53 protein-coding genes (1 of these 53 only partly in view) are annotated in these 55621 nt (G+C 59.2%); 23 read left to right on the top strand and 30 right to left on the bottom strand.

Annotation, left to right across the window (positions count from 1 at the left end):
- The first annotated feature begins 544 nt into the window (after positions 1 to 544).
- Positions 545 to 4240: a vitamin B12-dependent ribonucleotide reductase gene (locus ACYBHZ_RS17085; protein ID WP_460275510.1), complete on the top strand. Its 3696-nt coding sequence runs from the start codon at positions 545 to 547 to the stop codon at positions 4238 to 4240.
- A 9-nt stretch (positions 4241 to 4249) separates the two neighbouring features.
- Positions 4250 to 4510 carry a hypothetical protein gene (locus ACYBHZ_RS17080; protein ID WP_460275509.1) on the top strand — a complete coding sequence of 87 codons (261 nt, stop codon included), beginning with the start codon at positions 4250 to 4252 and terminating at the stop codon, positions 4508 to 4510.
- Positions 4511 to 4842: 332 nt separating this feature from the next.
- On the opposite strand, the gene ACYBHZ_RS17075 is transcribed toward ACYBHZ_RS17080, so the two are convergent.
- Entirely contained in the window at positions 4843 to 5106 is a 264-nt protein-coding gene (locus ACYBHZ_RS17075; protein ID WP_460275508.1) for a hypothetical protein, read from the bottom strand.
- A gap of 269 nt (positions 5107 to 5375) precedes the next feature.
- Between ACYBHZ_RS17075 and ACYBHZ_RS17070 the strand changes: the two genes are divergently transcribed.
- On the top strand, positions 5376 to 6170 hold the full coding sequence (locus tag ACYBHZ_RS17070; RefSeq protein ID WP_460275507.1) for a helix-turn-helix domain-containing protein: 795 nt from the start codon (positions 5376 to 5378) through the stop codon (positions 6168 to 6170).
- Positions 6171 to 6253: 83 nt separating this feature from the next.
- Here the strand turns inward: ACYBHZ_RS17070 and ilvN are convergent, their stop codons facing one another.
- The 3 genes from ilvN to ACYBHZ_RS17055 all read right to left on the bottom strand — a co-directional run bounded on the left by ilvN (position 6254) and on the right by ACYBHZ_RS17055 (position 9538).
- Complete coding sequence (gene ilvN / locus ACYBHZ_RS17065) at positions 6254 to 6820, bottom strand: acetolactate synthase small subunit (RefSeq protein WP_460275506.1); 567 nt, start codon at positions 6818 to 6820, stop codon at positions 6254 to 6256.
- A 132-nt stretch (positions 6821 to 6952) separates the two neighbouring features.
- A complete protein-coding gene (locus tag ACYBHZ_RS17060) occupies positions 6953 to 8701 on the bottom strand; it encodes an acetolactate synthase 3 large subunit (protein ID WP_460275505.1) in 1749 nt (582 codons plus the stop codon).
- A gap of 372 nt (positions 8702 to 9073) precedes the next feature.
- Entirely contained in the window at positions 9074 to 9538 is a 465-nt protein-coding gene (locus tag ACYBHZ_RS17055; protein WP_460275504.1) for a YbjN domain-containing protein, read from the bottom strand.
- 476 nt (positions 9539 to 10014) lie between these two features.
- Here ACYBHZ_RS17055 and ACYBHZ_RS17050 point away from each other — a divergent pair, with 476 nt between their 5' ends.
- Positions 10015 to 11895 carry a PhoX family protein gene (locus ACYBHZ_RS17050; protein WP_460275503.1) on the top strand — a complete coding sequence of 627 codons (1881 nt, stop codon included), beginning with the start codon at positions 10015 to 10017 and terminating at the stop codon, positions 11893 to 11895.
- A gap of 188 nt (positions 11896 to 12083) precedes the next feature.
- Complete coding sequence (locus tag ACYBHZ_RS17045) at positions 12084 to 13019, top strand: hypothetical protein (RefSeq protein WP_460275502.1); 936 nt, start codon at positions 12084 to 12086, stop codon at positions 13017 to 13019.
- 86 nt (positions 13020 to 13105) lie between these two features.
- Here ACYBHZ_RS17045 and ACYBHZ_RS17040 read toward each other — a convergent pair whose 3' ends face one another.
- Positions 13106 to 13618 carry a toxin-activating lysine-acyltransferase gene (locus ACYBHZ_RS17040; protein WP_460275501.1) on the bottom strand — a complete coding sequence of 171 codons (513 nt, stop codon included), beginning with the start codon at positions 13616 to 13618 and terminating at the stop codon, positions 13106 to 13108.
- Positions 13615 to 14607, bottom strand: coding sequence for a Hint domain-containing protein (locus tag ACYBHZ_RS17035; RefSeq protein ID WP_460275500.1), 993 nt, complete (start codon positions 14605 to 14607; stop codon positions 13615 to 13617). The genes ACYBHZ_RS17040 and ACYBHZ_RS17035 overlap by 4 nt, the downstream gene beginning before the upstream one ends.
- Positions 14608 to 14991: 384 nt before the next feature.
- Between ACYBHZ_RS17035 and ACYBHZ_RS17030 the strand changes: the two genes are divergently transcribed.
- On the top strand, positions 14992 to 16086 hold the full coding sequence (locus tag ACYBHZ_RS17030; protein ID WP_460275499.1) for a TRAP transporter substrate-binding protein: 1095 nt from the start codon (positions 14992 to 14994) through the stop codon (positions 16084 to 16086).
- A 172-nt stretch (positions 16087 to 16258) separates the two neighbouring features.
- Here the strand turns inward: ACYBHZ_RS17030 and ACYBHZ_RS17025 are convergent, their stop codons facing one another.
- A complete protein-coding gene (locus tag ACYBHZ_RS17025) occupies positions 16259 to 17140 on the bottom strand; it encodes an FkbM family methyltransferase (RefSeq protein ID WP_460275498.1) in 882 nt (293 codons plus the stop codon).
- A gap of 384 nt (positions 17141 to 17524) precedes the next feature.
- On the opposite strand from ACYBHZ_RS17025, the gene ACYBHZ_RS17020 reads away from it, so the two are divergent.
- Positions 17525 to 18898, top strand: a complete 1374-nt coding sequence (locus tag ACYBHZ_RS17020) for a hypothetical protein (protein ID WP_460275497.1) — start codon at positions 17525 to 17527, stop codon at positions 18896 to 18898.
- A gap of 10 nt (positions 18899 to 18908) precedes the next feature.
- Here the strand turns inward: ACYBHZ_RS17020 and ACYBHZ_RS17015 are convergent, their stop codons facing one another.
- Positions 18909 to 19556 carry a response regulator transcription factor gene (locus ACYBHZ_RS17015; protein WP_460275496.1) on the bottom strand — a complete coding sequence of 216 codons (648 nt, stop codon included), beginning with the start codon at positions 19554 to 19556 and terminating at the stop codon, positions 18909 to 18911.
- Positions 19557 to 19574: 18 nt separating this feature from the next.
- Positions 19575 to 21011: a cache domain-containing protein gene (locus ACYBHZ_RS17010; protein WP_460275495.1), complete on the bottom strand. Its 1437-nt coding sequence runs from the start codon at positions 21009 to 21011 to the stop codon at positions 19575 to 19577.
- A gap of 338 nt (positions 21012 to 21349) precedes the next feature.
- On the opposite strand from ACYBHZ_RS17010, the gene ACYBHZ_RS17005 reads away from it, so the two are divergent.
- The 5 genes from ACYBHZ_RS17005 (at position 21350) to ACYBHZ_RS16985 (ending at position 27109) form a co-directional block, all read left to right on the top strand.
- Positions 21350 to 22447: a TRAP transporter substrate-binding protein gene (locus tag ACYBHZ_RS17005; RefSeq protein WP_460275494.1), complete on the top strand. Its 1098-nt coding sequence runs from the start codon at positions 21350 to 21352 to the stop codon at positions 22445 to 22447.
- Between the two features lie 175 nt (positions 22448 to 22622).
- A complete protein-coding gene (locus tag ACYBHZ_RS17000) occupies positions 22623 to 23552 on the top strand; it encodes a TRAP transporter small permease subunit (protein ID WP_460275493.1) in 930 nt (309 codons plus the stop codon).
- Positions 23553 to 23573: 21 nt separating this feature from the next.
- On the top strand, positions 23574 to 25928 hold the full coding sequence (locus ACYBHZ_RS16995; RefSeq protein WP_460275492.1) for a TRAP transporter large permease: 2355 nt from the start codon (positions 23574 to 23576) through the stop codon (positions 25926 to 25928).
- A 141-nt stretch (positions 25929 to 26069) separates the two neighbouring features.
- Complete coding sequence (locus tag ACYBHZ_RS16990; protein ID WP_460275491.1) at positions 26070 to 26516, top strand: hypothetical protein; 447 nt, start codon at positions 26070 to 26072, stop codon at positions 26514 to 26516.
- Between the two features lie 203 nt (positions 26517 to 26719).
- Positions 26720 to 27109 carry an NUDIX hydrolase gene (locus ACYBHZ_RS16985; RefSeq protein WP_460275490.1) on the top strand — a complete coding sequence of 130 codons (390 nt, stop codon included), beginning with the start codon at positions 26720 to 26722 and terminating at the stop codon, positions 27107 to 27109.
- Between the two features lie 125 nt (positions 27110 to 27234).
- Here the strand turns inward: ACYBHZ_RS16985 and ACYBHZ_RS16980 are convergent, their stop codons facing one another.
- The 3 genes from ACYBHZ_RS16980 to ACYBHZ_RS16970 all read right to left on the bottom strand — a co-directional run bounded on the left by ACYBHZ_RS16980 (position 27235) and on the right by ACYBHZ_RS16970 (position 29329).
- A complete protein-coding gene (locus ACYBHZ_RS16980) occupies positions 27235 to 28083 on the bottom strand; it encodes an arginyltransferase (protein ID WP_460275489.1) in 849 nt (282 codons plus the stop codon).
- 165 nt (positions 28084 to 28248) lie between these two features.
- Positions 28249 to 28707 (bottom strand): RDD family protein, encoded by a 459-nt coding sequence (locus tag ACYBHZ_RS16975; protein ID WP_460275488.1) that lies wholly within the window; start codon positions 28705 to 28707, stop codon positions 28249 to 28251.
- Between the two features lie 112 nt (positions 28708 to 28819).
- The gene (locus tag ACYBHZ_RS16970) at positions 28820 to 29329 is read right to left on the bottom strand and encodes a DUF2852 domain-containing protein (protein ID WP_460275487.1); all 510 of its coding nucleotides are present in this window, start codon (positions 29327 to 29329) and stop codon (positions 28820 to 28822) included.
- A 236-nt stretch (positions 29330 to 29565) separates the two neighbouring features.
- On the opposite strand from ACYBHZ_RS16970, the gene ACYBHZ_RS16965 reads away from it, so the two are divergent.
- Complete coding sequence (locus tag ACYBHZ_RS16965) at positions 29566 to 30027, top strand: GFA family protein (RefSeq protein WP_460275486.1); 462 nt, start codon at positions 29566 to 29568, stop codon at positions 30025 to 30027.
- A gap of 6 nt (positions 30028 to 30033) precedes the next feature.
- Here the strand turns inward: ACYBHZ_RS16965 and ACYBHZ_RS16960 are convergent, their stop codons facing one another.
- Positions 30034 to 30504, bottom strand: coding sequence for a YbaK/EbsC family protein (locus tag ACYBHZ_RS16960; RefSeq protein ID WP_460275485.1), 471 nt, complete (start codon positions 30502 to 30504; stop codon positions 30034 to 30036).
- Between the two features lie 92 nt (positions 30505 to 30596).
- Between ACYBHZ_RS16960 and ACYBHZ_RS16955 the strand changes: the two genes are divergently transcribed.
- Both ACYBHZ_RS16955 and ACYBHZ_RS16950 read left to right on the top strand, forming a co-directional pair.
- Entirely contained in the window at positions 30597 to 33377 is a 2781-nt protein-coding gene (locus tag ACYBHZ_RS16955; protein ID WP_460275484.1) for a [protein-PII] uridylyltransferase family protein, read from the top strand.
- A gap of 22 nt (positions 33378 to 33399) precedes the next feature.
- Positions 33400 to 33708, top strand: a complete 309-nt coding sequence (locus ACYBHZ_RS16950) for a hypothetical protein (RefSeq protein WP_460275483.1) — start codon at positions 33400 to 33402, stop codon at positions 33706 to 33708.
- An 82-nt stretch (positions 33709 to 33790) separates the two neighbouring features.
- Here the strand turns inward: ACYBHZ_RS16950 and eda are convergent, their stop codons facing one another.
- Positions 33791 to 34432 carry a bifunctional 4-hydroxy-2-oxoglutarate aldolase/2-dehydro-3-deoxy-phosphogluconate aldolase gene (gene eda / locus ACYBHZ_RS16945; protein ID WP_460275482.1) on the bottom strand — a complete coding sequence of 214 codons (642 nt, stop codon included), beginning with the start codon at positions 34430 to 34432 and terminating at the stop codon, positions 33791 to 33793.
- Between the two features lie 17 nt (positions 34433 to 34449).
- Positions 34450 to 36255 (bottom strand): phosphogluconate dehydratase, encoded by a 1806-nt coding sequence (gene edd, locus ACYBHZ_RS16940; protein WP_460275481.1) that lies wholly within the window; start codon positions 36253 to 36255, stop codon positions 34450 to 34452.
- A gap of 327 nt (positions 36256 to 36582) precedes the next feature.
- Here edd and ACYBHZ_RS16935 point away from each other — a divergent pair, with 327 nt between their 5' ends.
- The 4 genes from ACYBHZ_RS16935 (at position 36583) to ACYBHZ_RS16920 (ending at position 39331) form a co-directional block, all read left to right on the top strand.
- On the top strand, positions 36583 to 36735 hold the full coding sequence (locus tag ACYBHZ_RS16935; RefSeq protein ID WP_460275480.1) for an RSP_7527 family protein: 153 nt from the start codon (positions 36583 to 36585) through the stop codon (positions 36733 to 36735).
- Positions 36736 to 37039: 304 nt separating this feature from the next.
- Entirely contained in the window at positions 37040 to 37522 is a 483-nt protein-coding gene (locus ACYBHZ_RS16930) for a DUF6778 family protein (protein WP_460275479.1), read from the top strand.
- 42 nt (positions 37523 to 37564) lie between these two features.
- Positions 37565 to 38782: an RSP_2647 family RNA methyltransferase gene (locus tag ACYBHZ_RS16925; RefSeq protein ID WP_460275478.1), complete on the top strand. Its 1218-nt coding sequence runs from the start codon at positions 37565 to 37567 to the stop codon at positions 38780 to 38782.
- 9 nt (positions 38783 to 38791) lie between these two features.
- The gene (locus ACYBHZ_RS16920; protein ID WP_460275477.1) at positions 38792 to 39331 is read left to right on the top strand and encodes an RSP_2648 family PIN domain-containing protein; all 540 of its coding nucleotides are present in this window, start codon (positions 38792 to 38794) and stop codon (positions 39329 to 39331) included.
- 235 nt (positions 39332 to 39566) lie between these two features.
- Here the strand turns inward: ACYBHZ_RS16920 and ACYBHZ_RS16915 are convergent, their stop codons facing one another.
- From ACYBHZ_RS16915 to ACYBHZ_RS16895, 5 genes are all read right to left on the bottom strand, one after another.
- Positions 39567 to 40247, bottom strand: coding sequence for a M48 family metallopeptidase (locus ACYBHZ_RS16915; RefSeq protein WP_460275476.1), 681 nt, complete (start codon positions 40245 to 40247; stop codon positions 39567 to 39569).
- Between the two features lie 75 nt (positions 40248 to 40322).
- Positions 40323 to 41507 (bottom strand): vWA domain-containing protein, encoded by a 1185-nt coding sequence (locus ACYBHZ_RS16910; protein ID WP_460275475.1) that lies wholly within the window; start codon positions 41505 to 41507, stop codon positions 40323 to 40325.
- A 3-nt stretch (positions 41508 to 41510) separates the two neighbouring features.
- Positions 41511 to 41675 carry an apolipoprotein acyltransferase gene (locus ACYBHZ_RS16905; protein WP_460275474.1) on the bottom strand — a complete coding sequence of 55 codons (165 nt, stop codon included), beginning with the start codon at positions 41673 to 41675 and terminating at the stop codon, positions 41511 to 41513.
- 44 nt (positions 41676 to 41719) lie between these two features.
- Complete coding sequence (locus ACYBHZ_RS16900; RefSeq protein ID WP_460275473.1) at positions 41720 to 43024, bottom strand: DUF2927 domain-containing protein; 1305 nt, start codon at positions 43022 to 43024, stop codon at positions 41720 to 41722.
- A 393-nt stretch (positions 43025 to 43417) separates the two neighbouring features.
- The gene (locus ACYBHZ_RS16895; protein WP_460275472.1) at positions 43418 to 43864 is read right to left on the bottom strand and encodes a GNAT family N-acetyltransferase; all 447 of its coding nucleotides are present in this window, start codon (positions 43862 to 43864) and stop codon (positions 43418 to 43420) included.
- Between the two features lie 444 nt (positions 43865 to 44308).
- Between ACYBHZ_RS16895 and ACYBHZ_RS16890 the strand changes: the two genes are divergently transcribed.
- A complete protein-coding gene (locus ACYBHZ_RS16890) occupies positions 44309 to 44878 on the top strand; it encodes a Panacea domain-containing protein (RefSeq protein ID WP_460275471.1) in 570 nt (189 codons plus the stop codon).
- Between the two features lie 23 nt (positions 44879 to 44901).
- Positions 44902 to 45243 carry a hypothetical protein gene (locus tag ACYBHZ_RS16885; protein ID WP_460275470.1) on the top strand — a complete coding sequence of 114 codons (342 nt, stop codon included), beginning with the start codon at positions 44902 to 44904 and terminating at the stop codon, positions 45241 to 45243.
- Between the two features lie 76 nt (positions 45244 to 45319).
- On the opposite strand, the gene ACYBHZ_RS16880 is transcribed toward ACYBHZ_RS16885, so the two are convergent.
- Entirely contained in the window at positions 45320 to 46162 is an 843-nt protein-coding gene (locus ACYBHZ_RS16880; RefSeq protein ID WP_460275469.1) for an AAA family ATPase, read from the bottom strand.
- Between the two features lie 184 nt (positions 46163 to 46346).
- Between ACYBHZ_RS16880 and dksA the strand changes: the two genes are divergently transcribed.
- On the top strand, positions 46347 to 46769 hold the full coding sequence (gene dksA, locus ACYBHZ_RS16875; protein WP_460275542.1) for an RNA polymerase-binding protein DksA: 423 nt from the start codon (positions 46347 to 46349) through the stop codon (positions 46767 to 46769).
- Between the two features lie 159 nt (positions 46770 to 46928).
- Positions 46929 to 48089 (top strand): FAD-dependent monooxygenase, encoded by a 1161-nt coding sequence (locus ACYBHZ_RS16870; protein ID WP_460275468.1) that lies wholly within the window; start codon positions 46929 to 46931, stop codon positions 48087 to 48089.
- Positions 48090 to 48186: 97 nt separating this feature from the next.
- On the opposite strand, the gene tpiA is transcribed toward ACYBHZ_RS16870, so the two are convergent.
- The 9 genes from tpiA to rimK all read right to left on the bottom strand — a co-directional run.
- Positions 48187 to 48933, bottom strand: a complete 747-nt coding sequence (tpiA, locus tag ACYBHZ_RS16865) for a triose-phosphate isomerase (protein ID WP_460275467.1) — start codon at positions 48931 to 48933, stop codon at positions 48187 to 48189.
- Between the two features lie 96 nt (positions 48934 to 49029).
- Positions 49030 to 49341, bottom strand: coding sequence for a TfoX/Sxy family protein (locus tag ACYBHZ_RS16860; protein WP_460275466.1), 312 nt, complete (start codon positions 49339 to 49341; stop codon positions 49030 to 49032).
- A complete protein-coding gene (locus ACYBHZ_RS16855; protein ID WP_460275465.1) occupies positions 49341 to 49706 on the bottom strand; it encodes a HesB/IscA family protein in 366 nt (121 codons plus the stop codon). The genes ACYBHZ_RS16860 and ACYBHZ_RS16855 overlap by 1 nt, the downstream gene beginning before the upstream one ends.
- 24 nt (positions 49707 to 49730) lie before the next feature.
- Positions 49731 to 50513, bottom strand: a complete 783-nt coding sequence (locus tag ACYBHZ_RS16850) for a DUF3307 domain-containing protein (RefSeq protein WP_460275464.1) — start codon at positions 50511 to 50513, stop codon at positions 49731 to 49733.
- On the bottom strand, positions 50506 to 51138 hold the full coding sequence (locus tag ACYBHZ_RS16845; RefSeq protein WP_460275463.1) for a MarR family transcriptional regulator: 633 nt from the start codon (positions 51136 to 51138) through the stop codon (positions 50506 to 50508). The genes ACYBHZ_RS16850 and ACYBHZ_RS16845 overlap by 8 nt, the downstream gene beginning before the upstream one ends.
- 110 nt (positions 51139 to 51248) lie before the next feature.
- Positions 51249 to 52085, bottom strand: coding sequence for a LysR family transcriptional regulator (locus tag ACYBHZ_RS16840; RefSeq protein WP_460275462.1), 837 nt, complete (start codon positions 52083 to 52085; stop codon positions 51249 to 51251).
- Positions 52086 to 52399: 314 nt separating this feature from the next.
- Positions 52400 to 52783, bottom strand: coding sequence for an SUF system Fe-S cluster assembly protein (locus tag ACYBHZ_RS16835; RefSeq protein ID WP_460275461.1), 384 nt, complete (start codon positions 52781 to 52783; stop codon positions 52400 to 52402).
- Between the two features lie 326 nt (positions 52784 to 53109).
- A complete protein-coding gene (locus tag ACYBHZ_RS16830) occupies positions 53110 to 54609 on the bottom strand; it encodes a pyruvate kinase (protein ID WP_460275460.1) in 1500 nt (499 codons plus the stop codon).
- Between the two features lie 127 nt (positions 54610 to 54736).
- A protein-coding gene (gene rimK, locus ACYBHZ_RS16825) for a 30S ribosomal protein S6--L-glutamate ligase (RefSeq protein ID WP_460275459.1) crosses the window boundary here: on the bottom strand, positions 54737 to 55621 show its 3' portion. It continues 519 nt past the right edge of the window; the window shows 885 of its 1404 coding nt (coding positions 520-1404); its start codon lies off the right edge, out of view — the gene reads right to left on this strand; its stop codon occupies positions 54737 to 54739.

The following is a 55621-nucleotide window of genomic DNA, read 5'->3' as shown; positions in this document are numbered from 1 at the left end:
TGTGGGCAAAATCCGTCAACGGAATTTTGCCAGAAAAATGGGTAAAAATTGCGTTGACCATCGGGGTGAACCCGCTGCACATTGTGTAGGCCGGATGGATGACACACTACATTTAGTTGGTCCTGAGCGGTGAGGGACAAGGGTTCCGGGGAACATATCCGATAGAGCGCCGTGCGGCTTTGAGGCGAATATGCCTTGTTTCCGCTCAAACGGACGAAATGAAACACGGATATGACTGCGGCGACCAGACCGATGCACGAAGGCGAATCTCCTGCCGACCGGCTCCATGCGTTGGGACCGGGCTGCGATCGCTTTGCCTTCTGCGCCGAGACGTTCTTCACCCCCTCAGACCACCAGATGTAGGGCGTGCGCCGGACGGCGACAGCGCGGGGATGCTCATCTCGGGGCTGTGGGTCGAACAGACCGGGATACGGGTGTGTGCCCGTCATCGGAATGGTGAACTGAGCAGGACGTAAACGGGAACTGTGGTCGGTCGGGCAAAGATCCGCGTTGAAGACCACAAAGAGATTTGGTCGGGGCAGACATGAAAATCGAACGGAAATTTACGACGGCAGGCAAGGACGCTTACTCGGAGCTGGACTTCACCAAGACCAGTTCGGAAATCCGAAACCCGGACGGGACGATCGTGTTCCACCTCGACGATTGCGAGGTGCCGAGCAAGTGGTCTCAGGTGGCGTCCGATGTCATCGCGCAGAAATACTTCCGCAAGGCGGGCGTCCCCGCAGCGGTGAAGAAAGTTCGCGAAAAGGGTGTGCCGTCTTTCTTGTGGCGCTCCGTTCCCGATGAGGCAAAGCTCGCGCAACTTCCCGAAGACGAGCGTTTCGGCGGCGAGTCTTCCGCTAAGCAAGTGTTCGATCGTCTCGCAGGCGCTTGGGCCTATTGGGGCTGGAAGGGCGGCTATTTCTCTTCCGAGGACGACGCCCAAGCCTATTACGACGAAATGCGCTTCATGCTGGCCGCTCAGATGGGCGCGCCGAACTCTCCGCAATGGTTCAACACTGGTCTGCATTGGGCTTACGGCATCGATGGTCCGGGGCAGGGGCACTACTACGTGGATTACGCCACGGGTGAGTTGACCCGCTCCGCCTCTGCCTATGAACACCCGCAGCCGCATGCCTGTTTCATCCAGTCCGTCGCCGACGATCTGGTTCAGGAAGGCGGGATCATGGACCTCTGGGTGCGTGAAGCGCGCCTGTTCAAATACGGCTCCGGCACCGGGACGAACTTTTCGTCCCTGCGCGCGGCCAATGAGTCCCTGTCGGGTGGCGGTAAGTCCTCCGGCCTCATGGGCTTTCTGAAAATTGGTGATCGTGCCGCTGGTGCGATCAAATCGGGCGGCACGACCCGTCGAGCAGCGAAGATGGTGATCTGCGATATGGATCACCCGGACATCGAAGAGTTCATCAACTGGAAAGTCATCGAAGAGCAGAAAGTGGCGTCCATCGTCGCGGGCTCCAAGATGCATGAACGCCAGCTCAATGAGATTTTCGATGCCATCGGAACTTGGGACGGCACCGAGGCCGACGCCTTTGATCCGAAGAAAAACACTGCCCTGAAAGCGGCCATCAAGGGCGCGAAACAGGTGGCGATCCCGGAGACCTATGTCAAACGGGTTCTGGACTACGCGAAACAGGGGTATTCGAGCATCGAATTCCCAACCTATGACACCGACTGGGATTCAGAGGCATACGCGTCGGTCTCCGGTCAGAACTCCAACAACTCCGTGCGCGTCACCGACGCGTTCCTCAAGGCCGTGAAAGACGATGCGGAATGGGAGCTCCTGCGCCGCACCGATGGCAAAGTTTCGAAAGTTGTGAATGCCCGCGAGCTTTGGGAGCAGGTCGGCCACGCGGCATGGGCCTGTGCCGATCCGGGCATCCAGTTCCACGACACGATCAACGCCTGGCACACCTGCCCGGAAGACGGTCAGATCCGCGGCTCGAACCCGTGTTCTGAGTACATGTTCCTCGATGATACGGCCTGTAACCTTGCCTCGATGAACCTGCTGACTTTCCTCAAAGATGGCGAGTTTGATGCGGAAAGCTACATGCATGCGACCCGCATCTGGACGCTGACGCTGGAAATCTCCGTGATGATGGCGCAGTTCCCGTCCAAGGAAATCGCGCAATTGTCCTATGACTTCCGCACCTTGGGTCTGGGCTATGCCAACATTGGCGGGCTGCTGATGAACATGGGGCTGGGCTACGATTCCGATGATGGCCGTGCGCTGGCTGGTGCTCTGACCGCGATCATGACCGGTGTGTCCTATGCGACCTCGGCTGAGATCGCTGGCGAGCTTGGCGCATTCGGCAAATTCGAGAAGAACCGCGAACATATGCTCCGCGTCATTCGCAATCACCGTACTGCGGCTTACGGCAAGACCAACGGCTATGAAGGGCTGGCGGTGAAACCGGTGCCGCTCGATCACGGCAACTGCCCGGACGCCAAGCTTGTGGCGCTGGCGAAAACCGCTTGGGACGAGGCTTTGTCCCTTGGCGAGAAGAACGGCTATCGCAACGCGCAGGTTTCCGTGATTGCGCCGACCGGCACCATCGGTCTGGTGATGGATTGCGACACCACCGGGATCGAGCCGGACTTCGCGCTGGTGAAGTTCAAGAAACTCGCCGGTGGCGGTTACTTCAAGATCATCAACCGTTCGGTTCCGGCGGCACTCGAAAAACTCGGCTACACGTCGAGCCAGATCGAGGAGATCGTCTCCTACGCGGTCGGTCATGGCACCATTGGCAATGCGCCGGGGATCAACCACACCGCGCTGATCGGCCATGGGTTCGGGCAAGCTCAGATCGACAAGATCGAAGCGGCGCTGCCCTCCGCTTTCGACATCCGCTTTGTGTTCAACCAGTGGACGCTCGGTGAAGAGTTCTGCACCGGTACGCTCGGCATTCCGAAAGAGAAGCTGAACGATCCGACTTTCGACCTGCTGCGCTCCTTGGGCTTCACCAAGAAAGACATCGACGCGGCCAATGACCACGTTTGCGGCACGATGACGCTCGAAGGTGCGCCCTTCCTCAAGGAAGAACATTACCACGTTTTCGATTGTGCCAATGCCTGCGGCAAGAAGGGCAAGCGTTACCTGTCTGTTGACAGCCACATCACCATGATGGCAGCGGCGCAGTCCTTCATCTCCGGCGCGATCTCCAAGACGATCAACATGCCGAACGACGCGACCATCGAGGATTGCCTCAACGCTTATGAGCTGTCCTGGTCCTTGGGCACCAAGGCGAACGCGCTCTATCGCGACGGCTCCAAACTGAGCCAACCGCTCGCCACCGCCCTCATCGAGGACGACGAGGAGGCCGAGGAAATCCTCGCCACCGGTTCCGCGCAGGAAAAAGCCGCGGTTCTGGCCGAGAAGATCGTCGAGAAACTTGTGATCAAGGAAGTGGCGCGCGGGCGTGAAAAACTCCCGACCCGTCGCAAGGGCTACACCCAAAAATCCATCGTCGGCGGGCATAAGGTCTATCTGCGCACCGGCGAATACGAAGACGGCTCTCTGGGTGAGATCTTCATCGATATGCACAAGGAAGGCGCGGGCTTCCGGGCGATGATGAACAACTTCGCCATCGCCGTGTCCGTGGGTCTTCAATACGGCGTGCCGCTGGAGGAATTCGTCGATGCCTTCACCTTCACCAAGTTCGAACCGGCGGGCATGGTGCAGGGCAATGACAGCATCAAGAACGCGACCTCGATCCTCGACTACATCTTCCGCGAGCTGGCCGTTTCCTATCTCGACCGCACCGATCTCGCCCATGTCAAACCGCAGGGCGCATCTTTTGATGATCTTGGCCGGGGTGAGGAAGAGGGCGTTTCCAACGTCAAAGATGTGACGGAGAACGCGGCTTCCAAGTCCTTGGAAGTGCTGAAACATATCTCCTCGACTGGGTACTTGCGCAAGCGCGTGCCGCAAGAGCTTATGGTGCTTCAGGGCGGCGTCAACTCCGGTGCGACCGCGCTGACGGGCTCGATGGACCCGCAGGCCGCGCTTCAGACGCTGGTGCCGGAAACCAAGGCTTCCGCGAAACCGTCGACCTCTGACACGGCGCTCAGCTCCGGGTCGATTTCGATGGACGCGCGCACCAAGGCCAAGATGCAGGGCTACGAGGGCGAGGCTTGCGGCGAATGCGGCAACTACACGCTGGTGCGCAACGGCACCTGCATGAAATGCAACACCTGTGGCGCCACCTCCGGCTGCTCGTAAGGGAAAAGAATGAACCTAGTTTTCGACATCGCAGGCCAACTTTGCGCAGCAGATCGCGTCACCATGCGGGGCAATACGCTTGAGGCCGAGTTCGACCGCAACGTGATCGGTGCGCTGGCCGACGCCTATGACCGTGCCGATAAGGTGTCCGTGCTGGGCGTCCCGTCGCTGACGGTGACCTATTCGGTGCAGGACTACCGGGATGCGGGGGAGGCGGGCTGTAAGGCCGTGTTTTCCGTCAACAGCTCTGCGGGTCGGGTGTTGCATTGAAGAGAATAGGTTTCGCTCGCCTCACGAGTGAAGCCGCCACAAGAGCGCGAAAAGTGGAGGCCGATTTTCGCCTTCCGCTCTGAGGCATTCAAAGAATACGTTTCGCTCGCCTCACGAGCGAAACGGGGTGGGGGCTTTCCATTCGACCCGGGAAGCCTCGCGAGGGGTCCAAGGACACCTTTCCGGCGTGGGTGCGCTCACGTCAGACGCGGATCGGGCCGCAGGCATAAAATCTACCGGGCGGTATCAAACAGGAGCCCGATCAGCGAACCTCAGGGGCCCTTCGGGGCCCCTTTTTTCATGTCATGTGCGAATGCTGTTTGGGGGTCGGATCAGGCCGCCGGTTTTGACGTGATGTCCCTCAAGGCCTGAGCCAAATCCGGGGCCACGTCACGCTGGACCGCGCGCAGGCTCAAGCAGACGCGGACGCCGTCTTCCAAACGTGTCTCGCATTGAACCATGGTGCCGGCTTCGGGCATTTGAAAAGCGCCGCCCTTGAGGCTGTTGGCGCTGGCGTAGGCGAGATCGGCATGATCACTGCACCAGATCACGGCCTTATGCGTTTTAGGGTCTGCCCAGAGAACTATTCCGTCCATTTTTAATGTCTCATTCAAATGCGATTTAGAGTGAGCATTAAGAACTATCATATGAGCGAAATTCGGAATATCCGGCTTTCTGTATCATTTAAGGGCGATGTTGACGCTGTTTGGCGTCGAAATGTAAAAGTTTTAAGAAAATTTGGCGCGAAACAGTATCAATACCGCTTTTGATCCCGCATACTGGCCTTACGTTATAGTATTTCATTCTGTGAAACCGCTCTGAGCGAGGGGGGAGTTGCAGGACGTTGTTGGTTAAGGAGGGTGCCGTGCGGACCGGAGATATGTCTCCCGCGCAGTTGCGCCATGTGTTCGGGGCGAACCTACGGGCGTTGTCGGCAAAGGCCCCGTCAATTTCGGCGCTCTGCATCGATCTTGGGATCAATCGGACGCAATACAATCGCTATCTCAATGGCGAAGCGTTCCCGCGCCCGGATGTGTTGTATCGTATCTGCAAACATTTCGACGTCGATGCACGCATCTTGCTCGAACCACTGGACGATGAGGAGATGCGGAAGCGGCAAAATGGCGCGATCGAAGATATGGCGCGCACGCTCTCTGATCTCGGAGCTCTGAGCATCGCGCCCGCAGACTTCCCGGAAGGCGCATACTTGCATTACCGGGCGTCCTATTTCGAGCCGACAAAGATCAGTTGCACCCTGACGGGCTTTTACCGCGACGTGCACGGTGTCATGCGGATCAAGGGCTATATGCCGCGCGCGTCGAGTGATCGGCTCGGACTGCCGCATGCCGCCGCCGCGCGCAAGTTCCGGGCGGTGGTATTCCGGCAGTTGATGGGATTTTCCTTCGTGCTGACGATGACACACACACCTCTGATGGTGCTTGGTGGTTTCCGACCCGGCTATCTTGGTCAGGAGGATTACTATTTCGGAAGTTCGATCTCGACACAGGATGTGATGACTTCCTCGCCGTTGCTGCTTAGGCGGTTGAAGCCGGGGATGCTTGCGATGTTGGCGGCCCGCAAGGAGATTGGCCTGCACGCCCGACCGCATTATCCGCCGCTCATTCGTGGCTATTTCGACAAACATGCGCCGCTCAGTTAACTGGTGTGTTGCGGCAGGATCGTGCAACGCAAAAGGGCCCCGGAGGGCCCTTTGTCAGTCGGTATGCATGCTGGACGCAGGCGTCAGATTTTGCCACCGCGGGCCAATGCGGCAACGCCGGTCCGGGCGGTTTCCTGCAGGCCCAGAGGGCGCATCAGCTCGGCAAAGGCGTCGATTTTCTCCGACGTGCCGGTCATCTCGAACACAAAGCTTTCCAGCGTGCTGTCGACGACATTGGCGCGGAAAATTTCCGCAAGGCGCAGCGCCTCGATCCGGTTGTTGCCCGTGCCTTCGACCTTGAACAGCGCCAGTTCGCGCTCGATCGAGGGACCATCAACGGTCAGGTCATGCACCTCGTGGACGGGCACGATGCGGCCCACCTGTGCCTTGATCTGTTCGATCACGTCGCGCGTGCCGGTGGTGACCACGGTGATGCGGGACTTGTGGCCTTCGTGATCGACCTCGGCCACGGTCAGGCTTTCGATGTTATAGCCGCGGCCTGCGAAGAGACCGATGACACGGGCCAGAACCCCGGCCTCGTTGTCGACCAAGACGGCGAGGGTGTGCTTTTCGATGACTTCGGCGTGGTAGTCGCGAAGGTCATAGGCGGAATGGCTCGAGGAGCCTTGTTGGATGCGTAGGGCAGACATGTGTTTCCTCTCCCTTAAACCGCGCGCTCAGGCGTGGTGATCGTATGTGTAAGTGCGCGCATTATCCGGCCAGCCCCCATGTTGCCACGAGGGCGGCCAAAGCATTGCGCAGCCAGTTCGCAAAAGGTTTCATCAGACCAGAACCGCCCCGTCGGATTTGATCGCGCCCTCGACAGAGGCTTCGCCGAGCAGCATCTCATTGTGCGGCTTGCCCGACGGGATCATCGGGAAGCAGTTTTCGTGTTTCTCAACGAGACAGTCGAAGATCACCGGGCCGTCGTACTTGATCATGTCCATGATCGCGTCATCGAGGTCTTTCGGGTCGGAACACTGAATGCCTTTGGCGCCGAACGCTTCCGCGAGTTTCACGAAATCGGGCAGGGCTTCGGACCAGGACGAGCTGTAACGCTCACCATGCAGCAATTGTTGCCACTGACGGACCATGCCGAGGCGTTCGTTGTTCAGGATGAACTGTTTCACAGGCAGGCGGTACTGCATCGCCGTGCCCATTTCCTGCATGTTCATCAGCCAGGAGGCTTCGCCCGCGATATTGACGACGAGGCTCTCCGGGTGCGCCATCTGAACGCCGATGGAGGCAGGGAAACCATAGCCCATGGTGCCGAGGCCACCGGAGGTCATCCAGCGGTTCGGATCTTCAAAGCCGAGGAATTGCGCAGCCCACATCTGGTGTTGGCCAACCTCGGTGGTCACATAGCGATCCATGCCTTTGGTCAGCGCTTCAAAGCGTTGCAGCGCGTATTGCGGTTTGATCACCGTCTCGGAGTTCTTGTAGGTCAGGCAGCTGACGGCTTTCCATTCCTCGATCTGTTTCCACCAAGCGGTGGTGTTGGCGGTCTTGCGGCCGCGCGATTTCCAGACCTTCAGAACGTCTTCGAGGACGTGGCCAACATCGCCGATCACCGGCAGGTCAACGTGAATGATCTTGTTGATCGAGGAGGGGTCGATGTCGATGTGGATTTTCTTGGAGTTCGGCGAGAAGTCCTGAATACGGCCGGTGATCCGGTCGTCGAACCGCGCGCCGATGTTGATCATCAGGTCACAGCCATGCATCGCCATGTTGGCCTCATAGAGACCATGCATGCCCAGCATGCCGAGCCAGCCTTTGCCAGACGCCGGGTAGGCGCCCAGCCCCATCAGGGTGGAGGTGATCGGGAAACCCGTCGCATCAACCAATTCGCGCAGCAGCATGGACGCCGCCGGGCCGGAGTTGATCACGCCGCCGCCGGTGTAGAACACCGGGCGTTCCGCTTTCTCGATGAGCGCAACGATGTCGTTGATCTCCTCGATGGAGGCTTTCACGCGCGGCTTATAGTGGCTCATCTTGGCTTTTGCGGGCGGGGTGTACTCGCCATCGGCGAACTGCACGTCTTTCGGCAGATCGACCAGAACCGGACCCGGGCGGCCCGAAGTGGCGACGTGGAATGCCTGATGCAGCGTTTCCGCCAGCGTGTCAGTGTCTTTCACCAGCCAGTTGTGTTTGGTGCAGGGACGGGTGATGCCAACCGTGTCGGCTTCCTGGAACCCGTCGGTGCCGATCATGAAGGTCGGAACCTGCCCGGACATGACGACGATCGGAATGCTGTCCAGCAGCGCGTCGGTCAGGCCGGTCACAGCATTGGTCGCGCCCGGACCCGAGGTCACCAGAGCAACACCGACCTTGCCGGTCGAGCGGGCATAGCCCTCGGCGGCATGAAGCGCGGCTTGCTCATGGCGCACCAGAACGTGCTTGATGTCGTTCTGTTGGAAAATCTCGTCGTAGATCGGAAGGACAGCGCCCCCCGGATACCCGAATACCGTGTCCACACCCTGATCCTTGAGGGCTTGGACTACCATTTTCGCTCCGGTCATCTGACGTGTCATTTTGTTCTCCGTCTGCACATCGTCACTTTGTTTTCTGCAATAAAAAAGCCCCCGGTTTTCAATCGGGGGCGCATGGGTTCCATTATGGTCAACCGTCACCGGCCCATGCGCGTGTTCCCTACAAGTACAAGAATGCCAGACATGGCGTTTCCTTTTGGGGCTTTTACCCTTTCGGGTGCTTCATTGCGTGGGCCGGACATTAGGACTCGCGTGAACAGGCGTCAACCGCAAAACACCCCATGACTTGAATAAAATGTCGCGGCACGGCATGTGCGTGAAATAATGTTAAAAGGGCTGACCTATTTTGGGAATGCCGCGCGCATGACACATGTCTCTATCTGACTGGTCGGTATGCACGCGGCAGTTATCCCCTCACTCAAAATGCTCTTCCGCCTGTTCCACGATCACGCGCCACCAATCAAACGTGTCGTCCAAAGCCTCGCGGGTGATGCCGCCCTTGAAGGCGAAGGAGTAGTTGATCTCCAGATCGCCGTCGCCATCCACCGAAGCTTTGCCGAAGCGGTAGCCGTTGTTGTAGTCGTTGATCGTCTCGGCGTCGGTGGAATAATCGTCGCCGTCGAAAAAGGCCACGAAAGTGCCGTTGTTGCAGTCCTCGTGATCCTCGCAGCCGTAGAAATAGAGCGTGTAGGGCACGCCGCTGATCCGGCCACGGAACATCGGGTCGCCTTCGCCGTCCACATCCGCTTCGACGGAGCCGAATCCCGAGAGCAGCTCTTCGAACGTGTCCAGATCATCGAAGGTCACGATCGAGGTTTCCGCCAGCGCGGGCAGGGTGGTGATTGTCATCAGGGCGGAGAGGGCGAGGGGACGCAGCATCGGTCGAAATCCTTTTGTTTCAGGGGAGTATCTTCCCCGGCGCCGGCATTTTGACCCGTGAGTGTTTCAAAAGAAAGGGGGAAATCTGCGGATTGTGGCTCCGCTAAAGCGTTTCTACTTAAACCTGAATCAGGGTTTGAGCAGAAACGTGGTGCAACGTCTAAGCGGAGCGGGCGTTTCGACTTTATGTGATAGATCAAGTTAAAGTCGAAACGCTTCAGAGGGGGGATGCTCGGTCTCGGGGCGATGTGCCCGACCTCATGGGACTTTCGAAGTCAGATCAGCGGCTCGTTTGGTCACGCATAGTGTACGCTAAGTCACCCGCCACGAAGACATGAATTCGGGTCTGTTTCATCTTTGCGTTACAATTTTGTCACCCGGTTGTTGCCCGCGCTTGGCACCTGATGCGACGAAAGCCACCTCCGCTGGAACGGTGGCTTGTCGATTCTCTAGCAACGCACTCAATGGAGCGAGATATGAAAGATCAGGACATCGTCGACCTGTCGTGGGACGATTTTGACGAGATGCGCGACCCGCGCCCGGACAACAACGGTTTCGACGCGGTTGTCGAACGTGCGATTTCCCGCCGCGGTTTCTTGGGTGGCGCTCTGGCCTTCGGCTCCGGCGCTCTCGCGATGGGCGCAGGCCTCATGTCCTCCACCACGGCCGCGCGTGCGGAAGGGGCGGCCTTCAAATTCAAGCCGATCCCGATCGGCACCGATTTCGACATCCATGTGCCGGAAGGCTACCAGTGGAAAGTCCTCGTGCGCTGGGGCGACGCTCTGTTCTCCGACGCGGTTTCCGCTTACTCCCCGGTGGGTGGCGTAGACGTGTCCAAATCCGACCGCGTCTTCGGTGAGAATACCGACGGTATGGAAATGTTCACCGATGGCGATCACGAGATCATCACCGTGAACTCCGAATACGTGAACCCGAAAATCAACCTTCCGGAAGCCTCTGCGGGCATGCCGCAAACCGCGGACGAAGTGAAAATGCTGAAAAACTTCCAAGGCGTGACCGTCATGGAAGTGGCAGACAAGGGCAATGGTTATGAGGTTGTTCTCGACAGCCCCTACAACCGCCGCATCACGCATGAGACGCAGATGACCATGGACGGTCCGGCGGCTGGCTCCGCTCTGGTGAAAACCAATGCCGACCCGGAAGGCATGTCCCCGAAAGGCACCATGAACAACTGTGGCTCCGGCAAGACGCTCTGGGGCACCTACCTGACCTGTGAAGAGAACTTCAACGGCTACTTCGGCGCCACTGGCGAATATGAAGTGACCGAAGGTCTCACGCGCTACGGCATCGGCGGCGAAGGCCGTTACGCCTACGAGAAATTCGATGAGCGCTATGACCTGACGAAAGAGCCGAACGAGCCGCATCGCCACGGCTGGGTCACCGAGATCAATCCGAAAGACCCGAGCTCGACCCCGGTCAAGCACACCGCGCTGGGCCGTTTCAAACACGAGAACGCTGAGATGGTGCAGGCCGCTGACGGTCGTGTGGTTGTCTACATGGGCGACGATGAGCGCGGCGAATTCATGTATAAATTCGTCTCTAACGGCACCTACACCGAAGGCGGCTCCACCGAAGGCCTTCTGGCCGACGGCACGCTCTATGTCGCCAAGTTCAACGACGATCTGACCGGCGAATGGCTGGCTCTGACCCCGGAAACCACCGGCATGTCGATGGAAGACATTCTCGTCTTCTCCCGTATGGCTGGGTCCAAAGTCGGGGCTACCACCATGGACCGCCCGGAATGGATCGCCGCCAACCCGCTCAAGTGCGAAGCCTATTGCGCGCTGACCAACAACAAGAACCGCGGCGTCAAACCGAACGCTGGTGGCGACGCGACCCCGGCGTCTGGCCCGAACCCGCGTGAGACCAACAACTTCGGTCAAATCGTGCGCTGGAAACCGGCAGGTGAAGATCACGGCGCCAGTGATTTCGCATGGGATCTCTACGTCATGGCCGGTAACCCGACCGTTTACGACAACGCCTATGCCGGGTCCGAGAACGTCAACGAAGGCAACATGTTCAACTCTCCGGACGGCATGGCCTTCTCCTCGGACGGGTTCCTCTGGATCCAAACCGATGGCGACGACAGCAACGAAGGCGAGTTCGCCGGTCAGGGCAACAACCAGATGCTTATCGGCAATACGGAAACCGGCGAAATCGGCCGCTTCCTCACCGCGCCGAACGGTGCGGAAGTCACGGGCCTGTGCTGGTCCGAAGACAAGAAAACGGCCTTTGTCGGCATCCAGCACCCGGGCGGCTCCTGGCCGGACGGTGCGGGCAAACCGCGCTCTTCCATCGTCGCCGTGTGGCGCGAAGACGGCGCTCTGATCGGCTAAGGCTTTTCAGCAGACCTTTTTATCAGGCATAAAAATGACAGGGGGTGCGGTAAAAGCCGCGCCCCTTATTTTGTGGGAGTTTATTGTTTTCTGTCTTCCAGTTTTGGCAAACTGTCTTGGAAAAGTCTGGAACGAGACAGTCTCGGTGTTTTACTGGAGACACGTCTCTATATGTTGGAGAACTGGCAATGAGCGATCATGACGCCACTATTTGGCTATATCACTTCGACAGAACAGAAAAATTTTATCTCGGTAAAAGTAAAGCTAATATTGATCCAAGAAGTGGGGGCCCCATTATCCCTGGGGCTTCAACATTGGTCGCACCACCTCCTCAATGGTCCGAAGGTTACATTCCCGTTTTCAATGGATCAGCATGGGAAATCCATAAAGACGAGTTTTGGAGGCCACGTGAAGAGGAAGTCAATTATGACGCCGGCCGCAAAGCAGAAACTTACCGGCCCAAAATGATCGGACTAAGAGACTTTCCAAGCTATCCAGATCTTGAACGCCTCGCGAATTCGGGACTCGTTGTTTTGCGGCTCATTGATAATATTCGATTTATTGACGCGAAATTCCAACAGCTTCTGCGGATGAATTTTAGTCCTGTAGAAAATATTTTCGACGACGCCGCTGGCGGTGTAACTTTATGCGCTAAACCGACCTCTTTTGGTGCGTATAAATTTGAAAGCGAGGCCTTGGTTTTTCAGATGCGCCATTGCTTGGACACGCTTTGCAGATTGACCGAACTGCTTTGTGATGCGGAGCGCGTGAACAGGGAAAAGCGCTTTCGCTGTGATAACGTAGGGGCTTTGTTTGGGAAGTATAAGAAAAGCCAAGTTGCGAACATTGTGAGAGGGCTGGCACAGTCTTGCGAAAGTGATCAGACAGATTTTTTAAAAATATCGAACGATCTATTTAATGCGATGAAGCATACGCACATGAATGCGGAAACTCAGATGTTGTATGGGGCTGATACTCCCACAATCGTTGCTTATGGGGCGCTGAATGGAAAACATAGGGACGTCATCACCTACCATAATCATAACGCATATCATCTGATGATGGGGTTTCATGATACGATTGACCGTATCCTAAGCAATCAGAGAGCTTTTCTTGCTTCTTAGTGCGCGCAACAACGGTAAGCCGTCGCACCTAACCCCATCCAGAAAGGTCGGCTGATCGCGACTGCAGAACCATCTGGTTGGCTTGCTCAAGCCTCCAGAAACGCAGCCTCGGAATAGACCTTCGACAATCTTTCCCGGTGAAAGTCGATATGGACGATCCGGCGGGTGCGGTTGTCGTCTCCGACCCGGCGGAAATAGAAATCATCGTCGGTGAAATGGCCTTTTCCCATGATCCAACGCACCATGCTGGCGGTCATGCCCTTGTAGGGGGCCATGATGTCGATGATCCAGAGGCGCTCGCCGCTGTTCCAATCTTCGGGTTTGAGTTGTTCGCCCGTGATCAGGCGGCGCTCGGCTTCGGTGGTGAGCCAAGCCCAAGTATACATGCCGCGCGCAACCCCGTCGAAACGGAACAGGCGGAACTGACCGAGGTGTAGGGGCGGCTCAAGATAGCTGCGCAGTTGTGCGACGGACATGCCGGCATGCCGTGGGCTGCGGAAAGCCAGAAAGATCATGTCGCCATAGGCGCGCACTCGATCCGGGCTGGGGCTTTCGATCTCGGGAAGCGTGCGCCCCTGTGAATCGTGGCGTTCCGTCATGCGACCTCTCTGTCGTCCGTCCTGTCTTTGGGGTGAGGCAGGGCCTTATGGAGAAGTATGCTTTCCCACGGGCGAAGCGCCATGCGGGCGGTGTCAATCGCGCTGGTGCTCTCGAAAAGAGCGGGGAAGAGTTTGAACAACTCGTCCCGCACCTCGCTGTCGATCTCGCGCAGGCTGTAATCGCCCGGATGAAAGCTTTCCGTTTCCAACCCTTCGGTCACCATGATCTCGTGCTGGTCGAACAGCACGTGGAAATAATCAATATCTTCCGCGTCGTGGTCCACGCGGATGGTCTGATCGTTGACCAGTCCTTTCGCGGGTACCAGCACTTCCTCCGCGCCAAACAGAAGCTCGGCGCGCCAATCCTTCACGAGAATGCGGTGCTGCGGCGAGACCATAAGATCGCGGGAGGGGCGGTTGTCGCCAAAGGTGCCTGCGGAAATCCGGATGGGGCGCAAGGACGGATCACCCTTCAATCTGCTGTTGGAAATATGGCTGCATCCGATCCAGCGGACAGGGCGGGCCGGGGCATCGACCGTTTTCACCATGTCGCCGATAGCGAGCTTTTCGACAGGGACAGGACCGGATTCGGTTTCAACCAAAGTGCCGCGCGCGACGCAGATCATCAGGTTGATATTAACTGTATCTGTGTCCGAGCCGCTGCTGTCCGTGCCGGTGACAGAGATCACGACCGTTTGATCGGAGCCGGACTCATAGACCGCAGAACGATCGATGATGAAGGTAAATTCACCCGTCGTACTGTCGTAGACCAGTTCGCCATACTGGCTGCCACTCGTTACGGTAAAGCTGTAGCCGCTGCTCGCCTCGCTCGAACTGGTGCTGCCAATCGGGACGACATCAAAATCGCCGGACACGGTTGTGACATCGCCTTCGTCGAGATTTACGTCAAAGGTCCAAATGTCGACGTTGCTACTGCCGCTGCCCGTCGCGCCGGTGACCTCGCTGATGTTATAGGTATTATACCCCATTCCTATGTCCTGCCTCTTACCAGCTCTTTTCGGCTTAATGCCTAAAGATGGAACCTATCCCGAGAAATACGAAGTGATTTCTGTCTCTATCGGCAAAACAGGACAGAAATGTGGCATTGAGAGCGCAATTTAGATGTCATCATCAGACGTTGATGGGGGGGGCAGCGATATTGCCGAGGAGGACGCCACTCCGTGAACGGATGGGACAGAAATATGGGGAAAGCGGTGTCTATTGCGCATAAAAGTTGCGTCCCTTCTGCGTTTCCGCGCAATTTTGGCGCAAGATGTCGTGCAATCCCCTCTTCAATCTTCCGGAATGCCTCTCTATGGTGCGTGCGATTTGGCGCGGGGTCTCCCCTCGCGCGCCTTTTGGAGGATACACGTATGGATCGTCGCTCTTTTCTGAAAACTTCCGCGCTGGGCGGATCTGCCGCCGCTGCATCGTCGCTCGCCGCGCCGATGTACGCACAGGGCAATCGCACCCTGACCATGGTCTGTTCCTGGCCGCGTGGTCTGGCAGGCGTGTGGGATGCCGTTGAGCGCTTTGTCGATAGCGTGAACACCATGTCCGACGGTCAGCTCACCATCGAGGCCCGCGCCTCTGGCGAGCTTGTAGGTGGTCTGGAAGTGTTCGACGCTGTGACCTCCGGTCAGGCCGACATCTATCACTCCGCGGAATATTACTTCACCGGTCAGCACCCGGCGATGGCCTTCTTCACCACCTCTCCGTTCGGCATGACCGCTCCGGAAATGATGGTGTGGTACTACGGTATGGGCGGTCAGAAACTGCACCGCGATCTGGGCGAGATTTTCGGCCTGCACACCAACATCGGCGGTCAGACCGGTGCACAAGGTGGCGGCTGGTACCGCAAAGAAATCACGTCTGTGGCGGATTTCCAGGGCTTGAAACTGCGTATGCCGGGCCTCGGCGGCGAGGTTGTTGGCAAGCTGGGCGCCTCCGTACAGGTGATGCCGGCCGGCGACATCTACCAATCGCTCTCCTCGGGTGCGCTTGATGGCACCGAGTGGGTGGGGCCGTGGTCCGACGAACGTCTCGGTTTGCAAGAGGTCTGTGACTACTTCTACCCGGCCGGTTTCCACGAGCCGGGCTCCGCGCTCTCCGTCAACACCAACCTCGACGTCTTCCAATCGCTGACGCCCGCGCAACAACGGATCATCGACAACGCCGCTGCCGAGTGCAACCAGTTCGACTACTCCCTGTTCCTCGCCAACAACGGCCCGGCGCTGCAACGTCTGATCTCCGGCGGCACTCAGATCAAGCAATTCTCCGATGATATCTGGGAAGCTTTCGGTCGCGCCTCCAAAGAGGTTCTGGACCAGTATATGGATGACGATCTCTTCGTTGAAATTCGCTCTTCCGTCGAAGAGTCGATGAAAGCCACCTCCGGCTGGATGGGCCGTTCGGACACGTTCTACACCGAACAGCGCAACCGTGTGATGGCGATGCTCGAAGAGTGATCCGTGAGGGCGTGTCCCTCATGTTTTGCCCGAACAAAAAGAGCCGCGCGAAGAGCGATCTTCGCGTGGCTTTATTTTAAGGTTTTGGTTTGTATTGCGAAAACAGGCTGAAAACAGGTGTGGTCTTGTTTATATGCCGGGACAATGATCTGGGGACGTCTCAGTTCGAGGCTTAGCCCTTTGTGAGATTGGCTGGCAACATGTCGATATATGCGTCGACGCCAGCCGCATCGATGTCGTTGCGGTCAGCCAGAATTTGCAGTGCGAGAACAGCAATATCAAAGCTTTCGAAAGCAGAATCTGCCAAGAGGGCAAGATGTTTGAGCTGCTCGCTCGGATATTCGCGAATTTTGAAAAGGTTCTTAAGAAATACCACATCGCCATCCACCGCCTGATTTCTGTTCCTTCGTGTCTTGAGACGTGGCAGGTCGTTTGCACCCACCATGAATGACTTCAGGAACAAAAACTTATGTAGATGAAAGTCGTTCTCGCGCATTTCTTGCATCTGCGCGTCCAAGAGCGGTTGGTCCTCATAGAGCGGGATCGTCGCCACTTCGGTGATGACAGCTGAGACGTGGCTGAGTTTTCGCCGGCCGCCTTTGAAGACATCAATCTCAGACCCCTGAACGTCGATTTTCAGGAGGTCAAACTCTGGCAGATCTTCAAGGCTGTCCAACTGGCGGGTTTCCATGTCTATCTCTTCCAAGACAGTCATCTGACTTTCCCAGTGCCCCATGAGATTGATCAGTTCCATGTTGGGCTTTTTTAGCGAGGTGAAACCGCTGCTGCGGCAAACGTGCAGGGTGCCAGGTTGTCCGGAGCCGACCGCGTAGGGAAAATAGTGCTCATGAGAGCCCTTCTCGGCCATTAGCTTTTTGTAGGCCTCCGGCTGCGGCTCAAACCCCCAGACTTCACAAAGCCCATTGCGTAACAGTCGCGCATAGGGCGTATCATCGAGCGGATTTGCCCCAACATCGACGATGCGGGTAAGCCTTTGTGGTGAAGTGATTTTGTATAAATTAACCGCGCGGAGGTCAGGGTCTGAATCGGGCATGGTTTTCTCAATTTTTCGGCGAATAGCTTTTGTGTGATCTGTGAGAGACTATGTGTCAACAGGTCTTAGGGGGCTGACCCTGAAGACCAAGAGACGCCGCCGATGGTGAACGAGGTCGCGCGTGTCCTTTGTTCGGTCTCGTCGTCTGGCTGGTGGCGGCGATCTATCTGGCCTTTGGGGGCGGGATCGCCATCGTCACGGGCTTCGACATCGGCAAACTGCATCTCGAAGATTGGCTTTCGGGCTGAGCCAATTCGCATCTTCTGCACAGATTTCACCCGCGCGGAGGTTTCGGGCGGTTTCTTTGTGCCTGTAGGCTTGAGGTTCTCTCGGGCTTTGGCCAAAGCTTGCATGATCACAATGAGATGCAAGGCCTTCTAAACGATGGATTTCGATAGATATTCCGATCTGATCGACGCTTATCTGCGTCCCGCGCTGGAACGCGGTGCATGGCCGGGGATACAGGCGGCGGTCGAAACGATCCTGTCCCGCGCGCGCAAACGGATGGGCGTTGCGGGTATTTCAGAGGATCAGGTCGAGCGCGCCGTCGTGGCCCTGCACGCGCATCTCGAAAATCTGATCCGGGATCACGCCTCGGGAGACAATGCATCTTCGGAGGAAGACACCTCCGACGAGGCGGATGAGGAAACGCGCGCCCCGGTGATCAATGCCGAGGCGATCATTGCGGCGCTCAGAGGCATTTCGACCTCCGCCGAACCGACTTTGCAGCGGCGGCAGGCGCGGATGAACTTGTCGCATGATGGGTTTGATCGCGCGCGCATCGATGCGGCGGATGAGGCCTTGCGCGCCGCGATCCAGATGCGCAGCAGGCCTGAGCCTCAAAGCACAACGTCCTCGCAGACTGCGGAAAAGCCTGAGGCCAGCGGCCCAGCGAGGCCAGAGCCGGAACAGGCGACGGCCAAATCTCGCGCCCGCAAGAAGACGCAAAAGGCGGCAGGGCAGAAGGCGGCACGCCCAAAGGCTTCGCGTCCTAAGCGTCCGTTTCCCAAACGGCCAAGCATCTCTGCGCCCCACCTCGCGGATAAGCTGCGCGGGCTCAAGGCGCGCGCGAGCGGGGCGTTCGGTACCACTGCGGCAAAGGTCGAAACCCGTTTGCCCACCCCGGTCAAGCAGCGTTTGGGGCAGGGGGCAGGGCGAAAGGTTCTGGGGCTCAGTATGGCGACTGTCGCTGTGGTCGTCGGCATCGGGCTGGTGCGAAGCGATCCGCCGCCCGCTCCGACATATTCTTCCGGCTTAAGATTGACTGCCACGCGTACCCCGTCCGCGCCGAAAAAGCCTGAGGCGGAAAAATGGGTCGCCATTCATCGGTTCTCGGGAATGTACGAGCCGGATATTGCCGTGGGTGATACTGTCCACATTTTTTACGCGCACAGTCAGGAGGTTCTTGAAGTCTATGAGAACAGCGAAACGCATCGTCTGGTGATGGTCGATACCTCCCGTCGCTGCGCCGCTAATGGTTTTGGCAATGGTGTCGAGACGCGTATTCTGACACCGCGTGCGGTAAAGGTTAAGTTGACCGGCGATGAATTGGGCATCGGCCATGACACGCCGCAGGAGGCCATTGCCGCGACCATAGAGCGTAAGGAAATTGCGTCCTCTCCGAACAGTCCGAGCTATTTCGGAAATGTCTGGATCATGACTGGTGATCTGACGGAGAGGCAGTGGGAGTATGTTGAGGTTACCCCCGATCAGGAGGGCGCGTTCCGCAGTACTTTCAATGGCTGCTACCCGCTCTGAGATCCTGACCCTAAAACCGTCCCGTGCCCTGCAAGACACCGTGCTCCATCGCGTAGCGCGTGAGACCCGCTGTTGAGGAAATCCCCAGCTTGCGCTTGATGTTCTTGCGGTGGGTTTCGACCGTGCGCACGGATATATCGAGGGCGCAAGCGACTTCCTTATTGGATTTGCCCTGCGCGAGTTCCAAGAGGATTGTGGTTTCCCGATCCGTCAGAGGTTCGCGCCCGTCTCGGATTTTTGCTGGTTTTATAGCGGCTTGCGCACCGTCGCAAAGGTATTGTTCGCCCCGCATCACAGTGTCGATTGCATCTTTGACGGCCTCGGTCGGCACGTCCTTGAGCACATAGCCTTTCGCCCCGTGGCTGAGCGCGGCGCCGATATATTCCGGGCTGTCATGCATCGACAGGATCAGAATGCGCGTGTCCGGGCGGCGTTCCAGCAGCAATTCCGTCGCCGTCAGCCCGCCCATCTGCGGCATGTTCAAATCAAGAAGCACCACATCCGGGGTCAGTGTGTTGACCTGATCCACCGCCTCGCGCCCGTTGCAGAGCGTACCGACAACTTCGATGTCCTCGAAACTGTCCAAAAGCGCGCGGATGCCCTCTGCCACCATCGGGTGGTCGTCTACGATCAGAACGCGGGTCGGGGATGTTGTCATCAGGTTCTTCCAAACGGCCTAACGGGCACTTCCAATCGGGGCGGGTGGACGACCGGAGGTCGCGGGAGGCAGAATATGCTTGAGCGGCACGGTTGCGTCAATGGAGGTGCCGGGGGTGAGGCGCGTGATGGTCAGGGAGCCATCGAGCTGTTCCATCCGTTCCGCCATGTTCCGCAGCCCGAGACCGCGCCCCTGTTTGCCCACATCCGCCGGATCAAACCCGCGGCCGTTGTCGCAGATCAACAGCGTGGCGCCCGTGCGGTGGCCCGCGAGTTTCATGGTCACTTGCGAGGCGTTGGCGTGGCGCTCGATATTGGTCAGGGCCTCTTGCGCGATGCGGAACAGTGCGATCCGCGCTTCCTCATCCAGCCGGTTGCGGAACACCACGGTTTCCAGCTCGGTCTTGATGCCGGTGCGGGTCTCGAATTCTTCGGTGAGCGATTTCAGCGCCGGGCCAAGGCCGAGATCGTCGAGGATGCCGGGGCGCAGGTCGCGGGAAATGCGTCGCACTTCGGTGATCGCGCTGCCCAGCATCTCGACGCCTCGGTCGAGGCTCGCGGGCGCTTTCGGATCGGCCGCATTCAATTGTCGCCGTGCAAGTTCGAGCGCATAACGCACGCCGACCAAAATCTGGCTGATCCCGTCATGCAGCTCGCGCGCCACCCGGCCGCGCTCCTCTTCTTGTGTGTCGAAAATTCGCTGGGTGAGTTTCTTGAGCTTATTATCCGCCAATCGCCGCTCGCGAATGGTGATCGTCACGCCGGACATGAACACGAGCAGCAGCGCGGCCATGGTGATTGCGCCAATGTAACCGAAGGTCCGCTGGACACGGGTTTCCACCTCGGCGCGCGCGGCGGCGACGGATTGCAGCACATCGTCGATGAACACGCCGGTGCCGATGGCCCATTGCCAGTCCTGAAGGCCGATCACATAGGTCATCATTTGGGCTTCCTCGCCCGTCGAGGGCTTGGGCCACAGATAGCTGTGATAGCCGCCGCCTTGTCGCGCCAGCTGGATCAATTCATCGACAATCGGGGTTCCGGCGCTGTCCGTCAGGCCCGTCCAATCGCGCGTGATGAGGCGCGTGTCGCGCGGTGCGACGAGGTTCTCGCCGTTATATGTGTAGACAAAGAAATAGCCGTCTTCGCCATAGGTCATGGCCGACAGGATTTGCGTAACTTTCTTTTTCGCCTCAGCGTCATCCGGGGGGGCGGGGCTGTATTCCGTGGTGATCGAGTTGCGCGCCAGTTGCAGGTAGTTTTGCAGCTCCTGCCGTTTGGCGTTCAGAATCTGATCCTCAAGCTCGGCGATTTCGCGTTCCGCCATGGTTCGGGATTGATGCGCCACCACAAGCGCGATGGCTGCGACCGAGAGGATGAGCGGCAGGGTCGCCAGCAGGAACAGCTTGCGCGCATAGGTCATCTCGGGGATCAGAGAGGCAAACAGGCGGGGCATTCGGGGCAGGGGCATCCTTTGCGCGTGCGAGCAGAATCGCAGGATACTGGTCCTGCATCTCTGGTCAAATACACAGAAATTTATGTGCTGTGGTATGAATGTTGCGCTCCACCTTTTGATTTGATCAGAAAAAATCGCGATCTGCGTAGTGTTGGGTATTTCAACAGCAGTTCGTCGCCGATATCGTTGACGACACGACTTGTCCGGTTGCGTCCGAAAGGATCTGCCATGTCCGTATGCGAGAGGATGCCATTATCCTTTCTTCGGGAGGAAACATGTGCAGGGAAGGGGCCGGGTAGACTGCCATAGCCATAGACAATCTTGGGAGGACTCACTCTATGGATCGCCGTTCTTTTTTGAAAACCTCTGCTCTTGGGGGCGCATCTGCCGCTGCTGCTTCTACGCTGGCGGCTCCGATGTACGCTCAGGGTAAGCGCACACTGACGATGGTAACGACCTGGCCGCGTGGTCTGGCGGGCGTCTGGGACTCTGTTGAGCGTTTCGCCGCCAATGTCGATGCTTTGACCGATGGCCAACTGACCATCGACGCGAAAGCTGCGGGCGAACTCGTTGGCGGGCTTGAGGTTTTCGACGCCGTGACTGCGGGTCAGGCCGACATGTACCATGGCTGCGAATACTACTTCACCGGACAGCATCCGGCACTTGCCTATTTCACCACCGTGCCCTTCGGTATGACCGCGCCGGAGATGATGGTGTGGTACTATTCCATGGGCGGCATGGAACTGCACCACAAGCTGGGCGAGATCTTTGGCCTCAAGGGCTTTATCGCAGGCCAGACCGGCGGTCAGGGCGGCGGCTGGTTCCGGAAGGAAATCAAATCGCCTTCCGATTTCCAGGGCCTCAAATTCCGCATGCCGGGCCTCGGCGGGGAAACCGTGTCGAAACTCGGTGCTTCCGTGCAGGTGCTTCCGGGCGGTGAGATTTATCAAGCGCTGTCGTCCGGCGCGCTCGACGGCACCGAATGGATCGGTCCGTGGTCCGATGAAAAGCTCGGCCTTCAGGAAGTCTGTGACTTCTACTATCCGGCAGGCTTCCACGAACCGGGCGCAGCGCTCTGCGTGACCACGAACCTCGAAGTGTTCGAAGGTCTGTCGCCGATGCATCAGAAAGCCATCGAGATTGCCTCCAACGAGTGCCATCAGCACAACTACGCGCTCTTCGTCTCCAACAACGGTCCGGCGCTCCAGCGTCTGATTCAAGGCGGCACCCAGCTCAAGGAATTCTCCGACGATATCTGGACTGCGTTCGGGACTGCCGCGAAAGAAGTGCTCGACGGTTACATGGGCGATGAGATCTTTGCTGAGATCCGCACCCATTACGAAGCGTCCATGGCGGCGACCTCGGCCTGGATCGGGCGTTCCGACGGCAATTACACCCCGCAGCGTGACCGCGTTCTGGCTGCGAACGCCGAGTAAGCCGCGGAAGCGTTACAAAAAACGGGAAATGCGCGCGGTTTTCGCGCGCATTTTTTGGCTCCGGGCGTTGCTCATGCCGGCTCAGAAGCGTAAAGCGGCCCGATATCGATAACAAATAAGATCAAATCACTGGGAACGGACTGCGCGCCGCGCCTTCCGGGAAGGGGACAATGAGATGGAAGAACAGAGCGACGCATCGTTTCTCGGGACCGTATTCGACGGGCTTGTGAGCCTTGTCGTGAACCTCGGGCTCGGCTTCTGGCATATCATCTACGCGATCAGCCATCCGAGCCTCTGGCTCGACTGGTCGAACAAAGAAAGCCTTTTGCGCTTTGTTTATTACGGTGGTTCGAAAGAGCTGCTGTTCGTGTTTTTCGATGTCGTGATCGTGGTGACGATCATCGGCTTTGTCTATCGTCCTTTCCTCTGGGGACTGGTGCGCGGCTTGGAAAAGATCGCCAATACGGCGGGGCGTGTTGCGGCTTGGGGCGGTTTGCTGATGGTGCTGCAACAGATCATGGTCGTCTTCCTGCAGTCGATCTTTCGTCAGGGGACGATCACCCTGTCGCCGCTGGGGGGAGGATTTACCCAGTCGGTCGGGTGGTTCTCCGAGAGTCTGAAGTTCGAAAACGCCATGGTTGTGGCGCTCTGCGTTTCCTATGCGTTCGTGCAGGGTGCTCATGTGCGTGTCGATTTGGTCTATGCGGGCGTGAAACACCGCACGAAGCGGCTGATCGACATGTTCGGGGCTCTGTTCTTTATGCTGCCTGTGGCTTTGCTGACATGGATGTACGCCTGGTTCTTCCTCTGGCGTCACCTCATCACGCCAAAGGTCTCTGCCTCTGACGCGCTGGACCGCATGTTGATGAAGGCGCGGATCGTGAAGTGGAATGTTGAAACGATCTCCTTCTCCGCCAATGGGTTCAACGGATACTTCCTGTTCAAAATCCTGATGCTGTGCTTCCTGTCGCTGGTCATCATGCAAGCGCTCGCCTTCTTCTATCGCTCCTATCTCGAATTCATCGAGGGCGAAGAAAGCGCAGGGAAATATCTCGACAAAGACACGCTCGGCGAAGGCGAAGAAGCCTTTGAAGGCACGCATTAATTCGGGCGAAGGATCAGACACATGCTTTTCGGACTTGATGGCGTAGAAATCGGCCTCATCATCGTATTCCTTTGCCTCTTCGGCGGCATTCTCACGGGCTTCCCCGTGGCCTTTGCCATCGGTGGCGCGGGGCTCATGTCCTTTGGGATCATTGCCGCCTTGGACAGCGCGGGGATCCTCGTTCATGAGGCCATCGACACCGGCTCGCAGGCCTACCGTGATCTTGTAAACTCGGGCATCAATCCCGCCAATATCTCGCATTTCAGATATCCTGACTTGCCGGTCTATTCCGAGGCGCTGTTCCCCGGTGGTTGGGAACAAGCGGTCGATCGCAACCTGTCCTTCATCGTCAACCGGATGAACGAACGCGTCTTTGCGGGCGCCTCCATCGAGACGCTTCTGGCGGTTCTGATGTTCGTGATGATGGGCATCGTGTTGGAACGCTCCAAGATCGCCAACGATCTGCTGACCACAATGGCGCGCGTCTTCGGGCCGCTGCCGGGCGGTCTGGCGGTGTCCGTTGTGATCGTGGGCGCGTTCCTCGCGGCCTCCACCGGTATCGTTGGCGCGACCGTGGTGACTATGGGTCTTCTGTCCCTGCCAACCATGCTCCGCCACGGCTATTCGCCGCAGCTCGCCACCGGCGTGATCGCGGCCTCCGGCACGCTTGGCCAGATCATTCCGCCCTCCATCGTCATCGTGCTGCTCGGCACGCTCGCGGGCGACATCTATTCCGCCGCGCAGGAAGCGCGCGCTCAGGCTGCTGGCTGTACCGACGCTTTGACCTATCTTGGCGAACCCGCCGTGGTCTCCGTGGGGACGCTGTTCCAGGCGGCGATGCTGCCGGGCGTCTTCCTCGCCGGTCTCTATGCGCTCTATGCTTTCGGCTTTGCCATGTTCAACCCGCACAAGGCGCCGCCGGTGCACCTTGAACACACCAGCCACGAGACCATGACCCGTCGTGATGGCCTTTTGTGGATGGTGGCTGTGCCTGTGCTTCTGATCGGCGGGGCTGTGTTCTCCGGCCAGTTCGGGTTCTCCGGCTCGCAGGACATTCACGTCGCTGAGTTCACCGATGCCGGGGCGACTGCCTCCTTGCGCACGAATGTGTCGGCGCAATGTGAAGCCTCGATGATCGAACTGCATGGTCAGGCCGCATGGGACAAAGCTGTTTCTGAACAAGCTGCGATTGAAGATTCGGGTGGGGCGCAGAAATCTGTGCAGCGCACCCCGGAGCAGATCGAAGCGCTGACGGTTGAAGCGATTGCCAATGCGCCGAAGCTCAGCTCGGGCCTGCTGACCATCATGGTCATGCTGGGGATCACACTTGCCTTCGGGCGCGGTGTTGCTCCGCTGGCGAACCCAGCACCGCTTTTGATCGGGGCTGCCGGGGTCGTTGGCGTTCTGGTGCTCGATGCGCTGTTCGTCGGACCGCTCGCAACACCGGGTACGGCGTTTGTGATCTATCTGATCCCGTTCCTCGCCTTGGCCTATGGTCTCAAAGACGCCGCCAGCCATCTCGCGAAGAACGAACTGTTCCGCGTTGTCTTCCCGCCGCTGGTGCTGATCGTTGCCGTTCTTGGCTCGATCCTTGGTGGTGTGACCAACCCGACCCCGGCCGCAGGTCTCGGGGCAGGGGGCGCTTTGCTGCTCGCCGCTTATCGCAAGCTCGCGGACCATAAAAAGTCCGGCAAGATCATCCTTGGTGCGGCCTTCGCCATCATCGTGATGATCCTGATCGGGACCAACTTCGACCTCCGTCTTGGACGTGGCGATGTGCCGTTCGAAGACTGGGTGGCCTATCTCGTGTCGCTTGGCGCTTACTACTACGCGATGTTCGGCATCCTCTATGCCTGCTGGGTGCTGTTCTCCGACGGGACCTTGGGCATCGTGGTTCGGGAAACGGCGAAAGTGACCTCGATGGTCTTCACCATCCTGATCGGCTCGCAGCTTCTGAACCTCGTGGTGATCTCCTTCGGTGGCGAACATTACATCCAGAGCTTCCTCCGCTCGTTCGACAACGAGTTCACGGTCTTCCTTCTGGTGATGCTGGTGCTCTTCATCTTGGGTTTCGTGCTCGACTTCCTTGAGATCATCTACATCGTGGTTCCGATCGTGGGGCCGGTGATCTACGGCGGGACGATGGATCCGAAATGGGTGACGATCATGATCGCCGTGAACCTGCAAACCTCGTTCCTGACACCGCCCTTCGGATTCGCGCTCTTCTACCTGCGCGGCGTGGCACCCGCCTCGGTGACGACGGGGCACATCTACAGGGGCATCATTCCCTTCGTGCTCATTCAGGTTATTGGCCTCGGCATTCTCTGGACCTTCCCGGAGATCGTGACCATCGTGCCGAACCTTTTGTCGAAATAACTTCGGTGCACATAAGACAAGCAAAGCCCCGCCCATTTCGGCGGGGCTTTTTCTTTTGTTGAGAAAAGGACTTGCTTTGGCCTAAAAGACTTATAGAAATACTAAGGTATTTAGTGCAGCCCAGCTGAGGAGCCCGACCACATGTCTTTCCAGTCTTCCCGAGCAATCGACCAAATGTCTGAAGAGGTCCGTGACGGCGCGCAGCCTGTGGGGAAGCTTTCGCAGCTCAATGAACAGGGGCGGGTGGTCGTCACCCTGTTTCGCGGCACATCGCGCCTGCGCAGCAACAGCGATATGGGCAAGATTTTCGATCAGATGATGTTGGTGTTCCAACGCCATGCCCGCCGCCCTCTGGTGTCTCACGGCATGAGCTGTGATTGCCTCGGTGCGGATGAGGCGGTTCTGGCGCAATTCGTCCGCCATGCCGCGCGGGGCCAGCGTGAAGACGCCTGCCTGATGGCGATGCTTCTGGTCCGTGCCGATGTCGCCCCGCTCGCGGTGTCTCTGGCCGAGCAGTTGGGGCTTCTGATCGACGCCACGCTCCGCACCGACCCGCGCGCGATGATGGGGACGGTGTCGGTCCATTGAGGTGAGGCCTGTGCAAAATCTAACCCTTTGCGCAGGCAGGTCTCATTTGTCTATGCGCCCGATGTGATTAGGGCACCGGATACGCCTTAACATCGTGCGGAGCTCGTATTCTGCGAAGGTCGGGTATGCGGACTTTTGAGACATTGGATCAAATCAAATCTTCGGATATCACGACGGCGAATAATAGGATCGAGGAGAACCTCATGGAAATCCGTGTAGCCGCGGCAGCAGTCCTTAGAAGTGACGGAGCCATTTTGCTCGTTCGTAAACGCGGAACTTCCGCTTTTATGCAGCCCGGCGGGAAGATCGACGGCGATGAAACACCTTTGGTTGCGCTCTGTCGTGAACTTTATGAGGAACTCGGGTTAAATATTATACCAGAAGAAGCTGATTACCTTGGTGAATTTTCTGCTCCCGCTGCCAACGAGCCAGGCAGCATTGTTACCGCAGAGATGTTTCGCATTGAACTCAACGATGCTGTTGAAGCTAAAGCAGAGATTGAAGAAGTTGTCTGGGTGCATGCCGGTTCAGAAGGCCGGATCGAACTCGCACCGCTAACTCGGGACATGGTCTTACCTGCGATTTGGGGATGATGTCGGACACACCGGCCTCAAAGCGGACATGCGGCCCCCTTACCTCGTTTCATGTGACAAGACGTTAGCTACCTGACCCGCACATCTTGCACAGGATAAGCTCTCGGCCTACCGAGCGCCGAACCTCAAAACTCCGGCTTGCCCGGTTTCGGCGCCTGCATGTCCGGCAAATCAATCTTCGCCACCTGTTGCGCAATCGGCTCCGCTTCCAGCGGGTGGGTGTCGGGGGAGAAGTCCTCCGGATCGTTCAATTCGAGCCATTGGCCGCCCTGATAGACTTCGAGCGCAGAGAAGCGCGCTTTGTAGCCCATTTTCGGGGAGCCCGGCACCCAATAGCCGAGGTAGACATAGGGCAGCCCGGCTTCGCGCGCGATCTCGATATGGTCGAGGATCACATAGGTGCCAAGGCTGTCCTTGATCAGGTCGGGCTTGTAGAATGAATAGACCATCGACAGCCCGTCATCCAAAAGATCGGTGAGACAGGTGGCCGCCAATTCACGCGGTGCGCCGTTCTCTCCGGGGATGTAATATTCGATGACGCGGGTCCGGATCGGGGTTTCCTCGATCATCGCGGCAAATTCGAAAACATCCATGTCGGCCATGCCGCCATCGGCGTGGCGCGTCTCCAGATATTCGCGGAACAGCTCATATTGCGCTTCGGTGGCCCAAGGGCTGCTGGCGGCGCGTTTGAGATATTTGTTCTTGTTGATTGTCCGGCGTTGCGATTTTGAGGGTTTGAAATCGGCGACACGGATGCGGGCTGACAAGCAGGCGCTGCACTCGGCGCAGGTCGGGCGATACAGCACGTTCTGAGAGCGGCGGAACCCTTGTTTCGAGAGGCTGTCGTTGAGTTGATCGGCATGATCCCCTTGCAGGGACGTGAACAGTTTGCGCTCCATCCGGCCCTCAAGATAGGGGCAGGGTTGGGGGGCAGTCACGTAGAACTGTGGCGCAAGGGGGAGTGTGTGACGCATGGGGTCAGCTTACGAGGAATGTCCAAAGGGCGCGTAAACGGCTTAGGGAAAGGTAGCAACTCCACCTCATTTCGCAAGGGCTTGGCGCGGAATTCTTCGATTCCATGACAAAGAGCGCCGTTTGGCGCCCTTTTTTGTTTCTTATCGGGGATGTGAAAGGTGGTGTCAGTACATCGAGGGGCGGTTGATCGCAGCAGAACCGAGGATCACATCCGAGAGGCCCTGTTTGCGCGCCGTGGTCAGCATCAGGATGACGGAAATCACCTGCGGCAGACCCATGGAGCACCAGACGGTGAAAAGCGTCGTGTGCAGGAAGGCCATGCCAAGATCGAACCTTTCGCCTTTCGAGGTGCGAAATTCGATCCCCATCAGGCGCATGCCCCATGTCGCAGAGCCGTTCGCGATGGTGATCACGCGGTAGGCATAGGACACCACGGCAACGAGGAAGGGGAAAAAGAAGATCCCGGTGAAGGCGGTAAAGGGCACGATCAGCGCGGCGATCACGACGCCGACGATCAGGTCCACGACAAAGGCCAGCACCCGTTTGGTCGGAACGGCGTCATAGAACGCGGGCTGGCGGTCAGGGTCGGGAAGGCCCCAGTGTTGATCTTGATGTGCACTCATACTTGGCATTGTCGTAGCTCCAGACGGGGGACGCAAGCCCGCTGCGTTGTCAGATGGGAGGAAAGGAGTGGCAAGCCCGTGAGGACTTGCCGGGGAAGAAGTGTGGAAGAGGTCAGGCTTCTTCTTTCTTGTCTTCGTCGTCGGCGCTGTCGCCGGTTGCGCGTTCTTCGGCGGCGCGGCGGGCGCGGTCGTCCATGAACTGGTCGAATTCGGCCTTATCCTTGGCGGCGCGGAGGCGTTCGAGGAAGCTTTCGAATTGGTCCTGCTCTTCTTCGAGCCGTTTCAGGGTTTCTTCCTTATAGGCATCGAAGGCGGTGTTGCCCGAGGGGCGCATCGCCGACTGCATCGTGCGGAAGCGTTCGTGACGGGCTTGATGACGGGCGCTGCGGGGGCCGCAGCCGCGGCCAAAGGACGAGTTGTGACGGGATTTGCAGGCGAACATGCGTTTACTCCAGATCATATAAGCGAGAAGGGCGAGGCCGACAGGCCAGATGAAGATGAAACCGAGGACCATGGTCGCGATCCAGGCACCTTTGCCTTTGTCGTCGAGCCAGGCCTCTGCCCGGCGGAACCAGCTCGTGGCGGTCTCTGCAGGGGTGTAAGTGGAGGCGACTTGGGTCATGTCATCTTTCTTTCGATAAGCGTTGATGTGAATGTGAATGTCTTTCACATTGCAAAGATGGGGAGCTGTGATCTCGTGTGCAAGTCTCGATGTGAATGTTTTTTACATTATTTTTGATTGCTGTTTTATAACAGTATGTTGGCGTTTTACTTTTGTTCCATTGAGGGGAGCGTCTTGCCAAAAGACAACGATCCGGCGTCAATGGCCCGATCAGTTCAGAGTGGAGAGGTAAATCGATGGACACCATGCCGAAAACAGGAACATGCCGCTGCGGTGCGGTGACGCTCAAGGTCTCCGCCGCGCCGGTGATGACTGCCGCCTGCCATTGCGATGGCTGCAAGAAAATGAGTTCTTCAGCCTTTTCCATGACCGCGATGATCCCCTCCGAGGGGCTTGAGGTCGATGGCGATGTGGTCAAGGGCGGTCTGCAGGGACCCCAGCTCGATCACTATTTCTGTCCGTCCTGCAAGACGTGGATGTTCACGCGGATCACCGGGTTTGAGGCGCTGATCAATATCCGCCCGACAGTGTTCGACATAGATGATCCGGAGATACAGGCGTGGTGCCGTCCCTATATCGAGACAATGGCGGCCCGACGCCTGCCTTGGGTCTCAACACCCGCCGAGCATGTGTTCAACGAGATGCCGGATATGGCAGGCTTCCCGGATCTGCTCAAAGGCTTCGCCGAACGAGACTGAGGTGCATCAGGCGGTGAAATCCGCCTCTTTGGCACCCGACACGCGCAAAAGGTCTGCCGGGGCAATCTCGAAAATATGGCGCGGGGTGCCGGCTGCGGCCCAGACGGTCGCAAATTCCGCCAGTTTCGGGTCGAAAAACGCATGCGGCGGGGTCAGATGGCCCACCGGGGACACGCCGCCGATGGCAAAGCCCGTGACTTTGCGGACCTCTTTGCCGTCCGCGCGCTCCAACGGTTCACCGGCGACCGCAGCGGCTTTCTCAACATCGACCTTGTCACCGCCCGCCGTGATGAACAGGCAGATCGCTCCGCTCTCGGCCCCCTTGAAGATGATCGACTTGGCGATCTGATCCACGTGGCAGTTCGCCTGATCGGCGGCCTCTTGAGCCGTGCGGGTTGATCCGTCCATTTCGAGAATATGGATATTCAGACCGGCCTCGGTGAGGGCCTGTTCAACACGTTTGAGACTTTTCGACATGGGGCGCTCCTTTGCCCCTTATGAACCATGCTGATTGCCCTTGCACAAGGTGCTGAAAATCTGATGCTTTAGGGCAGATGGAGGAGAACGCCATGACATTTGAAGCCCGGATCACCCGTAGCCCGCATGCCTTTGAAGCGGAGCGCGGACAGGAACTGCGCGCCGCGCTGCCCGATCTGACGGGAGCAACGGCGGAGGTGGTCTCTGGGGCAGGCGGGACTGCGCCCTATTTGCATGAGTTGATCCTCAAGGAAGCCGACTGGCTGCCCGAAGCGCTGGACAATCCGGAGGTGGCGCTTGCGACGGAAATCGCATGGATCGAAGCACTGCCTTTTGATCAGATCAATGACGGCCTGCGTCAGGCCAAACGCCGCATCGCGCTTTTGGCGGCGCTTTGCGATCTGGGCGGGGTCTGGGCGCTGGCAGAGGTGACAGGCGCTTTGTCGCTTTTGGCTGACCGGGCCACCCATGTGGCGATCCGCGCCCATGTCGCGCGGGAAATCCGCAAGGGCAAAATCCCCGGACAGGGAGAAGAGGATATCGAAAGCTGTGGCGGGATGTTCGCGCTCGCCATGGGGAAACACGGGGCCGGGGAGTTGAATTACTCTTCGGATATTGACCTGATTTGCCTGTTCGACGAAAGCCGCTTTGAGGGCATCGACCGCATGGAGGCCCGTTCGGGCTTCATCCGCGCCACGCGCAAAGCCATGGCCAGCCTGTCGGACCTGACCTCCGAGGGCTATGTCTTTCGGACCGATTTGCGTCTGCGGCCCGACCCTTCGGTGACGCCGGTCTGTTTCGCGATGGATGCGGCGGAGCGCTATTACGAAAGCGTGGGGCGGACGTGGGAGCGAGCCGCCTATATCAAAGCGCGCGCCTGCGCGGGTGACACGGAGGCCGGTGCGCTGTTTCTTCAGCATATGACGCCTTTCGTGTGGCGTCGGCATCTCGATTTCAACGCAATCCGCGAGACCCATGACATGCGCCTGAAAATCCGGGCGCATAAGGGCTTGGGCGGAGCGTTGAAGCTGGAAGGCCACAATATGAAGCTCGGTTTCGGAGGTATCCGCGAGATTGAGTTCTTCGCCCAGACCCGGCAATTGATCGCGGGCGGTCGTGATACCGATCTGCGCCCGCGCGGCACAGTTCCCGCATTGGCGGCACTGGCCGCGAAAGGTTGGATCGAGCAGGGCGTGGCAGATCAGTTGAGCGAAGATTACGTGTCCCACCGCGAAGTGGAACACCGGCTGCAAATGCTGCGCGATCAACAGACCCATAGCTTGCCAACTGCGCCGGAAGAGTTCGACCGGCTCGCCGCTCTCATGGGCACTTCGGTCGAGGCGATGCGCGCTGAGATCACGGAACGCTGCGAACGGGTAAATGCGCTCACGGAGGACTTTTTCGCCCCCGGCGAGGCGGCCCCCACGCCTGAGCTGCCGCCGGAGCAGAAAGAGGTCACCGCGCGTTGGTCGACCTATCCCTGCCTGCGCACCGCCCGCGCGCAGGAGATTTTCGAGCGGTTGAAACCCGAGCTTCTGCGCCGCATTCAGACCTTGGACAAACCCGAAGAGGCGCTCAGCCATCTGGACGGGTTCCTCCGGGGGCTTCCGGCGGGGGTACAGCTTTTCGCGCTGTTCGAAGCCAATCCGCAATTGATCGACCTGATCCTCGATATCGTGTCCACCGCGCCGCATCTGGCGCAGTATCTCTCGCGCAATGCGCAGGTGCTTGATGCGGTGATCGGGGGCAGTTTCTTTGCGGCTTGGCCGGGGCGCGACGGGTTGACCAAGGCGTTGCTCACCCATCTCGAAGAGGCCGGAGATTACGAGCGCCAACTCGATGCCTGCCGTCGCTGGGCCAAGGAATGGCATTTCCGGGTCGGGGTGCATCAGCTTCGCGATCTCATCACCGCCGACGAGGCCGGATCGCAATATTGCGATATCGCCGCCGCCTGCGTCGCCGCACTCTATCCGCAAGTTCTGGCCGAATTCTCGCGCAAACACGGCCCGCAGCCGGGGCGCGGGGCGATGGTTCTGGGTATGGGATCTTTGGGCGCAGGGCGTCTGACGGCGGCGTCTGACCTCGACATGATCGTGATCTACGATGCCGCTGGGGTGGAAATGTCGGAGGGACGCAAACCGCTGGCCGCGCGAACTTATTACGCGCGTCTCACCCAAGCGCTGATAACCGCCATGACGGCGCAGACCGCCGAGGGGCGTCTTTATGAGGTCGATATGCGCCTTAGGCCCTCGGGCAAACAGGGGCCGGTGGCGACCTCGCTGGAAAGCTTCATGAGCTATCAGCGTGAAGAGGCTTGGGTCTGGGAGCATCTCGCGCTTACCCGTGGGCGGGCGCTTGCCGGAGATGCAGACTTGATGCGCGCGGTCGAAGAGTTCCGCGATGACTTGCTGTCCGGGCCGAAGGATGAGGTGCGTGTTCGCAAGGAAACCTGTGAAATGCGCGCGCGCTTGGCGGAGGCCAAGCCGGGCAGCGATTGGGATCCGAAAAACGGACCGGGGCGGATGATGGACATCGAGCTTTTGGCGGAGACCTCAGCCTTGCTCTGTGGCAGCGTGGAGCAGGATGTCTATACCCAGCTCGCGGCAGGGCGCGCGGCGGACTTTCTGACCGGCGATGAATATGCGCTTTTGGTCGAGACCTACCGGCTGATGTGGCGGCTGCAATCGGCGGCGCGCTTGCTCACGGGAGGCGCGCTTGACCCGGAGGCTGTGGGCGCGGGCGGGCGCGGCTTTTTGCTGCGCTCGAACGGGGCGGTGAGCATGGAGGCTTTGTCCGAAGAGTTGAAATCACGCTCTGCCGCATCGGCGCGGGCAATTACAGCGGTGCTTGCGCGCCCGGCTCCCGGCGCGTAAGTCCGGCACAGGAGGCGCTCGCATGGCCCGGAAAGACCTATCATCTATGAACTTGCCGGAGGTGGACCCTGCGCTTGATCCGGGCGGGCTCATCCGTGAATCCTATCGGATTGAAAATCTCGGCCTGCCGGAAGCGCGCTCGATCTTCCTCGATTGGGCGATCAAGATTGATCCCGATCTTTCGCCGAATATCGCGATCCGTCGGCTCTTGGCGCTTTATGCCCCACTGGGCGGGCCGTCTCACCCGATGACGGTCGTGCTGACCGAAGGGCTCGGAAGGTTGAGCGGGCCGGGTGGGCGTCGCGGCGGCTCACGCGCGCGGCGCGGGTAACCTCATTCAGTGAGACAAAGACAAACGCCGCGCTGTTTGAAACAGAGCGGCGTTCTAAGTTAGGCGCGTTGCGCCTGAGCAATTAGCGGGGCAGGGCCGCCGCTTCGCGTGCGAGATCTTCAATCGCTTTCCAGTCGCCTTTCTCCACAAGCGCTGCCGGGGCGACCCAGCTGCCGCCGACGCAGAGCGTGTTCGAAAGCGACAGGTAATCGGTGGCATTCTTGAGCGAGACGCCGCCGGTCGGGCAGAACTTCATCTGCGGCAGCGGGGCACCGATGGCCTTAAGCGCGGGTGCGCCACCATTGGCCTCGGCCGGGAAGAATTTCGCGACTGTATAACCGCGTTCCAGAAGTTTCATCACGTCTGAGGCGGTCGATGTGCCCGCCAACAGCGGCAGATCATGCGCTTCGCAAGCGTCGAGCAACCGGTCGGTCGCGCCCGGAGATACGCCGAAGGTTGCGCCCGCTTCTTTGGCGGCGATCACGTCTTCTGGGGTCAAAAGCGTTCCTGCGCCGACCACGCCGCCTTCAACCTTGGCCATCTCGCGGATCACATCGAGCGCCACAGGGGTGCGCAGCGTAACTTCCAGCGCGGGCAATCCGCCCGCGACGAGCGCTTCGGCCAGAGGGCGGGCATGGGCGACATCTTTAAGCACGAGTACGGGGACGACGGGGGCGAGGCCACAAACCTCGGCACATTTCTTGCTGGCGTCTTGGGGTGTCATCGGGCGTCCTTTCGGGTTCAGAACAGGGAACAGGCGCCGGAGGTGGCGGGGCCTGCGTTTTGGCGGAAGGTTTCAAAGAGTTCGCGACCCATGCCAACCTTGTTGGCGGACAGGTCAATCGTCACGGTTTCACGCGCGTCAAAGCCGTCCTCCAAGACTTCGAGCGTGCCGGTGGTGGCGTCGACCCGCACAAGATCGCCATCCTTGAGCTTGGCAATCGGCCCACCGGTGACGGCTTCGGGGGAGACGTGGATGCAGGCCGGGACCTTGCCCGAAGCCCCGGACATGCGCCCGTCGGTGATCAAAGCGACCTTGAGGCCACGATCTTGCAGCACCGCGAGGGTCGGGGTCAGGGAGTGCAGTTCCGGCATGCCATTGGCACGCGGGCCTTGGAAGCGGACAACGACGACGGTGTCCTCGGTAAATTCCCCGGCTTGGAACGCTTTCTTCACGTCATGCTGGTCGTGGAAAATGCGTGCTTTCGCCTCGACCACATGGTGTTCCGGTTTGACGGCGGAGACCTTCATCACGCCGCGGCCCAGATTGCCTTTCAGCTCCTTCAAGCCGCCAGTGTTCTGGAACGGGTTGGTGGCGGGGCGCACGATTTTGTCATTGGCGTTTTCGCGGTCGGTCTCGACGAAGCTCAGGACACCATCCAGAAGTTTCGGCTCCTTGGTGTAGAGCGACAGGCCGGAGCCCGCGACGGTTTTGACATCCTCGTGGAGCAATCCGGCGTCGAGCAGTTCGGCGATCAGGTAGGACAGGCCACCTGCCGCATGGAAATGGTTCACGTCGGCGAGGCCGTTGGGGTAGACCTTGGCCAGAAGCGGAACGACATCGGAAATCTCGGAGAAGTCTTCCAGATCGAGGATCACCCCCGCCGCCCGTGCCATGGCCGGGAGGTGGAGCACCAGATTGGTCGAGCCACCCGTCGCCATCAGGCCGACGATGCCGTTCACAAAGGCTTTCTCATCAAGGATCGCGCCCGCAGGCGTATATTCATTGCCGAAAGCGGTGATCTGAAGCGCGCGCTTGGCCGCCTCGCGCGTGAGCGCATCGCGCAGATCCGTGCCCGGATTGACGAAAGACGCGCCCGGCAAGTGCAGCCCCATGACCTCCATCAGCATCTGGTTCGAGTTCGCCGTGCCGTAGAAGGTGCAGGTGCCTTGCCCGTGATAGGCCTTCATCTCGCTGTCCATCAATTCGCGGCGGGTGATCTCGCCGGTGGCGAATTTCTGGCGGGCTTTGGATTTCTCGTCATTCGAGATGCCCGTGGTCATCGGACCGGCAGGCACGAACACGGTCGGCACATGGCCGAAGGCGGCGGCGGCCATGATCAGGCCGGGCACGATTTTATCGCAAATGCCCATATAGAGCGCCGCGTCATAGCAGTTGTGCGACATGGCGATGGAGGCGGACAGCGCAATGGTGTCGCGCGAGAAGAGTGAAAGCTCCATGCCGGTCTGGCCTTGGGTGACACCGTCGCACATCGCCGGAACGCCGCCCGCGACCTGTGCTGTGGCGCCGTTCTGATGGGCAACCTCGCGGATGATGTCAGGGTAGTGCTCATAGGGTTTGTGGGCCGAGAGCATATCGTTATAGGCGGTCACAATGCCGATGTTCGGCGCGCGTCCGTCTGCGAGCGTGGCTTGATCGTCCCCCATTGCGGCATAAGCGTGGGCTTGGTTGCCGCAAGAAAGATGCGCGCGAGCCGGTCCCTGTTCCGCCGCCTCTCCGATCCGAGCGAGATAAGATTCGCGGGTCGGACGGGAACGGTCGATGATGCGTTGTGTGACTGCGGCGATCTGGGCGTTGAGGGACATGACGGGCCTTTTAGCTGGTCTGAATGCTTTCTGTCCGGTCTGGCTGCCGCAGAAGCGGCGGAGGTTTGGACGCGGCGTGATTGCGTTAGCGCTAACCTATCTCTGCCTTTCGAAAATGTCCATGCGACAAAGTTAAGTTGCGTGAGAAGTCGGGCCTATGCTGCACCCGCAAGGGGGTTGCTGCAAGTGCATAACAGCTCTTCGCAATTGTCACTCGTCTGTGTCAGGGGATTTGACCTATATAGAGGGCATCGGGAGGATCAACGCAATCGCGCCACTATCAGGTCAGGCAAGGCCGTGTGGCCAACACTTGAATAGGTGATCCTAATGGCTAATCAGTCCGTCGAATATTTTTCTCATCTTGAAATCGAAGAAGAAGCGCGTGCCCAGCGTGCTTACATGATGCGCATGATGGTGCTCTCCCTTGGCAAATGGGTGCGCGCTCGCCTTCACGGCACGCGCGCTGCTGAAATGGCCTGAACACGCCGCAGCACAAGGACAGCACGAGGACAGCACAAGGGGGAACAAATCCTCGCTGCCTCGCACGATTTTGACCTTGAAAAATCCCGGAATTGCTCCGGGATTTTCCAATTTTAGCCTCATTTGAAATACATCTTAGCTTCCATCCAAACTGGGGGGCTAAGAGGTCGTAATGAGAACTACATTTAAAATTGCTGCTGCCCTTATTCTTGCAACTGCGACAAGCGCTTGCACCACTGAGACAGCATCGCGCGCAACGCCTTTTGAACTGCCTTTTCTGAAACAGGACGCGGCGGAAACGACTATGAACGCCCCGGATTTTCGGGTTGCGAAGATCAATGTTGTTGTCCCTGAAACCCTGACGGTTTCGGAGGAAAACACCATTAAACCGCGTGCAGATATCGTCTGGCGCGGCGATGCCTTTGGCAATCGCTACGAACAGGTCAAAGCTGTTCTCGAAGAAGGCTTGGCGGCGGGGACGCAAGGGCTCCACGGCTCGCGCGATGTCATTCTCGATGTTCAACTGGTCCGCTTCCATGCCCAGACGCAACACGTGCGCTATTCCAAGCTGCCCTCGAAACACGAAATCGAATTCATGATGACCGTGCGCGACGCCAACACCGGTGAGGTCATCGTGCCGTCGCACATGGTTGATGCGACCTTCGATGCGCTCGGCGGGAAAGACGCTGTCGCGGCCGATTTGGCGGGGATCACCCAGAAGATGCGGATTGATCAACACCTTTCCAGCGTGATCTTTGCAGAATTGCTGAAGCCGATCCCGGCGTGATCCCTCTTCCTTGACGGATAAAACACAGATAAGAGGGCTCTTATGACAGAGCCCTCTTTTTCCATGCCCGCATCGCTTCCCACAATCCGCCTTAAGCCCAAGGCCAACGCCCGTGCCATCCGTCACGGCGCGCCGTGGGTCTATGACAACGAACTTGTCACCGCCCGGCGCACCAAATCTTTGGCGCCGGGCGGGATCGCGCGGCTTGAAGATGCGGATCGCAATTTCCTCGCGCTGGTGGCGGTCAATCCGAACTCTCGTATCTTTGGCCGTGTTCTCGATCGCGATGAGGCGGCGGTGATCGATGAGGCGTGGTTTGCGGCGCGGTTCGAAATGGCACTGGCGCATCGCGCGCAGCTTTTTGATCAACCTTTCTACCGTCTGGTCCATGCCGAGGCCGATGGGCTTCCGGGCGTGGTGATCGACCGGTTCGGCGACACCTGTGTGGTGCAGCCCAATGCCGCTTGGGCGGATGTTCTGATCGAGCCTTTGAGCGCGGCGCTGCGCAAAGTCACGGGCGTGACCACCGTTGTGATGAACGGCACGGGGCGGGCGCGCGGGCTGGAAGGGCTTGACGAGAAAACCGAAATTCTCTCCGGCGCGGTGTCCGGCCTGATCCCGGTGCCGATGAACGGCGCGACCTATATGGCCGACTTGATGGGCGGGCAGAAGACCGGCCTGTTCTACGATCAGCGCCCCAACCATGCCTTTGCCCAGCGTCTTGTCGCGGGCAAGAAAGTGCTTGATGTGTTCTCCCATGTCGGAGGCTTCGCGCTGGCGTCACTGGCCGGAGGCGCTGCGTCTGCGATGTCTGTGGACAGCTCTGCCGCCGCTTTGGAATTGGCGGAAAAGGGCGCGGATGCGATGGAGAAAACCTCTGTCTTTTCAACGCGCAAAGGTGATGCTTTTGATGTGATGGCGCAGCTTGCGGAGGAGGGCGAAACCTTCGACGTGGTGATCTGTGATCCGCCCGCGTTCGCGCCCTCGAAACCAGCGCTTGAGAAAGGTCTCCGGGCCTATGAACGGGTGGCGCGCATGGCCGCGCCCTTGGTGCGCGACGGCGGGTATTTGGGGTTGTGCTCCTGTTCGCATGCGGCGGATCTGGAGAAATTCCGGACGGCGTGTAACCGTGGGATCGGGCGGGCTGCACGGTCGGCTCAGTTGATCCACACCGGGTTTGCCGGGGCCGATCACCCGCTGATGCCGCAGCTTGCGGAAAGCGGGTATCTCAAGGCGCTGTTCTACCGTTTGATGCCGTAAGGGGCTGCTATGAAAGTGCTTCTCGACGCCTGTGTGCTCTACCCGACGGTGATGCGGGAGGTGCTTTTGGGCGTCGCCAAACGCGGGCTTTATACGCCCCTGTGGTCGGCGCGTATCCTTGAAGAATGGGCCCGCGCAGCGCGCAAGATCGGCCCGACCGGTGAGGCGCAAGCACGCGGCGAAGTGGCGCTGACGCGGGCGGCTTTTCCAAAGGCGGAAGTAAAAGAACACAAAGGCTTAGAGGCGCGTCTTTATCTAAAGGACGAGAATGATATTCACGTTCTTGCGGCGGCGATTGCGGGCGGAGCCGAGGCGATTGTCACGATGAACGCGCAGGATTTTCCGCGCCATGTTCTTTCCGAGGAAGGGCTTGAACGCTGGGATCCGGATGGGTTTCTCTGGCGGCTTTGGTCGGATCATCCGGACGAGGTGGCCGCCGCCGTCGAGGCGGTGCGTGAAGAGGCCGAACGGCTCTCCGGCGAGCCGTGGGATGTGCGCCGTCTGATGAAAAAGGCGCGGCTTCCGCGGCTTGGAAAAGCGCTCGGCTGAGCGCCCGGCGCGGCGCGCAATTCCCGAATTTTGACTGTCGGCATTGTGTCGGACTTTTGTCGGCTTTCCGTCGGGCACGCTGTGCGAAGTCCCGATCCGGTTCGCCATTCCGTTAAGGTTAATCTAATTAACCTTAACGCGTGGAAATAAGGTGCACAGGTGGGGCTGGGGCAGTCCGAGATGGAGGAGCGGTCAGCAAGGCGAAAGCCCCCCTCAGAGAAGGCGCGCTGGACGCTTAGGACCACTTCGCCTCATTGGTCTCGATGGCTTTGATCCGTTCTTCGGTCTTCGGATGGCTCAGAAGCCACGCGGGCATCGAGGCGCCATGCGCGCCGGTGAGATGCGGTAGTTTTTCAAACAGCGATTTCTGCGGGCCTGTGCCGATCCCGGCCTTCATCAAAAGCGCGGTGGCATAGGCGTCGGCCTCATATTCATCCGAGCGCGAAAGCTTGGCGGCCAGCATGTTGGTCAGCCACCCGGCAATATAGGCGCCGATCCCTGGCAGGATGCGCGAGAGCACCATGGCCAGCGCGGTGCGCAGGGCATTCTGGCCGGAAAAGTCGATCATCCGGCGTTTCGAATGTCCCAAAGCCACATGGCCCAGTTCATGCGCGATCACAGAGGCCATTTCCTCATCCGTGATCTGGCCCGCGCGGAATTTCTCGTAAAAGCCGCGGGTGATGTAGACCTTGCCATCGGGCGCGGCGAGGCCGTTCACGGGATCGACCTCATAGAGAAACACCCGCACGCGGGGCAGATCGAGCGCCCGCGCCAATTGATCGAACACCCGGCGCAGGGCCGGATCGGCCAGCTCGGTGGAGCGCGCCTCCAGCTCCCGCGTGGTGCGCCAGGCGGAGAAACGGTACATCGCGAGGCCCCAGAGCAGGGCGAGCAGGAGAGGTGTGAATTTCAACATAAGATTAATATGGGGCGCGGGCGTGAGTGAGCCAAGTCGCGGGCGGGAGATTTACAGGGGAAATTAGTGGGCAAATTAGCGGCCCAGAAGTTTCATGCCGCGCTCAAGCCCCTCAAGTGTCATGGGGACCATGCGGTCTTCAAAAATCTCACGGATCATGGCGATGGATTGCGTGTAGCTCCAATGCGCCTCCGGCACCGGATTGAGCCAGAGATGTTCGGGCCAGACCTCGCGCGCCCGCGCGAGCCACGTGGCCCCGGCTTCCTCGTTCCAATGTTCATTGGCACCACCGGGGATCGCGATCTCATAGGGGCTCATGGAGGCATCGCCGACGAAGATCACCTTATAGTCCTTGCCATAGGTGTTCATCACGTCGCGGGTCGGGATTTTCTCGCCCCAGCGCCGGATATTGTCGCGCCAGACGCCCTCATAGAGGCAGTTGTGGAAGTAGTAATATTCGAGATGCTTGAACTCGGATCGGGCGGCGGAGAAGAGTTCCTCGACGGCCTTGATATGATCGTCCATCGAGCCGCCGACATCGAAGAACATCAGGACTTTGACGGCGTTGCGCCTCTCGGGGCGGGTCTGGACGTCGAGATAGCCATGCTCTGCGGTGGCACGGATTGTGCCGTCGAGGTCCAGCTCGTCATGCGCGCCGGACCGCGCCCATTTGCGCAGGCGTTTCATGGCCAGCTTGATGTTGCGTGTGCCGATCTCGACCGTGTCGTCGAGATTCTTGAATTCCCTTTTGTCCCAGACTTTTACGGCGCGGCGGTGACGTGATTTATCCTGCCCGACGCGCAGGCCTTCGGGGTTGTAGCCATAGGCGCCGAAAGGCGATGTACCGCCGGTGCCGATCCATTTGTTGCCGCCCTGATGGCGGCCTTTTTGTTCTTCGAGACGCTGTTTGAGTGTCTCCATCAGCTTGTCGAAGCCGCCAAGCGCCTCGATCTCGGCCATTTCCTCGGGGCTGAGATGCTTTTCCATTTCCTTGCGCAGCCAGTCTTCCGGCAGGGCGAGCGCTTCAAGGATGTCGTCGGAGGAGATGTTTTCAAGCCCCTGAAAAGACTTTGAAAACGCGCGGTCGAAACGGTCGAGGTGACGCTCGTCCTTGACCATGATTGCGCGGGCAAGGAAGTAGAATTCTTCGATGTCATAAAGGGCGAGCCCCGCGTCCATCGCTTCCAAAAAGGCGAGAAATTCGCGCAGGGAGACGGGCACGCCTGCGGATCGCAAATCCTCGAAGAAGCGCAGGAACATGGCTTAAACCATCCGGTCGATGAGAATGCCGAGGAACAGACCGACCACGCAGAAGATCAACGCGTAGACCACGGTGTATTGCAGCTTATCGGCGCGGTTGCCGCCACGTTTATAGGCCACACGCCAGCCCCAAAGCCCACCCATCAGGGTGAGAATTATCCCGATCATTCTATGTCCTCCCTCGTCTGACGCGGTCGGGCTAAGCTGCGGCTCTATCGCGCGAGGGCGGCGATCTCGGCGGCACGAGCGCGAACGATGTCGTCTGAGCCAAATCCATAGCGCGCCCAGCCGAGGCTGTCGAGGCGGACGGCGCTGGCGTCGGTGGTCCGGCCGATCTTGGCGAGGGCTTCGGACTCGGTCAGCATGAGCGAGGCGAGCAGGGCGGCATTCTCCGAGTCCCGCGCGGCTTCGATTGCGCCGGCGGAGATTTGGTAGGCGGCGGCATAGCGATGTTCAGAGAGAGCGAGCGCGGCGCGTTGCATCGCGACATGAGCGGCGTGGAAGCGCGTTTCCGGGTGAGAGGAGTAGATGCGATAGGCCTCATCGAGCGCCAATTGCGCCTGTGCCCGGTCGTTTGAAATGGCGAGCCGCCCCAGAAGGAACCAAGAGAACCCGGCGCGGGTGCCGTCCCAACCTTCCCTCTCTGCGATGGTGACGGCGGTTTGGGCGGCGTGGCGACGAACGGCGATGGGGCCGTTGTCCATCGCGGTCAGGATGGCGGCTTTCCATTCTGGTGGCGTCGGGCGCACGGGCTGGCTGGAAAGGTTCGCCCCCGCCGGATTGATGCGCCGTAAAATGCCGGGAAGGGCGGCGGCGACCTGTGCGCGGCTCATGCCGGAGTGCAATTCGGGCGCATAGGTGGCGCGCAGGATCAGCATGTCGAACGGGGTCAGGACGGAATGGATATTGTCGTCGTTATAGACCGAGTCCGGCAGACGATAGAGATCGTTGAGCGGGCCAAGCGATTGCGCCAGCTCTTCGTGCAGACAATCGCGGATTTCCTGTGGCGCGACGTTTTGCGGGATGAAGATCGCGAGGCGCTCACGTTTTTCCACCAGGGTCCAGCTCAGTTCGGTGCGCCGCGTCTGGCGGAATTCCTGCCAGCTCGACACATTGGGCACAACGATGCAGGCGGTGTTCGGCGCGCGGCGCGACAGTTCCGCCTGTGTCAGGGTCTCGATGGTGATCGAGGCCGGTTGGCTGGCGGGGACGCGGCGGATCGAAATTCCGGCCTCTGCACGGAAACGATCCAGAAGATGGGAGAGATCATAGTCAAGCGAGCCGGGGATGTGGTCCCCGGTGACACGCAAGGTGATCGGCCCTTCGAACCGGGAGAAACTGTTCAACTGCGCGCCGGTTTCAAGAGCAAAGCTCAGATCAAGGAAATCACGCGCGATGGAGGCGTTGGAGCGTTGAACGCGTTGGGCCGAGGTGTGGTCGAACACTTTCATCGGCGGCAAGTCGTAGCCTGCCGGTGCGGCGCGGGAGGTGCCGGGCATCTGATCAGACGTGGCCATACAGCCGCTCAAAAGCGCGGCGCCAGCAAACATTCCAAAGGTGCGACTAAGGAAGGCCCCGGGCCGTGAGAGGCGGAGCATCGGACCTGTGGGGGTGGTCCGATTACACATGTGGGATGGCGTCATGGTGCCTCTTTAACACTGGCCCGGTGATTAAATTTATCGCTTCGACTATGGCGATATTATGGCGAGCGCACAAGGAAACAACCATAAGCTGTGGTGATGCCTGCGCTATTGCTTCGCTGCACAGCCCCGCGTTTCTGATTTTCTAATTCGTTTTAAATGCTTATGTTGCACGGCTCATTATTTAGGCGCGCGAAGTTCACGTAGGCCGACAGGCACGGGCAAGGTCGTCTCGCCCCCGTGTTCGAATGCTGAAAAGAGCCGCTTGGCTCAGCGTGTGTATTTGATGAAGGGCGTGAGCTTGCCGATCCGGTCGTAAAGCTGGCGCGCGGTCGTGTTGTCTTCTTGCGTGGTCCAATAGACCGTGGGCGTATCGTTGTCGTCGGCCACCTTATAGACGCCCTCAATCAGAGCGCGACCTGCGCCGGTGCCTCGGGCCGCGTCCGAGACAAAGAGGTCCTGCAGATAGCAGACATCCTCAATGTGCCAGTTATGGGCGTGGAAGATGTAATGCACGAGGCCAATGAGCGCGCCGTCTTTCTCGGCCACCAGAGCGGCCCGCTCGCTATGGGCCGGGTCGGTGAGACGGGCGAAGGTGGTGTCATAAATCTCTTGCGGCAGCTCGGTCTCGTAAAAGGTGAGATAGCCGCGCCAGAGCGGCTCCCACTGAGCGCGGTCTTCCGGGGTGAGTGGGCGGATGGTGAGAGGCTGGGACATGATAGGTCTTTGCGTGGGGAATTTGCTGGTGTCTATGTAGCCCGCAAATGCGGGGGGAGTGCAAGTTTGGGTTTGGAGGGGGGCGCCGTTTGGGCATATAAAAAAGGTGGGACGCTTGTCGTGATGGCTTAAACGGTCAGTATTTGTGTGAATGTCGGGTATGCGGGGCGAAGCTGGGGTCTATTTCCGCGCGTTAAGGTCCGCATTGGCGTAACAATGGCCAATCGGTGGACAATGTCTTCACACCGCTTTATCAGACGCCGCTATCTGCTTTAGAAGACTTGTCGCTTTGCGAGGCTTCGGTGGTTGCATCAAGAGTGACACAAGATGTTGTTTGTTTTTGGGGAGGGCCTCTTCAACGTGCGCACAAACCACAGTTTGTTCACATTTTGTGAAGTAATATTGTCGAAAGTAGACACAGTGCACATACTAGTCGCGGAGAGGATGCAACGAAAAATGCCATACAACCCACGCAAAGCGGCACAGACCATTGCGTTTTTCGCAATGAAGGAAGGTCACGCCATCAACGTTTTGAAGGTGATTAAGTTGGTGTATCTTGCCGATCGTGAAAGTGTGCGTGCTCGGGGCTTTCCGATCCAACAAGAAGCGCGGGTATCTATGCCGTACGGTCCGGTGAACAGTGTAACACTTGGCTGGGTGAATGGTTCATACCGTGACAATGGCGAATGGTCATCTGTGTTGAGTGATCGGTCAAACCATCGCGTTGGTCTATGCGATGCAAATATGACTGCCGATGACCTTGACGAACTATCCACCCACGAACTGGGAATTCTGGAAACTGTGTGGAACCAGTTTGGGGACATGGACCGTTTTGACTTGGCTGATTGGACACATGATCCAAATAATGTACCAGAATGGGAAAACCCAAACGGATCATCCGTGCCTATTCCCCTAGAACGGATGATGAGTGCAGTGGGTCTCGACAGACCGATTGAACGTGCGCGCGAACAAGAGAGTTTGGATCAAGCCCACAATATTTTGGCGTCACTTTAGGGGTGTTCTATCGTAAGGGCACTATGCTGGTTCCATCGGGGCCGACGGATCACCTCTTCATCGTGTGCAATGACACCTGCAATCTTGGCGCAAATCTTCTTATAAACATCAGTTCCGTTGTCGACCTGTGCGACAAAACTTGCGTTTTGAACGTGGGGGATCATCCATTTATCCAACACCCATCTTTTGTCTTTTACGCTCGCGCGATCATACATAAGGCTGAAAACCTGCAACGTGGTTTTGATAACGGTATGATCAAGCCACAAGATGATTTGGCGGAGGAAGTGTTCGCGCGGGTGGTGGAAGGGATCACTGTATCCCCTGACACGCCTCAGAACGTAGTACGTTACTACACGCAACTATAACTGCAAAAGCGGATTTTTAGCTGCGTTGTGGATATCCCGCAATTTGGCCTCAAACCAAACCTCCCGAGCCTACCCCCTAACGCCGCTGCCCTCTTGCCAGAAAAGCCAGGCGTTCAAAAAGCGCGACGTCTTGTTCGTTTTTGAGCAGAGCGCCGTGGAGTTTCGGCAGGGCGCTGGCCCCGTCGCGGGCCAAATCCTCCGGCGAGAGGTCTTCCGCCAAGAGAAGCTTGAGCCAGTCCAGAACCTCGGACGTCGAGGGTTTCTTTTTCAGCCCCTGCGTGTCGCGGATGTCGTAGAACTGGGTGAGGGCGGTGGCAAGAAGCCGGTCCTTGATGCCCGGGAAATGCACATTCACGATGGCTTTCATCGTCTCCATGTCCGGGAAGCGGATGTAATGGAAGAAACAGCGGCGCAGGAAGGCGTCGGGCAGTTCCTTTTCATTGTTCGAGGTGATGATCACCACCGGGCGCTGTTTCGCGGTGACGGTCTCGCCGGTCTCGTAGACATGGAAGGCCATCTTATCGAGTTCCTGCAACAGATCGTTGGGAAACTCGATGTCGGCCTTGTCGATCTCGTCGATCAAAAGAACGGTTTTGCGGTCGGTCTCGAACGCCTGCCAGAGCTTGCCCTTTTTGATGTAATGGCGCACGTCCTCGACGCGCGGATCGCCGAGCTGGCTGTCGCGGAGGCGCGAGACGGCGTCATATTCGTAGAGGCCCTGCTGCGCGCGTGTGGTCGATTTGATGTTCCACTCGATCATGTCGAGCCCGAGAGAGGTCGCGACCTGACGCGCAAGTTCCGTTTTTCCGGTGCCCGGCTCGCCCTTGACCAGCAAGGGGCGCTCCAGCGCGATGGCCGCGTTGACCGCGATGGTGAGGTCTGCGGGGGCGACATAACTATCGGTTGACGAAAATTTCATATCTTTTGCGGCCTTCCGGAACACTGTTTGTGCGAGATCATAACCGCAGCGGGGAAAGGTGCAATAACTGCGCGATTGTGACGTGACATCCCCGATCAAACACGCTAAACGGGCCGCAATTGGAGGGCGCCTTATGGCTGATAACATCGAAAACGCGGCCGAAGGCACGACAGAGGTGAGCACTATGAAGGCTGAGGCTTTTCTGCCTGATGATTACCGTCCTGCCGAGGACGAACCATTTATGAATGAGCGCCAGCTCGAATATTTCCGCCGCAAACTTCTGGCTTGGAAGGCCGAGCTTCTCGACGAGAGCCGCCACACCATCGAAGGTCTGCAGGACAGCACCCGCAACATCCCCGACATCACCGACCGCGCCTCCGAGGAAACGGACCGCGCGCTGGAGCTGCGCACCCGGGATCGTCAGCGCAAGCTGGTGGCGAAAATCGACAGCGCTCTGCGCCGCATCGACGAAGGCGAATATGGCTATTGTGAAGTGACCGGAGAGCCGATCTCTCTGAAACGCCTCGACGCCCGTCCGATCGCGACCATGACTTTGGAAGCGCAGGAGCGCCACGAGCGCCGCGAAAAGGTCCATCGCGACGATTGATCCTTTCGGGGGGGCGCTTGAGCGTTTGGCGCAAAGCCCGCCTCGCGGCAATTTGGCCCCGTGAGCTTCGTGCAAAAATATGACAAACACCGGAGGAAACTCCGGTGTTTTTTGTTGTGTGCAGAGGTACAACCGGGGGAGAGACAAAGGAGCGCTGCCATGTTGATCGGTCAGGATATTGCGGTTTTAGGGGCAGGGGTTGCCGGGCTTGCCGTCGCGCAGGCACTGGCGCTGCGCGGGGCGAAAGTCACCGTGTATGAGCAAGCGTCCGAGATCACCGAGGTCGGCGCCGGTCTGCAAATCTCGCCCAACGGTGTCCGGGTGCTCAAGGCGCTTGGGCTGGACCCGGAGGCCCATGCGCTGCGCTCGAAAGGCGTGCGGCTGGTGGATGGCTATATGGGGCGCGAGGTGCTCTATCTCGATCTAGCGGCCTACCGGCCCGAGGATGCCTTCCTGTTGATGCACCGTGCCGATCTGATCGCGCTTCTGGAAGAGGGCGCGCGGGGCAGTGGGGTGGACATTCGGCTCTCCCATAAGGTCGCCGATATCGAGGGCGATCATGACGGCGTGGATCTTGTGTTCGAGAATGGCGCGACAGCGCGCCATGCGGTGGTGATCGGGGCGGACGGGCTGCATTCAGTGCTCCGTCCCAAGCTCAACGGCCCGGCGAAACCGTTTTTCACCGGCCAGACGGCGTGGCGGGCGACGGTGCCTGCGCTTGGCAATGAGCCGCCGGTGGCGATGGTGCATATGGCGGCGGGACGGCATGTGGTGAGCTATCCGCTCCGGGGCGGCTCGCTGATGAATATCGTGGCCGTGGAAGAGCGTCCGGACTGGGTTGAAGAGGGCTGGAACCACGCGGGCGATCCGGCGGAGATGCTGCGCAATTTCTCGAATTTCTGCCCCGGTATCAAAGGTGTGCTGTCGCGTGTCGAAGAGGTGTCGCGCTGGGGGCTGTTCCGCCATCCGGTCGCGCTGCGCTGGCATTCGGAACGCACGGCGCTTTTGGGCGATGCGGCGCATCCGACCTTGCCGTTTCTGGCGCAGGGCGCGGTCATGGCGTTGGAAGACGCATGGGTTTTGGCCGACTGCCTTGCGACCCTGCCGCTTGATCAGGCGCTCCCGGCCTATCAGGCCAAACGCCGCGAACGTGTGGTGCGGGTGATTGAGGCGGCCAATGGCAATGCCAGGAATTATCACCTGAGCGGGCCGAAACGCTTCATCGGCCATGCCGCGCTGCGCGTTGCCGGGCATCTCGCGCCGAAACAAGCGGTGGAGCGGTTCTCCTGGCTCTATGATTATGATGTGACGGCGGGCTAAGCCCTGAGGCCTCCGGCGGGAGTATTTCCCGCAGCAAAGGAAACAAAAGCGCCGCGCTCCGGGAGGGGCGCGGCGCTTTGTGTTAGGATGCGTCTGTTCAGGCGGCTTCGAGCGCCGAGACGATGCCGGAGAAATCAGTCGCCTTGAGAGAGGCACCGCCCACGAGCGCGCCGTCCACATTGGAGGTCGCGAAAATCTCGGCGGCGTTGCCGGGTTTCACGGAGCCACCGTAGAGAAGCGGGATGTCATTGGCACCCTCGCCGTAACGGGCCACCAGGGTGGCGCGCATGTCGTCATGCACTTCGGCGATTTGCTCCAGTGTCGGAATTTTGCCAGTGCCGATGGCCCAGACGGGCTCATAGGCGATGACGAGTTTCGAAAGATCGACCGCATCGGGAAGCGAGGCGGAGAGCTGATGGCGGATCAGTGCGAGGGTCTCGCCCGCTTCGCGTTGTTCCAGCGTTTCGCCGACGCAGACCACGGGGATCAGCCCCGCCATGGTGGCGGCGATGGTTTTCTCGCAGACGATGGCATCGGTCTCGCCATGATCGGCGCGGCGTTCCGAATGGCCGAGGATGACGTAATCGGCCCCCGCATCGACCAGCATCTCGGCGGAGATGTCGCCGGTATGCGCGCCGGAGGTTTTCATGTGGCAATCCTGTCCGCCGACATCGACCTTGGTGCCGGAAAGCGCCTCGGCCATTGCGGCGACGAGGGTCGCGGGCGGGCAGAGAAGGATATCGACCTTGGGCGCGGGGAACATCTCCGCCAGTGCTTTTGCTTCGCTCAGGCTGGCTTTCAGCCCGTTCATCTTCCAGTTGCCTGCGGCCAGTTTGCGCGCCATGAGAGAACCCTCCTAAATCGGTTGGCTGCATCATTGCAGCCTGACACGGGCAGTCAAGCGCATGTGGACGCTAACGTCTCAAATTTGAGGGAAAATTCAGAGCGCCTCCAGCGCCCGCCGCGCCCAGTATGACGCCAGCTCCGGATCATCGAGCGCATCTTCGGGCAGGGTCCAGTAATTCATGCCGCGCCCGTTTTCCATTTCGAACCTCTCACTGCCTTCTGCGGCAAGCGCGTCGGCGAATGCGTCGGAGGCTTTGATATAGACGCGGCCCTCTGAGGAGAGGATCGCGAAGATCTGACCGTCGAGGTAGATCGACAGGCCGCCCATCATCTTGCGGTGGGTGATGGTGCCAAGAGGCGCGAATAGATCATGGACGAAAGCGATGTCTTCGTCCGTGACAGCCATTACTTTTCAGTCGTGATATTTTCGTCGAACTTGATCGACTCGCCGCAGCCGCAGGCTTCGACCACATTCGGGTTGTTGAACTTGAACCCGGCTTCCAAAAGCGAGACCTCATAGTCGATCTCCGTGCCGAAGAGGAACATCTGTGCCATGGGCGCGATCATCACCCGTGCGCCGTCCTGTTCGACCATCTCGTCCATCGGATCGATCTCGGAGACATAGTCCATGGTGTATTCCATGCCCGCACAGCCGCCTTTCTTGACGCCAATGCGCAGACCCTTGGAGCCGTCTTTCTCCATGAGCTTGGCGATCTGTTTTGCCGCTGCGGGGGTGATGCTCACCGCCTGTTTTCCGGGAATGCCGAACATATGCGTGTCTCCTTTGGGCACAATCTAGTCTGCGGCGGCCCCAATCTCAAGGAGCGGCAGGGCGTCGAGTGCATTTAGCAGAGCTATGACGCCGAGAGACACGGCAATCGCCCAGCCGAAAGAGGCCAGCGTGCCGATGATGATATATTCCGAGGTCTTGCGATCCTCTGTCGGACCTGCGTCGCGCACGGTGCCAAAGCGCAGGATGGATTTTGCGGCGACGAGAAAGCCGATGCCGGCGGTCATGCCCGAAAGGGTCAGAATATAGATCAAGATGCGTTCCAAGGTGCCGATCAATGCGCCCGCGCCGTCGAGAGCCTGTGGTTCCTTGCTGTCGGGGGCGCTTGTGTAGGGCGTCATCAGCAGGGTGATGCAGAAGCGTCCCGCACGGGTGGCATAGATCGCCCCGGCGCTGAGCGTCATCGCGAGGGGGAGCCATGCGCTGGTGTCGAGGACTACGCCGCCCCAAAGGCCGTTGTGGAAGAGGCCCGGGGCGAGGGCCGCGATGCCAATCAGGCTTGCAATATGGGCGATCTGATCCGCGATATAGATGGCTGCGCCGTCGGGAAGAAGGCCTTGCCGCGTGATGTGGGTCTTGAGCAGGTCGATGATGAGATGCAGCCCGGCGAGCAGCAAAAGCGCCCAGCCGCCCCATGTGCCAAGGCAAAACGCCGCCGTGGCCCAGACCGTCGCGATGTGCAGAAGCATACTGCGCGCCGTGTCTTTGGTTTCGACCATGTGTTTGGTCTGAAAGACATAATCGGCGAGGACATGGGCGAGGAAGAGGGCGGCGAGGGTTTCAGGCATAGGATTCCTCAATCTGTTTTAAGGCATCCGAGATGGCCGGATAGCCCGCCGCCCACAGAGCTTGATCAACTGCTTGGCGGGAAATCCCCAGTTGTTCAGCTGCAATGCGCCGTGGTCCTGAATCTGGTGGAAGGATAACGCTAAGCGCGCGGGCTTGAGCTTGGGTCCAGCCTTGGGAAATGTGGTCGGCGAGTCGAAATGCGGCATCAAGTGCACCGCCATCAGCACAGGCCATGAGGGTTCGGTTTGGAAGCGCTTCTAACAGTCGGCCAGAATCTTGAAATGCAGGGCCATAGGCTCCATTCAAGTCGGTATTTGCGTCTTTGGGGAGAGCTCCGTCACCAATGGCCGTGGCGATGCGGGTTGCGTAATCTTCGTGAAGTGAGCGCAACCGTGCTTGAATGAACAGTGCAGAACGCAGCGCAAAGCGAGGGCGATTTATGGCAATTTGCCAACCATCTCCTCCTCGGCGGGCGAAGCCTGTTTCCGTTCGCTCGTGTGCCTTATGTTCCCATCCTGACATTTGCCAAGCTGCATTGTCGAGCGCCTGCATGACGTCGCTCAATGCCTCGGCAGAGAGGGAGGAGGAAGAGACGATATCGCCCGTGAATACTGCATAGATCATATGAAAGCCATATCGCTTTCTTTTTTGAAAAGCAAGTTTTTTGACTTTCCTTTTTGAGATGCAACCAATTTAAGTTGCTTTTCTTGTTTCGCACCCCAAACAGGTTGCGCTCACCCAAACCGTTCCGGGGTCGTCAAAACCTCCGCCAAAGCCTCAAGTGCCGCGCGGACGGGCGGGTCGTGGCGGGCGTCGTGGTGGCTGACCAGCCATTCATCGTGCGTGAGCGCGTCGATGGGCGGGGAGATCTGCATCAGGCCCGCGATTTCGCGCCCGGCAAAACAGGGCAGGATCGCACGACCGACGCCGGCGACGGCCATATCGGCGGCGGAGCGGGCGTCGGAGGCGGTGGCGATGATGGCCCCCGGGTGATTGGCGCGCAGCCAGCGTTCTGAGGGCGTTGTCGCTTGACCGGAATGGAGCGTGACGTAGCCGGTGACGCCGGGGCGGGCGGCGTATTCGGCATAGGTGATCGGCGCGAGCTTGCGGCCTGCGAGCCAGCTTTGCTCCGGGCGGCGGTTTCGGATGCCGATATCAGCCTCGCGCCGGGCGATGTCGACGTTGCTGTTCGAGGCGAGAAGCGCGGGGCGCCACGGGCTTTCGGGTGTCCAGATTTCAGACAGGTGGCGGGCGACATAGCGCGTGGTCCAACGGCCAGCGGTGATGCGCACCTCTGGGGCGGCCTCTTGTCGTTGAAAGCGTTTGAGCCGGGTTGCGGCCTCGCGCAGAGGTTCGGCTTCTTTCATCAGAGCGCGCCCCTCGGCGGTGAGCGTGTAGCCCCGGTTGCCGCGCTCGAACAGGCGCTTGCCGAGGCTGCGTTCCAGCTCCGCCATGCGGCGCGATAGGGTCGGAAGAGAGGTGCCTGTGGTTTTCTCTGCGCCGGACAACCCGCCCGCGTCGGCAACGGCGAGAAACAGGGTGTAATCGTCGAGTTTCGGATCATCTTTCATTTTTGAAAACATCCTTGCGCAGAGTGCCTGTATTTGCGGCTCCTTCTTCCGTCTACTTTGAACTTGTTTTCCAATATTGCAAGTGGAGCAGCGCAGATGGATCGCATTCCCGTCAAGCTGCCACAGGAGGATCAAGCGATGGGTCTTTATAAGGAAGAACAGGCGCAATATGCGCGCGAGTTGAGGCGGCTGAGACAAGCAACCCCGCCGTGGTGGCGCAGGCTGGGGCATTGGCTTCGGCCGGAACAGTCAACGAAGCAATAAAAAAGCGGCCTCACGCGGGGCCGCTTTCAAATGCTCAATGGTCGCCAGACTTACATGAAGCCAAGCTCAAGACGGGCTTCGTCCGACATCATTTCCATGCCCCAGGGTGGGTTCCATGTCAGTTCGACATCGACCTGTTTCACGCCCGGCAGCGGCTCGATCGCGTCGGCGACCCAGCCCGGCATATCGCCCGCAACAGGGCAGCCCGGCGCGGTCAGGGTCATGATCACGCGAACCTCGTTCTCGTCATTGATCTCGACAGTATAGACGAGGCCGAGATCGTAAATGTTCACCGGGATTTCCGGATCATAGACCGAGCGGCAGGCCTCCACGACCGCTTCATGCAGCGGGTGTTCTGTGCTCGACGGTTTGATCAGCGGCGCGCCCTCGACCGGAGCGTCGTCGGATGCGGTGTTCTGTGCCTCTTCGCTCATGCGCGCAAACTCCTATTTCCGACTGAACATATAGGGAATGGGGGCGGGGGCGTCCAGAGCTTAGGGTCAGGCCCCATTGATTTACGACACGCAGTTCGACAGATTTTGTTCCAGATAAGGCATGTGGGTGCAGGAATAGTTATTATATTTCAAGGAGATATTACGCAGGCTGAGGTAAAATCCGTCAAGCCAGACGGGCAAGGAGAAATGCACGCTCTCAGCCGCGCGGCTTCCTTGCCAAGGCAACCCGCATTGGCGGCGAACTCCAAACGTCTGATACCACGCATTTTTCCCTGCTGCGCATCGCAACTCAATGGATCCCGGCCCTAGAGCGAGAGATCACCTTTCCACGACCGCAGGGGGCCGAGCCGCGCGGATTTCTTGGTCATGTGGCGATCCATCCGGGCGAGGATACGCGACAGGAAACGGATGGTATCGATCACGTAAGGGCCTTTGTTGAGCATGACGCAATCGGCCCGCTGCGCCATCGCGGCGTCGGTGGTCTCGGCTCTTGTGGCGAGGCCTCCCTTCATCAACCCTTCAAGCACCTGCGTCGCCCAGACCACGGGGGTGTGAGCCGCCTCGCAAAGCCAGAGGATTTCTTCCTGAATTTCCGACATGCGCTCCAGACCGATCTCAACGGCCAGATCGCCGCGAGCGATCATCACGGCGGTCTCTGCGAGGGAGCCGGATTGTACGATCAGTTTCGGCAGGTTGCGCACCGCGAGGCCGGTCTCGATCTTGAGCACCACGGCGGGGCGATGGGCACCGTCGGGGAGGCGTTTGTCCACTTCCTCGATCAAAAGACGAATGTCTTCCGGGGTCTGCACGAAAGAATAGCCAATCATGTCGGCCTGTCCGACCACGAAGTCGAGCGCGGTGCGGTCGTCTTCGGTGAGGGCGGGAATGTCGATCTCCACGGCGGGCAGGTTGAACCCTTTCTCAGGTTTGACCTTGACGCCGTCCGGACCTGCGCGCGTCACGCGCAGTTTTGCGCCTTTCTTCGTGATCTCAATCACTTCCGCACCGATTTTGCCGTCATCGATAAAGACGCTCATACCGGGGGTGAGACTGTTGATCAGCTCGGGGTGGCTGAGCGTGGTGGCGACATGTTTGCCCTTGCCCGAGGGCGGATGGCGCAGGATGTCGAGCCTATCGCCAACAAAGACCCGTTGTTTGTTCGGACCGCTGACGGGACCGGTGCGCAGTTTCGGGCCGGCGAGGTCCATGAGCACGGGGACATAGCGCCCGATGTCGTCCTGCGTGGCGCGGATGCGGGCGATCATTTTGGCCCAAACTTCTGGGCGGTCATGGGCACAGTTGATCCGCATAGCGTCGGCCCCCGCGCGGAGCATGTCGGGGATCAAGTCCGGGTCATCGGCTGCCTCTGTCGGGAGCGTGAGCAGGATGCGGGACCGTGGTGCGCCGGACGCGCCCGTACCGAACAGCGTGTCACGCCGCGCAGATAGGCGCACGGGGCCTTCTGTGAACCCGTTGAGGTCAGGATAGGCGGCGTCCTCACCTGCGAGACGGGCGAGCGTGGTCTCGACGGCTTCAAAGGAGGCGCGGGCATGCGGTTCGGCGCGTCCGAGCGTAGACAGGCCCAGCGCGGCGAGATCCGGTTGCAGGGCGCTGAGGTCGGCGTGGCGCAGCGCGAGGTAATCCGCGAGGTTCCCGGCGGAGGGCTGAAAGCCCGGACGCATGTCGGCGGTTTGCCAACTGTCACGAATGCCCTGTGCTTCGGCGGCGATCTTTTCGCGCAGCGCGCGCAGCTCGATCAATAGACGGGCGGGGTCTGGGGGGAGAGGGCAGAAAAGTTCCGACATGTCGCGGTCCGGGGCACCTGTTGTTCTGGTGCCCCAGTCTTTTCACCGGTTTTGTAACAGGGCTATGGCAGAGATCAAAAAGGGACGAAAAACGCGTCACATTTCAGTGTCTTTCCCCAAGGTCACTTCACGCGTTGGGCGCGCGCTTCGCCTTCCGCGCTGGAGCGGGGCGCATGCGTTTTTCCACGATGTCGAACAGCGCGCCGGCGATGTTCTTGCCGGTGGTGGTTTCTGCGCCCTCAAACCCCGGAGAGGAGTTGACCTCAAGCACCTTAGGCCCGTCTTCCGCGCGCAGAAGATCGACGCCCGCCATGCGCAGGCCGAACGCCTTGGCGGAGCGGACGGCGGTTTCGCGTTCCTCTTTGGTGATCCGGACTTTCGAGGCGGAGCCGCCGAGGTGCAGGTTGGAGCGGAAATCGCCGCCCGAGGAAGAGCGTTTGATCGCGGCCACGACCTTGCCGTCGATAACGACACAGCGGATGTCCACGCCTGCGGCCTCTTTGACGAAGTGCTGGACGAGGAAATTGGCCTTCAGCCCACGGAAGGCGGAGATCACCGATTGTGCGGCTTTCTTGGTTTCCGCCAGAACGACGCCGCGCCCTTGGGTGGATTCCAGGAGTTTCACGATCAGCGGGGCCTGACCCGCGAGCGCGATCAGGTTGTCGGTGTCCTTGGGGGAGGAGGCGAAGGCGGTGGTCGGCATGCCGATGCGGTGACGGGCGAGCACCTGATGCGCCTGAAGTTTATCGCGCGATTTGGTGATGCCTTCGGAGCCGTTGACACAGAACGTGCCGATGGTCTCGAACTGACGGATCACGGCGGTGCCATAGGAGGTGATCGACGCACCGATGCGCGGGATCACCGCGTCATAACGGGGCAGACGCTCGCCATCGTAATAGATCTCCGGCGCCATGGCGTTGATCGCCATGTAGCAGCGGGTGGTGTCGATCACTTCGACCACGTGGCCCCGCTTCTCGCCTTCTTCGACGAGCCGGAGCGTGGAGTAATTGTC

It is taken from the genome of Celeribacter sp. ULVN23_4, assembly GCF_054788345.1.
The sequence above is the reverse complement of the archived record's forward strand: the minus strand, read 5'-3'. Positions and strand labels throughout refer to the sequence as shown.

Bases quoted from the DNA above. Each gene is read 5' to 3' on its own strand.
- ACYBHZ_RS17085 (WP_460275510.1), top strand. From the start codon at position 545: ATGAAAATCGAACGGAAATTTACGACGGCAGGCAAGGACGCTTACTCG.
- ACYBHZ_RS17080 (WP_460275509.1), top strand. From the start codon at position 4,250: ATGAACCTAGTTTTCGACATCGCAGGCCAACTTTGCGCAGCAGATCGC.
- ACYBHZ_RS17075 (WP_460275508.1), bottom strand. From the start codon at position 5,106: ATGGACGGAATAGTTCTCTGGGCAGACCCTAAAACGCATAAGGCCGTG.
- ilvN (WP_460275506.1), bottom strand. From the start codon at position 6,820: ATGTCTGCCCTACGCATCCAACAAGGCTCCTCGAGCCATTCCGCCTAT.
- ACYBHZ_RS17060 (WP_460275505.1), bottom strand. From the start codon at position 8,701: ATGACACGTCAGATGACCGGAGCGAAAATGGTAGTCCAAGCCCTCAAG.
- ACYBHZ_RS17055 (WP_460275504.1), bottom strand. From the start codon at position 9,538: ATGCTGCGTCCCCTCGCCCTCTCCGCCCTGATGACAATCACCACCCTG.
- ACYBHZ_RS17050 (WP_460275503.1), top strand. From the start codon at position 10,015: ATGAAAGATCAGGACATCGTCGACCTGTCGTGGGACGATTTTGACGAG.
- ACYBHZ_RS17045 (WP_460275502.1), top strand. From the start codon at position 12,084: ATGAGCGATCATGACGCCACTATTTGGCTATATCACTTCGACAGAACA.
- ACYBHZ_RS17040 (WP_460275501.1), bottom strand. From the start codon at position 13,618: ATGACGGAACGCCACGATTCACAGGGGCGCACGCTTCCCGAGATCGAA.
- ACYBHZ_RS17035 (WP_460275500.1), bottom strand. From the start codon at position 14,607: ATGGGGTATAATACCTATAACATCAGCGAGGTCACCGGCGCGACGGGC.
- ACYBHZ_RS17030 (WP_460275499.1), top strand. From the start codon at position 14,992: ATGGATCGTCGCTCTTTTCTGAAAACTTCCGCGCTGGGCGGATCTGCC.
- ACYBHZ_RS17025 (WP_460275498.1), bottom strand. From the start codon at position 17,140: ATGCCCGATTCAGACCCTGACCTCCGCGCGGTTAATTTATACAAAATC.
- ACYBHZ_RS17020 (WP_460275497.1), top strand. From the start codon at position 17,525: ATGGATTTCGATAGATATTCCGATCTGATCGACGCTTATCTGCGTCCC.
- ACYBHZ_RS17015 (WP_460275496.1), bottom strand. From the start codon at position 19,556: ATGACAACATCCCCGACCCGCGTTCTGATCGTAGACGACCACCCGATG.
- ACYBHZ_RS17010 (WP_460275495.1), bottom strand. From the start codon at position 21,011: ATGCCCCGCCTGTTTGCCTCTCTGATCCCCGAGATGACCTATGCGCGC.
- ACYBHZ_RS17005 (WP_460275494.1), top strand. From the start codon at position 21,350: ATGGATCGCCGTTCTTTTTTGAAAACCTCTGCTCTTGGGGGCGCATCT.
- ACYBHZ_RS17000 (WP_460275493.1), top strand. From the start codon at position 22,623: ATGGAAGAACAGAGCGACGCATCGTTTCTCGGGACCGTATTCGACGGG.
- ACYBHZ_RS16995 (WP_460275492.1), top strand. From the start codon at position 23,574: ATGCTTTTCGGACTTGATGGCGTAGAAATCGGCCTCATCATCGTATTC.
- ACYBHZ_RS16990 (WP_460275491.1), top strand. From the start codon at position 26,070: ATGTCTTTCCAGTCTTCCCGAGCAATCGACCAAATGTCTGAAGAGGTC.
- ACYBHZ_RS16985 (WP_460275490.1), top strand. From the start codon at position 26,720: ATGGAAATCCGTGTAGCCGCGGCAGCAGTCCTTAGAAGTGACGGAGCC.
- ACYBHZ_RS16980 (WP_460275489.1), bottom strand. From the start codon at position 28,083: ATGCGTCACACACTCCCCCTTGCGCCACAGTTCTACGTGACTGCCCCC.
- ACYBHZ_RS16975 (WP_460275488.1), bottom strand. From the start codon at position 28,707: ATGAGTGCACATCAAGATCAACACTGGGGCCTTCCCGACCCTGACCGC.
- ACYBHZ_RS16970 (WP_460275487.1), bottom strand. From the start codon at position 29,329: ATGACCCAAGTCGCCTCCACTTACACCCCTGCAGAGACCGCCACGAGC.
- ACYBHZ_RS16965 (WP_460275486.1), top strand. From the start codon at position 29,566: ATGGACACCATGCCGAAAACAGGAACATGCCGCTGCGGTGCGGTGACG.
- ACYBHZ_RS16960 (WP_460275485.1), bottom strand. From the start codon at position 30,504: ATGTCGAAAAGTCTCAAACGTGTTGAACAGGCCCTCACCGAGGCCGGT.
- ACYBHZ_RS16955 (WP_460275484.1), top strand. From the start codon at position 30,597: ATGACATTTGAAGCCCGGATCACCCGTAGCCCGCATGCCTTTGAAGCG.
- ACYBHZ_RS16950 (WP_460275483.1), top strand. From the start codon at position 33,400: ATGGCCCGGAAAGACCTATCATCTATGAACTTGCCGGAGGTGGACCCT.
- eda (WP_460275482.1), bottom strand. From the start codon at position 34,432: ATGACACCCCAAGACGCCAGCAAGAAATGTGCCGAGGTTTGTGGCCTC.
- edd (WP_460275481.1), bottom strand. From the start codon at position 36,255: ATGTCCCTCAACGCCCAGATCGCCGCAGTCACACAACGCATCATCGAC.
- ACYBHZ_RS16935 (WP_460275480.1), top strand. From the start codon at position 36,583: ATGGCTAATCAGTCCGTCGAATATTTTTCTCATCTTGAAATCGAAGAA.
- ACYBHZ_RS16930 (WP_460275479.1), top strand. From the start codon at position 37,040: ATGAACGCCCCGGATTTTCGGGTTGCGAAGATCAATGTTGTTGTCCCT.
- ACYBHZ_RS16925 (WP_460275478.1), top strand. From the start codon at position 37,565: ATGACAGAGCCCTCTTTTTCCATGCCCGCATCGCTTCCCACAATCCGC.
- ACYBHZ_RS16920 (WP_460275477.1), top strand. From the start codon at position 38,792: ATGAAAGTGCTTCTCGACGCCTGTGTGCTCTACCCGACGGTGATGCGG.
- ACYBHZ_RS16915 (WP_460275476.1), bottom strand. From the start codon at position 40,247: ATGTTGAAATTCACACCTCTCCTGCTCGCCCTGCTCTGGGGCCTCGCG.
- ACYBHZ_RS16910 (WP_460275475.1), bottom strand. From the start codon at position 41,507: ATGTTCCTGCGCTTCTTCGAGGATTTGCGATCCGCAGGCGTGCCCGTC.
- ACYBHZ_RS16905 (WP_460275474.1), bottom strand. From the start codon at position 41,675: ATGATCGGGATAATTCTCACCCTGATGGGTGGGCTTTGGGGCTGGCGT.
- ACYBHZ_RS16900 (WP_460275473.1), bottom strand. From the start codon at position 43,024: ATGGCCACGTCTGATCAGATGCCCGGCACCTCCCGCGCCGCACCGGCA.
- ACYBHZ_RS16895 (WP_460275472.1), bottom strand. From the start codon at position 43,864: ATGTCCCAGCCTCTCACCATCCGCCCACTCACCCCGGAAGACCGCGCT.
- ACYBHZ_RS16890 (WP_460275471.1), top strand. From the start codon at position 44,309: ATGCAACGAAAAATGCCATACAACCCACGCAAAGCGGCACAGACCATT.
- ACYBHZ_RS16885 (WP_460275470.1), top strand. From the start codon at position 44,902: ATGCTGGTTCCATCGGGGCCGACGGATCACCTCTTCATCGTGTGCAAT.
- ACYBHZ_RS16880 (WP_460275469.1), bottom strand. From the start codon at position 46,162: ATGAAATTTTCGTCAACCGATAGTTATGTCGCCCCCGCAGACCTCACC.
- dksA (WP_460275542.1), top strand. From the start codon at position 46,347: ATGAAGGCTGAGGCTTTTCTGCCTGATGATTACCGTCCTGCCGAGGAC.
- ACYBHZ_RS16870 (WP_460275468.1), top strand. From the start codon at position 46,929: ATGTTGATCGGTCAGGATATTGCGGTTTTAGGGGCAGGGGTTGCCGGG.
- tpiA (WP_460275467.1), bottom strand. From the start codon at position 48,933: ATGGCGCGCAAACTGGCCGCAGGCAACTGGAAGATGAACGGGCTGAAA.
- ACYBHZ_RS16860 (WP_460275466.1), bottom strand. From the start codon at position 49,341: ATGGCTGTCACGGACGAAGACATCGCTTTCGTCCATGATCTATTCGCG.
- ACYBHZ_RS16855 (WP_460275465.1), bottom strand. From the start codon at position 49,706: ATGTTCGGCATTCCCGGAAAACAGGCGGTGAGCATCACCCCCGCAGCG.
- ACYBHZ_RS16850 (WP_460275464.1), bottom strand. From the start codon at position 50,513: ATGCCTGAAACCCTCGCCGCCCTCTTCCTCGCCCATGTCCTCGCCGAT.
- ACYBHZ_RS16845 (WP_460275463.1), bottom strand. From the start codon at position 51,138: ATGATCTATGCAGTATTCACGGGCGATATCGTCTCTTCCTCCTCCCTC.
- ACYBHZ_RS16840 (WP_460275462.1), bottom strand. From the start codon at position 52,085: ATGAAAGATGATCCGAAACTCGACGATTACACCCTGTTTCTCGCCGTT.
- ACYBHZ_RS16835 (WP_460275461.1), bottom strand. From the start codon at position 52,783: ATGAGCGAAGAGGCACAGAACACCGCATCCGACGACGCTCCGGTCGAG.
- ACYBHZ_RS16830 (WP_460275460.1), bottom strand. From the start codon at position 54,609: ATGTCGGAACTTTTCTGCCCTCTCCCCCCAGACCCCGCCCGTCTATTG.